Origin of the sequence: Pseudomonas sp. MIS38 (assembly GCF_019891575.1) — a bacterium.
Classification (GTDB): domain Bacteria; phylum Pseudomonadota; class Gammaproteobacteria; order Pseudomonadales; family Pseudomonadaceae; genus Aquipseudomonas; species Aquipseudomonas putida_A.
The window spans coordinates 1-57,671 of record NZ_JAFLXF010000031.1; the positions used below are offsets into that span (position 1 = coordinate 1).

General features: G+C 61.1%; 41 protein-coding genes and 1 other RNA gene (1 of these 42 running past the window's edge). 22 read left to right on the forward strand and 20 right to left on the reverse strand.

All coding sequences use genetic code 11. The annotated features are described in order from the left end of the window. Window positions 1–286: 286 nt before the first annotated feature. Window positions 287–1,771, forward strand: coding sequence for a 2-methylcitrate dehydratase (gene prpD / locus J1G18_RS26050; RefSeq protein ID WP_210557450.1), 1,485 nt, complete (start codon window positions 287–289; stop codon window positions 1,769–1,771). Between the two features lie 23 nt (window positions 1,772–1,794). Here prpD and J1G18_RS26055 read toward each other — a convergent pair whose 3' ends face one another. The 4 genes from J1G18_RS26055 to J1G18_RS26070 all read right to left on the reverse strand — a co-directional run bounded on the left by J1G18_RS26055 (window position 1,795) and on the right by J1G18_RS26070 (window position 6,869). Then, window positions 1,795–3,117 carry an AAA-associated domain-containing protein gene (locus J1G18_RS26055; RefSeq protein ID WP_223009173.1) on the reverse strand — a complete coding sequence of 441 codons (1,323 nt, stop codon included), beginning with the start codon at window positions 3,115–3,117 and terminating at the stop codon, window positions 1,795–1,797. Between the two features lie 14 nt (window positions 3,118–3,131). Next, entirely contained in the window at window positions 3,132–4,877 is a 1,746-nt protein-coding gene (locus J1G18_RS26060; RefSeq protein WP_223009183.1) for an ABC transporter permease, read from the reverse strand. 276 nt (window positions 4,878–5,153) lie between these two features. Beyond that, window positions 5,154–5,882 (reverse strand): alanyl-tRNA editing protein, encoded by a 729-nt coding sequence (locus J1G18_RS26065; RefSeq protein ID WP_223009185.1) that lies wholly within the window; start codon window positions 5,880–5,882, stop codon window positions 5,154–5,156. 66 nt (window positions 5,883–5,948) lie between these two features. Beyond that, window positions 5,949–6,869: a DMT family transporter gene (locus J1G18_RS26070; RefSeq protein WP_223009187.1), complete on the reverse strand. Its 921-nt coding sequence runs from the start codon at window positions 6,867–6,869 to the stop codon at window positions 5,949–5,951. Between the two features lie 82 nt (window positions 6,870–6,951). On the opposite strand from J1G18_RS26070, the gene J1G18_RS26075 reads away from it, so the two are divergent. Next, complete coding sequence (locus J1G18_RS26075) at window positions 6,952–8,367, forward strand: PLP-dependent aminotransferase family protein (protein ID WP_223009189.1); 1,416 nt, start codon at window positions 6,952–6,954, stop codon at window positions 8,365–8,367. 94 nt (window positions 8,368–8,461) lie between these two features. Here the strand turns inward: J1G18_RS26075 and J1G18_RS26080 are convergent, their stop codons facing one another. Then, window positions 8,462–9,280: a pyruvate, water dikinase regulatory protein gene (locus J1G18_RS26080; RefSeq protein ID WP_003223283.1), complete on the reverse strand. Its 819-nt coding sequence runs from the start codon at window positions 9,278–9,280 to the stop codon at window positions 8,462–8,464. Window positions 9,281–9,453: 173 nt separating this feature from the next. Here J1G18_RS26080 and ppsA point away from each other — a divergent pair, with 173 nt between their 5' ends. From ppsA to J1G18_RS26120, 8 genes are all read left to right on the forward strand, one after another. After that, window positions 9,454–11,829 carry a phosphoenolpyruvate synthase gene (gene ppsA / locus J1G18_RS26085; RefSeq protein WP_115985805.1) on the forward strand — a complete coding sequence of 792 codons (2,376 nt, stop codon included), beginning with the start codon at window positions 9,454–9,456 and terminating at the stop codon, window positions 11,827–11,829. 187 nt (window positions 11,830–12,016) lie between these two features. After that, window positions 12,017–13,006, forward strand: a complete 990-nt coding sequence (locus J1G18_RS26090; RefSeq protein ID WP_027613293.1) for an alpha/beta fold hydrolase — start codon at window positions 12,017–12,019, stop codon at window positions 13,004–13,006. A gap of 226 nt (window positions 13,007–13,232) precedes the next feature. Then, window positions 13,233–13,724 (forward strand): ribonuclease E activity regulator RraA, encoded by a 492-nt coding sequence (gene rraA / locus J1G18_RS26095; RefSeq protein WP_098967958.1) that lies wholly within the window; start codon window positions 13,233–13,235, stop codon window positions 13,722–13,724. Between the two features lie 22 nt (window positions 13,725–13,746). Beyond that, complete coding sequence (locus J1G18_RS26100; RefSeq protein WP_027613291.1) at window positions 13,747–14,742, forward strand: zinc transporter ZntB; 996 nt, start codon at window positions 13,747–13,749, stop codon at window positions 14,740–14,742. A gap of 63 nt (window positions 14,743–14,805) precedes the next feature. Next, window positions 14,806–15,054 (forward strand): hypothetical protein, encoded by a 249-nt coding sequence (locus J1G18_RS26105; protein WP_003223293.1) that lies wholly within the window; start codon window positions 14,806–14,808, stop codon window positions 15,052–15,054. Between the two features lie 2 nt (window positions 15,055–15,056). Beyond that, window positions 15,057–15,881, forward strand: a complete 825-nt coding sequence (locus J1G18_RS26110) for a mechanosensitive ion channel family protein (protein ID WP_007916401.1) — start codon at window positions 15,057–15,059, stop codon at window positions 15,879–15,881. A gap of 87 nt (window positions 15,882–15,968) precedes the next feature. After that, window positions 15,969–16,559 (forward strand): RNA polymerase sigma factor SigX, encoded by a 591-nt coding sequence (gene sigX, locus J1G18_RS26115; protein ID WP_011333251.1) that lies wholly within the window; start codon window positions 15,969–15,971, stop codon window positions 16,557–16,559. Window positions 16,560–16,666: 107 nt separating this feature from the next. Beyond that, window positions 16,667–17,716 (forward strand): OmpA family protein, encoded by a 1,050-nt coding sequence (locus J1G18_RS26120; RefSeq protein ID WP_027613290.1) that lies wholly within the window; start codon window positions 16,667–16,669, stop codon window positions 17,714–17,716. A 62-nt stretch (window positions 17,717–17,778) separates the two neighbouring features. On the opposite strand, the gene cobA is transcribed toward J1G18_RS26120, so the two are convergent. The 8 genes from cobA to J1G18_RS26160 form a co-directional block, all read right to left on the reverse strand. After that, window positions 17,779–18,543, reverse strand: coding sequence for a uroporphyrinogen-III C-methyltransferase (gene cobA, locus J1G18_RS26125; RefSeq protein WP_223009192.1), 765 nt, complete (start codon window positions 18,541–18,543; stop codon window positions 17,779–17,781). A 13-nt stretch (window positions 18,544–18,556) separates the two neighbouring features. Further along, on the reverse strand, window positions 18,557–21,268 hold the full coding sequence (locus tag J1G18_RS26130; RefSeq protein ID WP_223009195.1) for a nitrate reductase: 2,712 nt from the start codon (window positions 21,266–21,268) through the stop codon (window positions 18,557–18,559). Then, window positions 21,268–21,585 (reverse strand): nitrite reductase small subunit NirD, encoded by a 318-nt coding sequence (gene nirD, locus J1G18_RS26135; protein WP_027613287.1) that lies wholly within the window; start codon window positions 21,583–21,585, stop codon window positions 21,268–21,270. The genes J1G18_RS26130 and nirD overlap by 1 nt, the downstream gene beginning before the upstream one ends. Continuing rightward, entirely contained in the window at window positions 21,582–24,035 is a 2,454-nt protein-coding gene (nirB, locus tag J1G18_RS26140; protein WP_223009198.1) for a nitrite reductase large subunit NirB, read from the reverse strand. The genes nirD and nirB overlap by 4 nt, the downstream gene beginning before the upstream one ends. Before the next feature lie 419 nt (window positions 24,036–24,454). Next, window positions 24,455–26,125: a bifunctional protein-serine/threonine kinase/phosphatase gene (locus J1G18_RS26145; protein ID WP_223009201.1), complete on the reverse strand. Its 1,671-nt coding sequence runs from the start codon at window positions 26,123–26,125 to the stop codon at window positions 24,455–24,457. A 7-nt stretch (window positions 26,126–26,132) separates the two neighbouring features. Continuing rightward, entirely contained in the window at window positions 26,133–27,344 is a 1,212-nt protein-coding gene (locus J1G18_RS26150) for a nitrate/nitrite transporter (protein WP_027613284.1), read from the reverse strand. A 365-nt stretch (window positions 27,345–27,709) separates the two neighbouring features. After that, window positions 27,710–28,285 (reverse strand): ANTAR domain-containing response regulator, encoded by a 576-nt coding sequence (locus tag J1G18_RS26155; protein ID WP_027613283.1) that lies wholly within the window; start codon window positions 28,283–28,285, stop codon window positions 27,710–27,712. Between the two features lie 15 nt (window positions 28,286–28,300). Then, on the reverse strand, window positions 28,301–29,512 hold the full coding sequence (locus tag J1G18_RS26160) for a CmpA/NrtA family ABC transporter substrate-binding protein (protein ID WP_223009204.1): 1,212 nt from the start codon (window positions 29,510–29,512) through the stop codon (window positions 28,301–28,303). A gap of 222 nt (window positions 29,513–29,734) precedes the next feature. Here J1G18_RS26160 and J1G18_RS26165 point away from each other — a divergent pair, with 222 nt between their 5' ends. Next, the gene (locus J1G18_RS26165; protein WP_064586767.1) at window positions 29,735–30,754 is read left to right on the forward strand and encodes a quinone-dependent dihydroorotate dehydrogenase; all 1,020 of its coding nucleotides are present in this window, start codon (window positions 29,735–29,737) and stop codon (window positions 30,752–30,754) included. 240 nt (window positions 30,755–30,994) lie between these two features. Here the strand turns inward: J1G18_RS26165 and rmf are convergent, their stop codons facing one another. Then, entirely contained in the window at window positions 30,995–31,210 is a 216-nt protein-coding gene (gene rmf / locus J1G18_RS26170) for a ribosome modulation factor (protein ID WP_003223300.1), read from the reverse strand. Window positions 31,211–31,742: 532 nt separating this feature from the next. Here rmf and rlmKL point away from each other — a divergent pair. Together rlmKL and J1G18_RS26180 are read left to right on the forward strand one after the other, a co-directional pair. Continuing rightward, window positions 31,743–34,013 carry a bifunctional 23S rRNA (guanine(2069)-N(7))-methyltransferase RlmK/23S rRNA (guanine(2445)-N(2))-methyltransferase RlmL gene (gene rlmKL / locus J1G18_RS26175; RefSeq protein WP_097087615.1) on the forward strand — a complete coding sequence of 757 codons (2,271 nt, stop codon included), beginning with the start codon at window positions 31,743–31,745 and terminating at the stop codon, window positions 34,011–34,013. A 148-nt stretch (window positions 34,014–34,161) separates the two neighbouring features. Further along, window positions 34,162–36,549 carry a diguanylate cyclase gene (locus tag J1G18_RS26180; protein WP_210557467.1) on the forward strand — a complete coding sequence of 796 codons (2,388 nt, stop codon included), beginning with the start codon at window positions 34,162–34,164 and terminating at the stop codon, window positions 36,547–36,549. Window positions 36,550–36,674: 125 nt separating this feature from the next. On the opposite strand, the gene dacB is transcribed toward J1G18_RS26180, so the two are convergent. Continuing rightward, on the reverse strand, window positions 36,675–38,135 hold the full coding sequence (gene dacB / locus J1G18_RS26185; protein WP_139055672.1) for a D-alanyl-D-alanine carboxypeptidase/D-alanyl-D-alanine-endopeptidase: 1,461 nt from the start codon (window positions 38,133–38,135) through the stop codon (window positions 36,675–36,677). 235 nt (window positions 38,136–38,370) lie between these two features. Between dacB and J1G18_RS26190 the strand changes: the two genes are divergently transcribed. Next, complete coding sequence (locus tag J1G18_RS26190; RefSeq protein WP_007952029.1) at window positions 38,371–38,715, forward strand: YggL family protein; 345 nt, start codon at window positions 38,371–38,373, stop codon at window positions 38,713–38,715. 37 nt (window positions 38,716–38,752) lie between these two features. Here the strand turns inward: J1G18_RS26190 and J1G18_RS26195 are convergent, their stop codons facing one another. Then, the gene (locus J1G18_RS26195) at window positions 38,753–39,949 is read right to left on the reverse strand and encodes a benzoate/H(+) symporter BenE family transporter (RefSeq protein WP_097087620.1); all 1,197 of its coding nucleotides are present in this window, start codon (window positions 39,947–39,949) and stop codon (window positions 38,753–38,755) included. A gap of 358 nt (window positions 39,950–40,307) precedes the next feature. Here J1G18_RS26195 and J1G18_RS26200 point away from each other — a divergent pair, with 358 nt between their 5' ends. Then, window positions 40,308–41,072 carry a GntR family transcriptional regulator gene (locus tag J1G18_RS26200; protein WP_007961054.1) on the forward strand — a complete coding sequence of 255 codons (765 nt, stop codon included), beginning with the start codon at window positions 40,308–40,310 and terminating at the stop codon, window positions 41,070–41,072. A gap of 183 nt (window positions 41,073–41,255) precedes the next feature. Here J1G18_RS26200 and guaD read toward each other — a convergent pair whose 3' ends face one another. The 4 genes from guaD to xdhA all read right to left on the reverse strand — a co-directional run bounded on the left by guaD (window position 41,256) and on the right by xdhA (window position 47,417). Continuing rightward, a complete protein-coding gene (guaD, locus tag J1G18_RS26205; protein WP_223009207.1) occupies window positions 41,256–42,560 on the reverse strand; it encodes a guanine deaminase in 1,305 nt (434 codons plus the stop codon). 13 nt (window positions 42,561–42,573) lie between these two features. Beyond that, window positions 42,574–43,431: a xanthine dehydrogenase accessory protein XdhC gene (gene xdhC, locus J1G18_RS26210; RefSeq protein WP_139055674.1), complete on the reverse strand. Its 858-nt coding sequence runs from the start codon at window positions 43,429–43,431 to the stop codon at window positions 42,574–42,576. A gap of 139 nt (window positions 43,432–43,570) precedes the next feature. Next, the gene (xdhB, locus tag J1G18_RS26215) at window positions 43,571–45,970 is read right to left on the reverse strand and encodes a xanthine dehydrogenase molybdopterin binding subunit (protein WP_223009210.1); all 2,400 of its coding nucleotides are present in this window, start codon (window positions 45,968–45,970) and stop codon (window positions 43,571–43,573) included. Further along, entirely contained in the window at window positions 45,963–47,417 is a 1,455-nt protein-coding gene (gene xdhA / locus J1G18_RS26220) for a xanthine dehydrogenase small subunit (protein WP_223009212.1), read from the reverse strand. Before xdhA ends, xdhB begins: the two co-directional genes overlap by 8 nt. A gap of 267 nt (window positions 47,418–47,684) precedes the next feature. Here xdhA and J1G18_RS26225 point away from each other — a divergent pair, with 267 nt between their 5' ends. From J1G18_RS26225 to J1G18_RS26255, 7 genes are all read left to right on the forward strand, one after another. After that, entirely contained in the window at window positions 47,685–48,344 is a 660-nt protein-coding gene (locus J1G18_RS26225; RefSeq protein ID WP_134785863.1) for a GntR family transcriptional regulator, read from the forward strand. A gap of 2 nt (window positions 48,345–48,346) precedes the next feature. Further along, complete coding sequence (gene smc / locus J1G18_RS26230; RefSeq protein WP_223009214.1) at window positions 48,347–51,835, forward strand: chromosome segregation protein SMC; 3,489 nt, start codon at window positions 48,347–48,349, stop codon at window positions 51,833–51,835. 259 nt (window positions 51,836–52,094) lie between these two features. After that, window positions 52,095–52,958 (forward strand): cell division protein ZipA, encoded by an 864-nt coding sequence (gene zipA / locus J1G18_RS26235; RefSeq protein ID WP_027613270.1) that lies wholly within the window; start codon window positions 52,095–52,097, stop codon window positions 52,956–52,958. 224 nt (window positions 52,959–53,182) lie between these two features. After that, entirely contained in the window at window positions 53,183–55,540 is a 2,358-nt protein-coding gene (gene ligA / locus J1G18_RS26240) for an NAD-dependent DNA ligase LigA (protein ID WP_223009217.1), read from the forward strand. A 251-nt stretch (window positions 55,541–55,791) separates the two neighbouring features. Continuing rightward, window positions 55,792–56,958 carry a putative zinc-binding metallopeptidase gene (locus tag J1G18_RS26245; protein WP_139055680.1) on the forward strand — a complete coding sequence of 389 codons (1,167 nt, stop codon included), beginning with the start codon at window positions 55,792–55,794 and terminating at the stop codon, window positions 56,956–56,958. Window positions 56,959–57,069: 111 nt separating this feature from the next. Next, window positions 57,070–57,166, forward strand: an RNA gene (gene ffs / locus J1G18_RS26250) — signal recognition particle sRNA small type. Between the two features lie 228 nt (window positions 57,167–57,394). Next, a protein-coding gene (locus J1G18_RS26255; RefSeq protein ID WP_223009220.1) for a hypothetical protein crosses the window boundary here: on the forward strand, window positions 57,395–57,671 show its 5' end (the start). 1,673 nt of this gene lie beyond the right edge of the window; 277 of the gene's 1,950 nt are visible here — the first part of the coding sequence; its start codon is at window positions 57,395–57,397; the stop codon falls past the right edge of the window.

Below are 57,671 nucleotides of genomic sequence, written 5' to 3' on the forward strand. Positions count from 1 at the left end.
ACCCTAGCCTCTCCCGGAGGGAGAGGGAGCAGACCGAGTTGTAATTGGATGTCCTGCGACCTGAAGCATCTTGGCGATTATGGATTCACGGAAGAGCTTTCAGGTCGATGTATGTGTTGAATATCACCCGGTCGGTTCCCTCTCCCTCCGGGAGAGGGCTAGGGTGAGGGAAACAATCCACTGACGAAACATCACAAAGCAGACACCACGATCTGCTCTGAACAAAAAACCAACCAGCCCCTGAGGAAGACCACCCCACTCATCATTCCCCACCAGGAGAACCGCAATGAGCGCCAACGTCGACCAGAACAACCGCCCCGACTACGACCGTGTCCTGCAGGACATCGCCGATTACGTCCTCACCTTCAACGTCGAATCTGCCGAAGCCCTCGACACCGCCCGCAACTGCCTGATGGATACCCTCGGCTGTGGCCTGCTGGCGTTGCGTTTTCCCGAATGCACCAAGCACCTTGGCCCCATCGTCGAGGGCACCGTCGTGCCGTTCGGGGCGCGGGTGCCGGGCACTTCCTATCGCCTCGACCCGGTGAAAGCCGCGTGGGACATCGGCTGCATTGTGCGCTGGCTCGACTACAACGACACCTGGCTCGCCGCCGAGTGGGGGCATCCGTCGGACAACCTCGGCGGAATTCTCGCGGTGGCCGATCACCTGTCGCAAAAGCGCGTTGCCAATGGTGAGAAGCCGCTGACGATTCGCGATGTACTTGAAGCGATGATCATGGCCCACGAAATTCAAGGCGTGATCGCTCTGGAAAACTCGTTCAACCGCGTCGGCCTAGACCACGTGCTGCTGGTGAAAGTCGCTTCGACCGCCGTCACCGCCAAACTGAGGGGGGCCAATCGCGAGCAACTGCTGTCGGCGTTGTCCCATGCCTTCGCCGATGGTCAGGCGCTGCGCACCTATCGCCATGCGCCGAACGCCGGATCGCGTAAATCCTGGGCGGCGGGTGATGCGACCAGCCGCGGAGTGCGTCTGGCCGACATTGCCCTGCGTGGCGAGATGGGTATTCCCGGGGTGTTGACGGCCAGGCAGTGGGGCTTCTACGACGTATCGTTCAGCCATACCAATAACGATCTGGCGCTCAAGCCCGAAGGCAAACGTGCCTTCAGTTTCTCGCGGCCCTACGGCAGTTACGTGATGGAAAACGTGCTGTTCAAGATCAGCTTCCCCGCCGAATTCCATGCGCAAACGGCCTGCGAAGCAGCGGTGACCTTGCATCCGTTGGTGCGCAACCGCTTGCATGAAATCGACCGCATCGTCATCACCACCCATGAGTCGGCGATTCGCATCATCTCCAAGGTCGGGCCGCTGGCCAACGCGGCGGATCGCGACCACTGCCTCCAGTACATGACCGCCGTGCCGCTGGCATTCGGCAATCTGCTGGCCGAGCAGTACGAGGATGATTTCCACGCCGCGCACCCGATCATCGATGTGCTGCGCGAGAAAATGGTCATCGTCGAAGACCCGCGTTTTACCCGCGAGTATCTGGAGGCCGACAAGCGCTCGATTGCCAACGCGGTGCAGGTGTTTTTCAAGGACGGATCGAGCACCGAGAACGTGGTGGTGGAATACCCGATCGGCCACCGTCGCCGCCGCGCCGATGGCATCCCGTTGCTGGAGGACAAGTTCAAGGCCAACCTGGCGACGCGTTTCACCGGCCAGCGCAGCAACGAGATCTTCACCCTGTGCAAGGATCAGCAAGCGCTCGAAGCCACGCCGGTCAATCGCTTCGTCGACCTGTTCGTGATCTAGGCCAACGCCAGAGGTGTCGCGGGCTACAGGCTGCCCTCGACATCCTCCAGGCTGAAGGTTTCGGTGTGGTCGTCGTAGGAGAAAATCTCCGCATAACGACCCCAGGCGATCACCACTTCCAGGGTTCTCTCGACGAATGCTTCGGTCAGCGAGTCCTGCAGTTCCTGCTCGAAACGCACCCGTGGCGCGCGGTGACCATTGCGCTCCAGCAGTACCTGACGGATGCGCGCGGCCAGCGGCACGTGGCGAATCAGGTGCTCGGCAAACAGGGTTTTGCGTTCCTGGGTGCCGTAGTCGGCGAACAGTTTGCCGGCGTCGGTCAGGGTGATCTCGGCGCCTTTGAGTTCAGCGAAACCGAGGTGCTCGATCATCTCGGCCACGGGGAACAGGTCATCGACTTCCAGCAGACGCCGTTCGGCCACGGTGGGCAGGCCGGCGTGGCCGTTGTAGGGTTCGGCGGCGATGGTTTCGATCAGACCGGCCATCAGGTTGGTCGAGACCTCAGGCAGCGGACTGCTCATTTTCAGCTCGGGTTTGCCGGCGCTGGCATCGGCGCTGCGCCGGTCAGTCATCTGCGCGTAAATGTCGTCGACCATCTGCCGGAAAGCCGGATCCAGGCGGTTGCGTGGATGGGCGAACGGCACTTTGATTTCCGCCACCACCCGTCCCGGGTTGGACGACAACACCAGAATGCGGTCGCACATCAGCACCGCTTCTTCGATGTTGTGGGTGACGATCAGGATCGATTTGATCGGCAGTTGCTTGCCGCTCCACAGGTCCAGCAGATCCGTGCGCAGGGTTTCGGCGGTCAGTACGTCCAGTGCCGAAAAGGGTTCGTCCATCAGCAACAGGGTCGGGTTGACCACCAGCGCACGCGCGAAGCCCACGCGCTGGCGCATGCCGCCGGACAACTCGCGCGGGTAGGCGTTTTCGAAACCGTCGAGGCCGATCAGGTCGATCGCCGCCAGCGCCCGTTTACGCGCAGCCTTGCGTTCGACCTGCAAGGCTTGCAGGCCGGCCTCGACGTTTTCCAGCACCGTCAGCCACGGGAACAGGGCGAAGGTCTGGAACACCATCGCCACACCTTCGGCCGGGCCGTGCAGCGGCTGGCCGTTGTACAGGACATCGCCCGATGACGGTTCGATCAGGCCGGCAATGATCCGCAGCAAGGTGGATTTGCCGGAGCCGGAGCGGCCGAGCATGCCGACGATCTCGCCTTCGCGCAGGGTCAGATCGACCCCGCTGAGCACTTGCAGTTCTTCCTTGCCCTTGCCAAACACCCGGTTCACATCGCTGAGCGAGTAGATTTCGGGGCTGGCGGCGGTTTGTCCGGTATAGGTATTCATCGCAGCGAGTCCCATCAGTTCAGGCGCAGTTTGTTTTCGGCCACGGCGTACATCGGTCGCCAGACCAGACGATTGAAGGCCACGACAAAGATCGCCATGACCACCACGCCGAGGGTGATTTTCGGAAAATCTCCGGCGGCGGTGGTCTGGGCGATATAGGCCCCGAGACCGTGGGCAACGACTTTGTCCTGCCCCCAGGAGACGAATTCGGAAACGATGCTGGCGTTCCACGCACCGCCCGAGGCGGTAATGGCGCCGGTCACGTAGTACGGGAAAATGCCCGGCAGCATGACCTTGCGCCACCACAACCAGCCGCGAATGCGGAAGTTGGCGGCGGCCTCTTTGTAGTCATTGGGGAAGGCGCTGGCTCCGGCGATCACGTTGAACAGGATGTACCACTGCGTGCCGAGCACGATCAGCGGGCTGAGCCAGATGTCCGGGTTCAACTGGTAGCGCAGGATCACGATGACGAATACCGGGAACAGCAGGTTCGCCGGAAATGCCGCGAGGAACTGCGCCAGCGGCTGGATCTTTTCCGCCAGCGCCGGACGCAGGCCGATCATCACTCCCAGCGGCACCCAGATCAGCGAAGCAATGAGAATCAGACCGGCCACTCGCAGCAAGGTGAAGAACCCCAGCAGCAATACATGGCCGACCTCGGCGAGCGTCACTTCTGTGCCGACATACAGGACGATGTGATAAAGCGCATAAGCCGTGAGCAGCGCGATCAATGTGCCCCAGATCCAGTCGATCATTTTCGCTCTGCTCGGGTTGTCCGCGCTGAGGGTGTGGCGCGCCGCGCGCGGCAGGTTCAAGCGCATGTTGCCCAGCCGGCTGATGGCGCGGCTGAACGGGCGCAGCAGGCGCTGGATCAAGCGGGTGCGCTGGATCAGGTTCAGTACCCAGGATTCGGGCGCGGCGGTCTGCGAGGCGGTGTTTTCCATGCGGAACTTGTCGGCCCAGGCCACCAGCGGGCGGAACAGGAACTGGTCGTAGATCAGGATCACCACGATCATCGTCAGAATCACGTAACCCACCGCGTGCAGGTCTTTCTGCGCGATGGCCATGGCCAGATACGAGCCGATACCCGGCAGGGTGATGGTCTGGTCCCCCACCGTGATGGCTTCCGACGCCACCACGAAGAACCAGCCGCCGGACATGCTCATCATCATGTTCCACACCAGCCCGGGCATGGCGAAAGGCACGTCGAGTTTCCAGAAACTCTGCCAGCCGGACAGTTGCAGGTTGGTCGACACCTCCACCAGATCCCGCGGCAGCATGCGCAGCGACTGGTAGAAGCTGAACGTCATGTTCCACGCCTGACTGGTGAAAATCGCAAAGATCGCGGCGAATTCCGCCCCGAGTACCCGGCCGGGAAACAACAGCAGAAAGAAGGTCACGGTGAACGAGATGTAGCCCAGCACCGGCACCGATTGCAGGATGTCCAGCACCGGCACCAGCAGTTTTTCGGCGCGACGGCTTTTCGCGGCCAGGGTGCCGTAAAGCAGGGTGAACACCAGCGCCGCGACCATCGCCGCGAGCATGCGCAGGGTGGTGCGCATGGCGTATTCCGGCAGGTTGCCCGGGTCGAGGGAAATCACCTCGCTCTGCAAGGTGGCGATTGGCGCCCAGGTTTCCCGGGCGGTGATCGAGAAAAACAGCAAGAAGCCGATCACCAGCGGCATGGCGATCAGGTCCCAGCGATTGGGCAGCAAGCGCCGGGTCGTGGCCGGGATGTAGTGACGGAACACTTTCTTCATACGCAGTGATTCCAGCGGTGTCCAAGGGGGCGCGGCAGTCTGAGCGTAGCTTCTGTCTGCACGACCCACCGAGTGAGCGGATGCTCGTTCTTCAGGTTCAAGTGGGAGGTGAATGTTGCGGGCCCGCTGAATTCATCAGGCCAGGAGGGCTGGCGTATCCGGTTTGGGAACCGGATGCGCTGCTTGCGCGGATTGTATATTTCCAGATGTTACAAAGACGTAAAGACAGTGTCTGTTTTAAGTGAAGAAACTTTCATCCGGTAAATGCCCGTCCGCCTACGCGAAACGCAGGATTACCCGGCGATTGTTGCGGCTTTTCTTCTCGATTTTTTCGCAATACACCCGGCCGATTTCCCGGGTGTTGTGCACATGGGTGCCGCCGCAGGGCTGGATGTCGACGCCGCTGACCTCGACCATGCGCAAGTCACCCTGAATGACGGGCGGCTTGACCGTCTTGCTGCCCGTCCTCTCCAGCAAGGCGGGGTACTCGGCGGCCGGCATCGACAGGGTATTGACCGTGCAGGCCTGTTCGATCAGCGCGTTGAGGTCGCGGGTGATGCTGTCCTTGTCGAGGGTCATTTGCGGCAGATCGAAATCCAGTCGGCCCTTGTCGGCGCTGATGCTGCACCCGGTGACTGGCGCATTGATCAGCGCACCGAGCAGATGCAGGCAGGTATGCATCTTCATGTGCTGATAGCGCCGCTCCCAGTCGAGACTGGCGTTGACCAATGCGCCGGTACACAACTGCGGCGGGCACTCCTGCACCTGATGCCAGATGATCGACGGCAGCAGGGGGTCGCGCACCGTCCCGGTGACTTCGATCCGCGTACCATCCACCAGACTGAAATGCCCGGTGTCACCCGGGTGCCCGCCACCGGTTGGGTAGAAAAGGGTGTGTTCCAGCACGACGGCCTGATCGACCACTGCGATGACTCGGGCACCAAAGGCGCGTCGGTAGGGTTCGCTGTTAAACAGGCTGAGGGTTTCCATGGTGTGTACCGACATTTGAACCTCCGATGTTCAAAGTTGAGTGGTGTGTGAGCCCTTGTGCTCACGTCGGGTCGTGGGCTTTCAGCGTTTGAGCGGTAGCTTGGTGATCGCGAAACCGGCGAGCAGGATTGCCGAGTACAGCATCAGGTCCCGCGAGATCGGCGTGCCTTCGTACCAGGCGCCGATGAGCAGGGCGAATACCGGGAAGATAATGAACACGAACGACAACAGCACCGGGCTCAGGCGTTTGAGCAGGATGAAATACGCGATAAAGCCGCCCACTGACGCCACCAGTCCGAGGTACAGCAGAGCGCCCCATGAGCGCGCGGTCACGTCCTTGAATACCGGTGCTTCCACGTTCAAGCCGACAATAAATAACATCAGCCCGGCGATGCCGATCGGCAGGGTGTTGTAGGTGATCACGCTGATCGCGCTGCCGTGCTTTTTAGTCACCACGTAACACAGCGCATGCAGGATCGCCGCGCACAGAATCGCCAGTACGCCGAGCCATTCCGCCTGATCCAGATGCAGGCCCTGGCTGCGAATGATCATGAACAGACTGGCGAAACCGATGGCGATACCGAGCATCTGTGTGGGGAGGATTTTCTCGCGCAGAAACAGCGCGGAAAAAATCAGGATAAACACCGGCATGCAACTGAACAGCAGCGCTGTCAGACCGGACGAAACGTGCATCTCGCCGTAGTTGAGCAGGTAGTACGGCAGGCTGAAGTACGACAGCGTGACGAACACGAAAAACCAGCGGCTCTGTCGCGGGAACAGCAGCGGTTCCCTGCGCAGTGCGGCGAAGCTCAGGAACAGCGGAAAGGCGATCAGAAAGCGCAGGCCCGCGGCGGTCAGTGGTGGCACGCTTTCCACGGCAATCCTGATCCCCAGCCACGTGGTGCCCCAGCTCAGGCAGACGATCAGAAACAACGTGCTGGTGAGCAATCCGGCGAGCCACGGTTTGCTGGCGTTCAACGGTGCGCTGATGGCAGTCGACATGCTGGGTGCTCCGCATTGACCTGGTAGTTGAAAAGGGCTATCCCTGATTGAACCTGTTTTCAGCACGCTATTCGGGGCGACAATGACTGTCAAAGTAAGTATTGCCATGGTGTCAATCCTCCGCGACGGCCTCGCCAACGGGGTGGGGGTAAAGTACAAGCGCCTGGCGGATGCGGTGCAGCAGGCCATCGCCGAAGGCGTGATTGCGGCGGGAGCGAAATTGCCGCCGCACCGGCTGTTGGCCGATAGCCTGGGCGTGACCATCGGCACCATCAGTCGCGCCTATGGCGAACTGGAGCGGGTCGGTCTGGTGGTGGCCCGGGTCGGCGATGGCACTTATGTACGTGAGCGCGGGATGGAGCGGCCGCAGGACAAGGGCTTTCGCAATGTCAGCGATGAGCCGCGCGCCTGTTTCGACATGAGCCGCAATCAGCCGATCCCCGGGCAGGAAGCGGCATTCATGAGCCAGACCCTGCACAGCCTCGCCAGTGATCCGCGCGGCTTGCAGCAGTTGACCGGTTACACCGTCGAAAGCGGTTTGCTGCGGCATCGGCAGGCGGGGGCGCGCTGGTTGAGTCATGGCGCGTTCCAGCCGCACGCCGATCAGGTGTTGTGCGTCAATGGCGGCCAGCATGGCTTGCTGTGCGCCTTGATGGGCCTGCTCAAGGCCGGCGACACGTTGGTTACCGAGCATCTGACCTATCCAGGCCTGATCAGCGTCGCGCGCCAGTTGGGGATCAAACTCATCGGTGTCGCAATGGATGACGAAGGGCTGCTGCCGGCAGCGCTGGACGACGTCTGTCGGCAGCACCGTGTCTCGGCGTTGTACTGCACGCCGACGATTCAGAACCCGACGGCGGCAGTCATGTCGGTACCACGGCGCGAGGCGATTGCCGACATCTGTCGCCAACACAATCTGCTGGTTTTCGAAGACGACGCGCATGCGGTGCTGGCCCGCCAGCGACCGTTGCCGTTGAGCCATTTCGCCGCCGAGCGCGCGGTGTTGATCGGCAGTCTGAGCAAGGCGGTTTCAGCCGGTCTGCGGGTCGGTTATCTGCATGCACCGCAAGCGCTGATCGGGCGCCTGAGTGCGGCCATTCGCGGCACCTGCTGGATGGCTAATCCGCTGGCGATGGAGTTGGCGAGCCGCTGGATCGACAACGGCATGGCCGAGCGTTTGCTGGATGAGCAGATCAGCGAAATCGGCCGGCGCAAGGCGTTGGTCGCACCGGAGTTGGCTGGGCTCAATTACAAGGCGGATGCGCATAGCCCGCACTTCTGGATTGAGGTGCCGCAGTTGTGGCGCGCATCGCAGATTGCGGCGGAGCTGAAGGAAAACAACTACCTGGTGGCCACCGCCGAGGCCTTTGCGGTCGGGCATGCGGCGGTGCCGCAGTTCATTCGAGCGAGTGTGTGCAATGCGGTGGGAGATGATTGGTTGTTGCTGTCCGGCTTCGAGGCTTTGGCAAATGCCCTGATACAACATCATCCCCTGTAGGAGCTGCCGCAGGCTGCGATCTTTTGATTTTGATCGTTAACAGCAAGAGCAAAAGATCGCAGCCTGCGGCAGCTCCTACAGGAGGGGAGTGGTGTTATTTGAAGCGCCGCTCCACGCCTTTCTCCACGAGAATCTTCGCCGAAATCTCTTCCACCGAAAAATGCGTGGAGTTGATGTGCGGGATGTTCTCGCGGCGGAACAGGTTTTCCACTTCACGCACTTCGAATTCGCACTGGGCGTAGCTCGAATAACGGCTGTTGGGCTTGCGCTCGTTGCGGATCGCGGTGAGGCGATCCGGGTCGATGGTCAGGCCGAACAGCTTGTGCTGATGGGCGCGCAGGGCGGTTGGCAGGGTCAGGCGCTCCATGTCGTCTTCGGTCAGCGGGTAGTTGGCCGCGCGAATGCCGAATTGCATCGCCATGTACAGGCACGTCGGCGTCTTACCACAACGCGACACGCCCACTAGTATCAGATCGGCCTTGTCGTAATAGTGGGTGCGCGCGCCGTCGTCATTGTCGAGAGCGAAGTTCACCGCCTCGATCCGCTCCATGTAATTGGAGTTGTGCCCGATCGAATGCGACTTGCCGACGGTATAGGAAGAATGCTCGGTCAGTTCCTGCTCCAGAGGGGCGAGGAAGGTCGAGAAAATGTCGATCATGAAACCATTGGAGGTCGCGAGAATCTCACGGATGTCCTGATTGACGATGGTGTCGAAGATGATCGGGCGCATGCCGTCGGTTTCAGCGGCTTTGTTGATTTGTTGTACCATGGCCCGCGCTTTGTCCGCGTTGTCGATATACGGCCGCGTGACTTTGCTGAAGGTAATGTTTTCGAACTGCGCCAGAAGGCTTTGACCCAGGGTTTCGGCAGTGATGCCGGTGCCATCGGAGATAAAGAAAGCAGATCGTTTCATTTGCACCTTGGGCCTTAAGCTAGTCATCAATCTTGGATATGATAGGCGCGATTGCCGGCCGCCAATGGCCCGCATTCTCACTTATTTTCCAGGTCCAGGCCATACAGCCGGCCAACGCTCCCCCGAGCTGCCGGTTTCTGAGCTTTTCCAACACAGTTAGTGGAGAGATCACCTTGGTAGAGTACGTAGTTTCCCTCGATAAGCTCGGCAAACACGATGTTGAGCATGTGGGGGGCAAGAACGCATCCCTGGGCGAGATGATCAGCAACCTGGCGGGTGCCGGTGTGTCGGTCCCCGGCGGCTTTGCCACCACCGCGCAGGCCTATCGCGACTTTCTCGAACTGAGCGGCCTCAACGATCAGATCCACAAGGCTCTCGACGCCCTGGACGTCGATGACGTCAATGCACTGGCCAAGACCGGTGCGCAGATCCGTCAATGGATCATGGACGCCGAATTCCCTGAAAAACTCAATGCCGAGATCCGCACCGCGTTCGCCGCGTTGTCGGCCGGTAACCCCGATGTGGCCGTGGCCGTGCGTTCTTCCGCTACCGCCGAAGACTTGCCGGACGCCTCGTTTGCCGGTCAGCAGGAAACCTTCCTGAACATCCGTGGCGTGGAAAACGTCATCCGCGCCGCCAAAGAGGTGTTCGCTTCGCTGTTCAACGACCGGGCGATTTCCTACCGCGTGCACCAGGGCTTCGACCACAAACTGGTCGCCCTGTCGGCCGGCGTGCAGCGCATGGTGCGTTCGGAAACCGGTACTGCCGGCGTGATGTTCACCCTCGATACCGAATCCGGTTTCCGTGACGTGGTGTTCATCACCGGCGCCTACGGCCTGGGCGAAACCGTCGTACAAGGCGCGGTGAACCCTGACGAATTCTATGTGCACAAGGGCACGCTGGAAGCCGGTCGTCCGGCGATCCTGCGTCGCAACCTCGGCAGCAAGGCGATCAAGATGATCTACGGCGACGAGGCCAAGGCCGGTCGTTCGGTGAAGACCGTCGATGTCGACAAGGCCGAGCGTGCGCGTTTCTGCCTGACCGACGCCGAAGTCAGCGAGCTGGCCAAGCAGGCGATGATCATCGAGAAGCACTACGGCTGCCCGATGGACATCGAGTGGGCCAAGGACGGTGACGACGGCAAGCTGTACATCGTGCAGGCCCGTCCGGAAACCGTGAAGAGCCGCACCCAGGCCAACGTCATGGAACGTTACCTGCTGAAAGAAACCGGCACCGTGCTGGTGGAAGGTCGTGCCATCGGCCAGCGCATCGGCGCCGGTAAAGTGCGGATCATCAAGGACGTCTCGGAAATGGACAAAGTCCAGGCCGGTGACGTGCTGGTCTCCGACATGACCGACCCGGACTGGGAGCCGGTGATGAAGCGCGCCAGCGCCATCGTCACCAACCGTGGCGGCCGTACCTGCCACGCGGCGATCATCGCCCGTGAACTGGGGATTCCAGCGGTCGTGGGTTGCGGCAACGCCACCCAACTGCTCAAGGATGGTCAGGGTGTGACCGTGTCCTGCGCCGAAGGCGACACCGGTTACATCTTCGAAGGCGAGCTGGGCTTCGACGTCAAGAAGAACTCCGTCGACGCCATGCCGGAGTTGCCGTTCAAGATCATGATGAACGTCGGCAATCCGGACCGCGCCTTCGACTTCGCCCAGCTGCCGAACGCCGGTGTCGGCCTGGCCCGTCTGGAATTCATCATCAACCGCATGATCGGCGTCCACCCGAAAGCGCTGTTGAACTACGACGGCCTGCCGCAGGAAATCAAGGACAGCGTCGACAAGCGCATCGCCGGTTACAACGATCCGGTCGGTTTCTACGTCGAAAAACTGGTGGAAGGCATCAGCACCCTCGCGGCAGCGTTCTGGCCGAAGAAGGTCATCGTGCGTCTGTCGGACTTCAAGTCCAACGAATACGCGAACCTGATCGGCGGCAAGTTGTACGAGCCGGAAGAAGAAAACCCGATGCTCGGCTTCCGTGGCGCTTCGCGTTACATCAGCGAATCGTTCCGTGACTGCTTCGAACTCGAATGCCGCGCGTTGAAACGCGTGCGCAACGAGATGGGCCTGACCAACGTCGAAATCATGGTGCCGTTCGTTCGTACCCTCGGCGAAGCCAGTCAGGTAGTCGATCTGCTCGCCGAAAACGGCCTGGCCCGTGGCGACAACGGCCTGCGCGTGATCATGATGTGCGAACTGCCATCCAACGCGATCCTGGCTGAAGAATTCCTCGAGTTCTTCGACGGTTTCTCGATCGGTTCCAACGACCTGACTCAGCTGACACTGGGCCTGGACCGTGACTCCGGGATCATCGCGCACCTGTTCGACGAGCGTAATCCGGCGGTCAAGAAGCTGTTGGCCAACGCGATTGCCGCGTGCAACAAGGCCGGCAAATACATCGGCATCTGCGGTCAGGGCCCTTCGGACCACCCGGATCTGGCCAAGTGGCTGATGGAGCAGGGCATCGAAAGCGTGTCGCTGAACCCGGACTCCGTGCTGGAAACCTGGTTCTTCCTCGCCGAAGGTCAGGCGCAGGCTTGATCCATATGTGAACGGCCATCCACGCCTGTGGGAGCGGGCTTGCTCGCGAAGACGGAATGAGATCCGCCACAAATGTTGGCTGATACACCGCTTTCGCGAGCAAGCCCGCTCCCACAAAGGTCGGGGGCTTTGAGATTGAAGTAGGGCGGGCTCCTGTAGATGCCGCCCTTTTTTGTGCAAGAGCATTATGCAAAGCAGCAGCAACCTGTTTCCTGTCGCCCTGATCAGCGCCGAACGTCGCGGTGATCTGAGCGAAGATGTGTATCGACTCAAACCCGGCAACAGTCCCGACTGGTCCGTGGAAATCGCCGTGACCCGCTTGGGCATGGCCGACGACACGACACCACGCGGCGTGCCGGTGATTTTGTTGCACGGCAGTTTTTCCAATCGGCGCTTCTGGTTTTCCCCCAAGGGCCTCGGGTTGGGTGCGTACCTGACCCGTCTGGGCTTCGACGTGTGGATCCCGGAGATGCGCGGTCACGGCCTGTCGCAGCGCAACGAGGACTACCGGCGCAACCGCGTAGCCGACTACGCCCGTTACGATCTGCCGGCGATTGCCGCGTTCGTCCGCGAGCAGAGCGGGCAGGTGCCGCACTGGATCGGCCATTCGCTGGGCGGCATCACGCTGGCGGCGGCGCTGGGTGGCGAATACCTCGGCGAGCCGGCCGTGGCCTCGGCGGCGTTTTTCGGCACGCAGGTCAGCCGCACGTACTGGCCGCTGAAGATTCCACCGGTGGAGTGGAGCGGGCGCTTCATTCTCAAGCGTTTCGCGCAGTTGTCCGGCTCACGCCTCAAGCGCGGCCCGGAAGACGAGCCGATCGGGCTGGCGCTGGAAAGCATGCGCTGGTACGGCTTGTTCGGGCGTTTTGGCGACAAGGACAAGGACTGGTGGGCCGGCCTGGCCGAGGTTCAGGTGCCGGTGCTGGCAGTGACCGCGGCGGGCGATCATCAGGATCCGGCGTGGGCCTGTCGCAAACTGTTCGAGCAGATCGGCTCCGAGCACAAACAGTTCGTCAATCTGGGGCGCGAGCAGGGCTTCAGCGACAACTTCGGGCATGTCGAGATGTTGGTGAGCAAGGCGGCGCAGGCCGAGGTCTGGCCGCTGGTGGCACGCTGGTTGAACGATCAGCAGACGCCGTTGCTCGGCGACAAGCCGGATCTTGCCGCTGCGGTCTGAGTCCGGGGCTCTGAAAAGGGCATTTCGTTCAGGTCGGCTTGCGGCTAAGATATGACGCATTGTGCGGTTCTGGTCATATTTGGTGGCTGTTTAGCTATTACGTTTCAGCGTTTGTTCAGGTTCGTTCAGCGACCATTGCATGAACTAAGGTAAACAGCGACCGCCGGGACTCGTTTCAAAAGAGTGCGACATCCTTGATCGTCTTCCTTTTTACAGGAGTTTTTCGATGAACCATTACCTCACGCCTGACCTGTGCGACGCCTATCCGGAGCTGGTGCAGGTGCTGGAACCGATGTTCAGCAATTTCGGCGGCCGTGATTCCTTCGGCGGCGAAATCGTGACCATCAAATGTTTCGAAGATAACTCGCTGGTCAAAGAGCAAGCCGAACTCAAGGGTAACGGCAAGGTGCTGGTGGTCGATGGCGGCGGTTCGCTGCGGCGCGCGCTGCTGGGCGACATGATCGCCGAGAAAGCCGCGAAAAACGGCTGGGAAGGGATGGTCATCTACGGTTGTATCCGTGACGTCGACGTTATTGCCCAGACCGATCTCGGCGTTCAGGCGTTGGCCAGCCATCCGATGAAAACCGAAAAGCGCGGTATCGGCGATCTCAACGTACCGGTGACTTTCGCCGGCGTGACGTTCCACCCGGGCCACTACATCTATGCGGACAACAACGGCGTGATCGTTTCGCCAAGTCCGCTGCAGATGCCTGAATAAGTTTTTCGACAAAGGGATGCGGATGTTCGAGGAAGAAAACGCGCAGTGGGGGCTGGTGCATGCCCTGGTGCTGGACGGTAAAGGCGGTGCGCGTTCGATTGCCCGGACTGAGCTCGACGATCTGCAACTGCAGGCCCATGAGAGCCTGTGGCTGCATTGGGATCGCAGCCATCCGCAAACCCAGACCTGGCTGCGCAAATCCAGCGGCCTGAATGAATTTGCCTGCGACCTGCTGCTGGAAGAGAACACCCGGCCACGCCTGTTGCCGTTGCCGGATGCCGAACTGTTGCTGTTTCTGCGCGGGGTCAACCTCAACCCCGGCGCCGAGCCGGAAGACATGGTCTCGGTGCGGATTTTCGCGTCGGCGCAACGGGTCATCTCGCTGCGTTTGCGTCCGCTGCGTGCCACCGATGAGCTGCTGGCGCTGCTAAGCGAAGGCAAAGGCCCGAAAACCTCATCTGAACTGATCCTGTATCTGGCGCAATTCCTCACCAACAAGGTGCAGGATCTGGTCACCTGCCTGTCGGAACTGGTCGATGAAGAGGAAGAAAAACTGGATGCCGACGAACGGTATACCCCCGAGCATGGCTCGATTTTGCACATCCGGCGTCGGGCGGCCGGACTGAAGCGTTTTCTGGCACCGCAGCGGGATATTTTCGGACAACTGACCCGGATAAAACTGCCGTGGTTTGTCGACGATGACGCCGACTACTGGAACGAATTGAACAACAGCCTGACGCGCTATCTCGAAGAGCTGGAATTGACCCGAGAGCGCATGGGGCTTGTGCTGGAGGCCGAAGACCGGCGTTTGAACGTGCGCATGAATCGCACGATGTACCGCTTCGGCATCATCACCTGCATCTTTTTGCCGATGAGTTTTCTCACCGGCCTGCTGGGCATCAATGTGGGCGGCATTCCGTTCTCGAGCAGCCCTTATGGTTTCCTGATTGCCTGTCTGACGGTGCTGGCGATGGCCTTCGGTCAATGGTGGTTATTCCGCCGTTTGCGCTGGGTGTGAATATGCAACATGTGACCCGACCAAATTTGCCCGCGTCTTTCACAGACATCACGAGAGGTGCGTATGCACGATCCGTTTGAACAGTCTTTGCGCGACATGCTCAACGCCTCGCCGTCCAGCCGTGACGACGATGCATGCCTGGGTCGCGTACTCAAAACCGCCAACCGCCAGGTGGGCGCCGGTGATCTGTTCAGCCTGCTGGGCCGCTGGCTGCCCGCGCTGATGATCGCCCTGAATAACGGATCGGCCCACGTCTCGCCGGTTTCCCGTCTTCGTAAAACTACTGCACGCACTGCTGATAAGGCTGATTGAATATGGAACTTGATCTCTGGACTCAGAGCCTCGTCACTGCAATGACTGCGTTGTGGACCAAAGTCGCCAACTTCATCCCGAACCTGTTCGGCGCACTGGTGGTGCTGCTGTTGGGTTTCGTGGTGGCCAAGCTGCTCGATACCTTGCTGTCCAAATTGCTCGCCAAACTGGGCCTTGATCGCCTGATGGGCGGCACCGGTCTGACCAAGTTGATGTCGCGGGCCGGCCTGCAAGTGCCGATCTCGACCTTGATCGGCAAGATTGTTTACTGGTTCGTTCTGCTGATTTTCCTGGTTTCTGCAGCAGAGTCCCTTGGACTTGAGCGAGTTTCAGCTACGCTGGACATGCTGGCGTTGTATTTGCCGAAGGTTTTCGGCGCCGCGCTGGTGTTGCTGGTGGGTGTTTTGCTCGCGCAATTGGCCAACGGCCTGGTGCGCGGAGCGGCAGAAGGCGTAGGGCTGGACTACGCTTCGGGTTTGGGCCGAATCGCCCAGGGGCTGGTGATCATCATCAGTATCTCGGTCGCGATCAGCCAGCTCGAGGTCAAGACTGACCTGCTGAACCATGTGATTGTCATCGTATTGATTACCGTTGGTCTGGCCGTTGCGCTGGCCATGGGTTTGGGAAGCCGGGAAATTGCCGGTCAGATTCTTGCGGGAATCTATGTGCGTGAGTTGTATCAGGTTGGGCAACAAGTGCGTGTTGGCGAGGTCGAAGGCCAGATCGAAGAGATCGGCACGGTTAAAACCACATTGCTGACCGATGAGGGTGAGCTAGTCTCACTCTCCAATCGGATCCTGCTGGAACAGCATGTGAGTAGCCGCTAACCCGGCAAACCCTGCTAATGTATGCCGCCGCAAAATGCCCTGAGAGGGGTGCGGCGGACATTGACCTGACTGTCGGCACGACTTGTTTTGAATAAAGCCCAAACGCTATCCACGCGCTATGACCCCCGTGAGCTCTCTGATGAGGAGTTGGTCGCGCGCTCGCATACCGAGCTGTTTCACGTGACGCGCGCCTATGAAGAGCTGATGCGGCGTTACCAGCGAACATTATTTAACGTTTGTGCGAGATATCTTGGGAACGATCGCGACGCAGACGATGTCTGTCAGGAAGTGATGCTTAAGGTGTTGTACGGCCTGAAGAACTTCGAGGGGAAATCGAAGTTCAAAACCTGGCTCTACAGCATCACGTATAACGAATGCATCACGCAGTATCGGAAGGAACGGCGAAAGCGTCGCTTGATGGACGCCTTGAGTCTGGACCCGCTGGAAGAAGCGTCGGAAGAAAAGGCGCCGAAACCCGAGGAGAAGGGCGGACTCGATCGCTGGCTGGTGTATGTGAACCCGATTGACCGTGAAATTCTGGTGCTACGATTTGTCGCAGAGCTGGAGTTTCAGGAGATCGCAGACATCATGCACATGGGTTTGAGTGCGACAAAAATGCGGTACAAACGTGCTCTAGACAAATTGCGTGAGAAATTTGCAGGCATTGCTGAAACTTAGTTCAGCGCAAATATCTCTTACGTGTAGGCAAGTTCTGATAGACTTGCCGCCGAGTTGTCCCCCGGTTTGCGGGACTGCTTCACAATCACCAGATGGGGATTTAACGGATGAAACTGAAAAACACCTTGGGCTTGGCCATTGGTTCTCTTATTGCCGCTACTTCGTTCGGCGCACTGGCACAAGGCCAAGGCGCAGTTGAAGGCGAGATCAACTACAAGAAGCAGTACAACGACAGCATTGATCATGTCGAAGACGGCTTCAACCCAGGCGCCAAAATCGGTTACTTCCTGACCGACGACGTCTCGATCAACTTCGGCTGGGATCGTAACAACCACACCCGTTCGAACGACGGTACCGGTAGCCAGAAACTGCGCGGTGACAACTTCGGTCTGACCGCTCAGTACCACTTCAACAACGCTGGCGACGCTCTGCGTCCTTACGTTGAAGGTGGTGTTAAGCACGGCAACCTGACCAACGTAGCTGCTGACGGCCACACCGGTCGCGACCAGTCGACTTTCCTGACTGCTGGCGCTGGCGTTAAGTACTACTTCGCTGAAAACTTCTTCGCCCGTGCTGGCGTAGAAGCTGACTACAAACTGGACAACGGCCGTTGGGACTACGCTCCATCGGTTGGTCTGGGTGTGAACTTCGGTGGCGGCGGCAAGCCAGCTGCTGCTCCAGTTCCAGCTCCGGCTGAAGTCTGCTCCGACAGCGACAACGATGGCGTTTGCGACAACGTTGACAAGTGCCCGGACACCCCAGCCAACGTAACTGTTGACGCTGATGGCTGCCCAGCAGTTGCTGAAGTTGTTCGTGTAGAGCTGGACGTGAAGTTCGACTTCGACAAGTCGGTCGTCAAGCCAAACAGCTACGCTGACATCAAGAACCTGGCTGACTTCATGAAGCAGTACCCAGCTACTCACACCACTGTTGAAGGTCACACTGACTCCGTCGGTCCTGACGCTTACAACCAGAAACTGTCCGAGCGTCGTGCAAACGCCGTTAAGCAGGTTCTGACCCAGCAGTACGGTGTTGAGTCGTCCCGCGTTCAGTCGATCGGCTACGGCGAATCCCGCCCAGTTGCTGACAACAAAACTGAAGCTGGCCGTGCTGTTAACCGTCGCGTAGAAGCGCAGGTTGAAGCTCAAGCTAAGTAATTAGCTGCCGCTACGAGAAAAGCCCGGCTCAAGCCGGGCTTTTCTTTGCCTGCGATTTGGCTTTACAGGGCGTACACAGTTCCCTTGCGGGAGCTGCCGGAGACTGCGATCCTTTGCTCTGCAATGGCAGCCACTGCGCCGATGACGAGTATGGCCGGGCTCTTGAGCTCAAACCGGCAGGCGTCGTCACTCATGCTCATCAGATCAGTGCGGCACTCACGCTGCTCTGGCAGAGAGGCATTCTCGATCATCGCCACCGGCGTATCTGCCGCCATCCCGCCGGCCAATAGCTGATCGCGAATCTCGCCAAGCTTGGCCACCCCCATATAAATCACCAGTGTCGTCCCGCCCTGCGCCAACGCCTGCCAGTTCAATTGACTGTCGTCCTGGGTGTGCGCGGTCACCAGCGTCACCCCGCGCGCCACACCGCGCAACGTCAGCGGAATATCGCATTGCGTCGCGCCGGCGAGTCCGGCGGTAATACCGTTGACCAACTCGACCTCAATCCCACGTTCGCGTAACCACTGCGCCTCTTCGCCGCCACGACCGAAAATGCACGGGTCACCGCCCTTGAGCCGCACCACGCAGTTGCCTTGGCGCGCATAACGCAACATCAGCCGATGGATGAACGCCTGCGGTGTCGAGCGACAGCCGCCGCGTTTGCCCACGGCAATGATTCGCGCGGTGGGGCAATGCTCCAGCACCGCGGCATTGACCAGATCGTCAATCAACACCACCTGCGCTTCACGCAATGCGCGCACCGCTTTGAGCGTCAGCAGTTCGGGATCACCGGGACCTGCACCCACCAGCCAGACTTTTGCATTCATGGTGTTTTCCTTATCAGCTGGATACCGGCTGCAGATCGGCCGCCAGCAATCGTTTGATTTCCGGGACGCACGAACCGCATTGCGTGCCGCATCCCAGTTGTTGTTTGAGTCCTTGCAGATCGAGACCCTGGCGAATCCCGGCGCACACCGCGCGGTGGCTGACGTTTTGGCAGTTGCATAGGGTTTTTCCCGGATTGGCCTGCAAACTGGCACTGCCCGGCGGCGCACTCATCGGCGCCAGCAGCCAGCGTCGCAGTTGTTCATCGGCGCGGCCCTCCAGCCATAGCCCCTGCAGCCAATGCTGGGCCAGGGTTTCGCCGGCCAAGCGGATCGCGGTGATGCGGCCGTTTTCGATGCGTACCCGTTTGCCGATGGCGCGACGCGCGTCGTCGTAGGCCAGTACCGGCCCGTCGAGCAGCGCCAGACACTGATCGATATCGCGCAGCAGTTGCGGCTCCGGCGCCGTGGCGCTGGCAGCGCGTATCAGCAGCGCGGGCCGTTCACGTCCGGCAAGGCTGAGGCTGACGTAGGAAAACGCCTCACACAGGGGTCGTAGTGTCTCGAAATGCCGTTGAACATCGCCCTCTATTAATGCGAAGAGCTGCCATGGCAGATTCACCGGTTCCAGACGCACGCCGCTGTGCTTGAGTTCGGGCTGCTTCGACAGCGGGTCGAAGGCCGCCAGGGTCAGGCTGTTTACTCCGCCCTTGAGAAAGCGCTCGCCCCAGTGCATCGGCAAAAAGGCCTGGCCCGGACGTATGCCGTCATCGCTGCCGACGGCCACAATCACCGCACCGCGTCGACTCTTCAGATTGACCAGATCTCCCGGCTGCAAACGATGACGGCGCATTTCGTCCGGATGCAGGCTCAACAGCGCTTCGCTGACATGCCCGAACAATTGCGCTGCGGTGCCGGTGCGGCTCATGCCGTGCCATTGATCGCGCAGACGGCCGGTGATCAGGGTCAGCGGAAACCGTGCATCGCGTTGTTCTTTGGCCGCGCGATAAGGATCGGCAACAAACTGCGCACGACCGTTGGCCGTGGGAAAAATCCCGTCGCCATACAAACGCGCGGTGCCTTGTCCGGCGCCGGTGGGGAAGGGCCACTGCTGCGGTCCCAGTTCATCGATCAATTGATGGCTGATGCCCGACAGGTCCAGATCGCGTCCACGGGTCAGCTGTTTGTATTCGTCGAACAACTGCGCCGGATGCTCGAAAGCAAACAGGCTTGGTTGTTGCGGACGCAGACGTTGCTCCAGCCTTCGTGCGAAATCCACGGTGATCGCCCAGTCGGGCCGCGCTTCACCGGGTGGGAGAATGGCCTGGCGCACGTGGGAAATGCGCCGTTCGGAGTTGGTCACCGAGCCTTCCTTTTCGCCCCAACTGGCAGCGGGTAACAACAGGTCGGCGAAGGCGGCGGTTTCGGTGGTGCGGAAGGCTTCTTGCAACACCACGAACGGGCAGGCCTGCAGCGCCTCGCGAACCGCGTGTTGATCGGGCATGGACTGTGCGGGGTTGGTGCAGGCAATCCACAGCGCCTTGATCTGGCCGCTGCGCATCCGCTCGAACAGCTCGATGGCGCTCAGTCCAATGTTTTCAGGCAGTTGATCGACGCCCCAATAGGCTGCCACTTCGGCGCGGTGTTCGGGGTTGGCTGCCTCCCGGTGACCGGGCAGCAAATTGGACAGGCTGCCGGTTTCCCGCCCGCCCATGGCATTTGGCTGACCGGTCAGCGAGAAAGGTCCCGCACCCGGGCGGCCGATTTGCCCGGTGGCCAGGTGCAGATTGATCAGCGCGCTGTTTTTCGCGCTGCCAGCGGTGGACTGATTCAGGCCCATGCACCAAAGCGACAGGAAACTTGGCGCCGTGCCCACCCATTCCGCGCACTGCTGCAATTGCTCGACACTGATCCCGCACAGTTGCGCGACCATTTGCGGGGTGTAATCGCGCACCCGATTTTTCAGTTCAGGCAAACCGTCGGTGTGCGCCTTGATGAAGTCGCGGTCGATCCAGTCTTCCCACAGCAGCAGATGCAAAATCCCATGGAACAGAGCGACATCGGTGCCGGGCAAAATCGCCAGATGCAGGTCCGCCAACTCACAGGTGTCGGTGCGTCGGGGATCGATGACGATGACCTTCATCTGCGGTCGGCGCGATTTTGCCTCTTCAAGGCGTCGGAAAAGAACCGGGTGGGCGTAGGCCATGTTACTGCCGGCGATCATCACGCAATCGCTGAGCTCCAGATCTTCATAGCTGCACGGCGGCGCATCGGCGCCGAGGCTGCGCTTGTAACCGACCACCGCTGACGACATGCACAGTCGGGAATTGCTGTCGATGTTGTTGGTGCCGACCAGTGCTCGCGCCAATTTGTTGAAGGCGTAATAGTCCTCGGTCAGCAACTGTCCGGAGATGTAAAACGCCACGCTGTCCGGGCCGTGTTCGGCGATGGTCTCGGCAAAGACCTGGGTCGCGTGATCCAGCGCCGTATTCCAGTCGCAACGGCTGCGCGCCAGGCCTTTGCCCAGACGCAGCTCCGGGTATAGCGCCCGGGCGGCCAGATCGCCGGTCAGGTGCAGGGTCGAGCCTTTGCTGCACAATTTGCCGAAGTTGGCCGGGTGCGCCGGATCGCCGCTGACGCCGAGAATGCGCTCGCCGTCATGCTCGATCAGCACGCCGCAACCGACGCCGCAGTAGCAGCAGGTCGAGGCGGTCGTCTGGCGGTTCATCAGACCGCATCCCGCAGTGCCAACTGCACGCGGCCGTTTTCGACCCGGGCCGGATGATGGTGCGCGCAGCCGATGTCCGGCGCCTGGGCTTCACCGGTTTGCAGGTCGATCTGCCAGTTGTGCAGCGGGCACGCCACACGTTTGCCGTAGATCAAACCCTGTGACAACGGCCCGCCCTTGTGCGGGCAGCGATCGTCGAGGGCGAAAACTTCGTCGTCGCTTGTACGAAAAATCGCGATGTCGCCTTTCGGCCCGGCAATGATCCGCGAACCGAGGGCATTGATCTCTTCCAGGGCACAGATATCGAGCCAATTCATGCCGGCACCTCCAGGTTTTTCACGGGGATCACCTCGAATTCTTTCTTCAGTTGCGGCTGCGCCAGACGCTCTTTCCACGGGTCCTGCTCGAATGACAGGGAGAACTGCAGACGCTCGTTCAGGGCCTTGCGGCGTTCCGGGTTTTCGAGCACGGCTTGCTTGATGTGCTCCATACCGACCCGTTGCAGGTAGTGCACGGTGCGTTCGAGGTAAAAGGCTTCTTCGCGATACAGCTGCAGGAACGCGCCGTTGTATTCACGAACTTCCTCGGCGGTTTTCAGCTTGACGAAGAACTCGGCGACTTCGGTCTTGATCCCGCCGTTGCCGCCGATGTACATCTCCCAGCCGGAGTCGACACCGATGATTCCTACGTCCTTGATCCCCGCTTCCGAGCAGTTGCGTGGGCATCCGGAGACAGCGAGTTTCACCTTGTGCGGCGACCACATGTTGAACAGGTCGTGCTCAAGCTCAATGCCCAGTTGTGTCGAGTTCTGCGTGCCGAAGCGGCAGAACTCGCTGCCGACGCAGGTTTTCACGGTGCGGATGGATTTGCCGTAGGCGTGGCCGGACGGCATGTCGAGGTCTTTCCAGACGCCCGGCAAGTCCTGCTTCTTGATCCCCAGCAGGTCGATGCGCTGACCGCCGGTGACCTTGACCATCGGTACGTTGTACTTGTCGGCCACGTCGGCAATCCGGCGCAATTCCGAGGGATTGGTCACGCCGCCCCACATCCGTGGCACCACCGAATAGGTGCCGTCCTTCTGAATGTTGGCGTGGGCGCGTTCGTTGATCAGGCGCGATTGCGGATCGTCCCTGGCTTCGCCGGGCCAGGTGGAAATCAGGTAGTAGTTCAGCGCCGGCCGGCAGGTGGCACAGCCGTTCGGGGTGCGCCAGTTGAGGTAGCTCATGGTGCCGGCGATGGTCAGCAGATGCTGTTCGCGGATCGCCTGGCGGATCTGCCCGTGGTTGAGGTCGCTGCAACCGCAGATGGCTTTTTCGCTTTTCGGTTTGACGTCCGCCGCGCCGCCGACGGTGTTGATCAGGATCTGCTCGACCAGCCCGGCGCAGGAGCCGCAGGAACTGGCAGCCTTGGTGTGCTTCTTCACGTCATCGACGCTGAACAGGCCGTGTTCCTGAATCGCCTTGACGATGGTGCCTTTGCACACGCCGTTGCAGCCGCAGACTTCGGCAGTGTCGGCCATGCTCATGGCTTTGTCCTGGCCCTGATGTCCTACGTCGCCGATAGAATTTTCACCAAACATCAGGTGATCGCGGATCTCGCCGATGGCGTGATTCTCACGAATCTGCCGGAAATACCAACCGCCATCTGCCGTATCGCCGTACAGACAGGCGCCGACCAGCACGTCATCCTTGATCACCAGTTTTTTGTACACGCCGCCGATCGGATCGGAGAGGGTGATGGTTTCGGTGCCTTCGCCGCCCATGAAATCACCGGCGGAAAACAGGTCGATGCCGGTGACTTTCAATTTGGTCGAGGTCACCGAGCCCTGATAGCGGGCGAAACCCAGTTGTGCGAGGTGATTGGCGCAGACCTTGGCCTGTTCGAACAGCGGCGCCACCAGGCCATAGGCGATGCCGCGATGGCTGGCGCACTCGCCGATGGCATAGATGCGCGGATCGTAGGTTTGCAGGGTGTCGTTGACCAGAATCCCGCGATTGCAGGGGATGCCGGCGCGTTCCGCCAGTTCGGTATTGGGGCGGATGCCGGCGGCCATCACCACCAGATCGGCGGGGATGATCTCGCCGTTCTTGAATTGCACCGAGCCGACCCGGCCGTTGCCTGCGTCGTGCAGGGCTTGGGTCTGCTCGCACAGACGAAAGTGCAGGCCACGGGCTTCGAGCGCCGTTTGCAGCAGTTGGCCGCTGGTCTTGTCCAGCTGTCGCTCCAGCAGCCATTCGCCGATGTGCACCACGGTGACGTGCATGCCGCGCAGCATCAGGCCGTTGGCGGCTTCGAGGCCGAGCAGGCCGCCGCCGATGACCACCGCGTGCTTGTGGGTTTTGGCGGTGTCGATCATCGCCTGGGTGTCGGCGATGTCGCGGTAACCGATCACACCCTGCAAGTCGTTGCCGGGGATCGGCAGGATGAACGGTGTCGAACCGGTGGCGATCAGCAGGCGATCATACTCAGCCTCGGTGCCGTCCTCGGCGATCACCCGGCGTTTGACTCGGTCGATCTGCACCACCTTGCGGTTGAGCAGCAACTTGATGTGGTTTTCCAGGTACCAGTCGAGGTCGTTGAGCACGATCTCTTCGAAGGTCTGTTCACCGGCCAACACCGGCGACAGCAGGATGCGGTTGTAGTTGGTGTGCGGTTCGGCGCCGAAGACCGTGATGTCGTACAGCTCGTTGCTCAGCTTGAGCAGTTCTTCCAGGGTGCGAACCCCGGCCATGCCATTGCCGATCATCACCAGTTTGAGTTTTTTCATCAGGTTCTCCGGGGAGCGGTGGCTGGCCTCTTGTGGGCAGTCAGGCCGTGCTCGACAAATGTTGCGCAAACAAAAAAAGGCGTCCCGCTAGTTGCCTAGCGAGGACGCCTTTGTCCTGGTCCCGTTCTCTCGGGAAGCCCGGCCTTCGTCGTTGAAGGCTGGGCTTTATGTATGGTGAAACGGGTAATGCAGTGGTTGTGCCAAGTGTGGGGGTGGCGGGTTTATTGCGTTTAGTCAGCGTTTATCAAGGTTTTTTGCACCTTATCGAAGCGGGCTGCCCATTCGTGGAGCGTTCAAACAGAAGGATTTGTAGTGATTGGACGGACGCCTTCGCGAGCAAGCCCGCTCCCACAGTGGAACCGAGTCGTTCACAAATCCCCTGTGGGAGCGGGCTTGCTCGCGAAGGGCGCGAAGCGGTATCAACGATGAAACAACACCACCAGCAGCACCAGATTCCCCAGCAAAGCCAGCAATGCTACCGTCCGCCAGACCGTCAACGGCTCACGCTCCAGCAAAGGCCTGGGTCGCACACTCAAACTGCGCCGCTCACCTTGTTCCAGCACCAGCAACCATTCCTCAGCCGTTTCAAAGCGCTGTTGCGGATCCGCCGCCACGCCACGCTCCAGACTCTGCGCAATCCATTCCGGCACGTCCGGGCGGTAGCGACCGGCACTCACCGGTAGGCCAAATCGCGGCCGCTGGAACGCTTCGACCTCGCCATAGGGAAAATGCCCGGTCAGCAGGAAAAACAGGGTCACGCCCACCGCGTACAGATCCTGTTGCGCACTCGGTGGCTCGCCGCGAAAGGCTTCCGGGGCGATGAAGCTGGGCGTTCCCGGCAGCGTTGACGGTGCGTCAGCGGACAGACCGGGGCAGTACGCCAGACCGAAATCCAGCAGGCGTAACTCGCCATCGTCACCCAGATGCAGGTTTTCCGGCTTGATGTCGCGGTGCAGAATCTGCCGCCGATGCAGCAGGCCTACCGCCCGCAGCAAGCGCTCGGCAATCTCCTGCCACTGCGCCAACGGCAACGGGTTGCTGTGTTGAAACAGCTGCGCCAGAGTCATCCCGGAATATTCGCGCATCACGTAGTACAAATGCTGACGCTGAGTGCCGGCATGGATTTCAGGAAAATGCCGCCCGGCGACACGCTTGAGGAACCATTCTTCCGACAGCAAGGCTTGCCCGGCCTGAGGATCATCGGCCAGCCGCGCCGGCAGGGTTTTCAACAACCAGCCCCGAGCTTGGCCATCCAGCACTCGATACAGCAGCGATTGCTGGCTCTGAGCGACAACGCCCTGCACCTGCCAGCCTTCGAACATCTGCCCGGTTTTCAGCGCTGGCGGTAGCGGCCATTGCTGTAAGTGAATCAGCGCATCGCCGATGTTCGCTTCGCCGAGCGCATCGACCCGTACCAGCAGCGCACTGGCATTATCCTGACTGCCGGCCAGATGCGCAGCGTTGACCAACGTGTGTGCGGCGCTATCGAGATCCGGCTGATCGCGCAGAATCGCCGCGATTGCGGTATCGCCCAGAGACGACCACACGCCATCGCTGAGCAGCACGAAACATTCGCCCTCGCGTAATTCACCGTCGAGAAAATCCAGCACCAGATGCTGATCCAGCCCCAGCGCGCGTTTGAGCACGTGCTGCATGCCCGGCTGCTCCCAGACATGATCCTGCGAGATCCGCTGCAAACCGTCAGCCTGCCAGCGATAGACCCGGCAATCGCCGACGTGGGCCAGGGTGAAACGCCGACCGCGCAGAACCAGCGCGCTGACCGTGGTCAGCAACGGTTGCCCGCCGCCATTGGCCTGTAACCAGCGATTTTGTGCGAGCAGCAGGCGATCCAGCGCCTGCGCCACGCTCCAGGTTTGCGGCGTGGCGTAGTAGTCCAGCGCCAGTGCTTGCAGGGTCGAGCGTGCGGCCAGGCCGCCGTCGGCGCATTGGCTGACACCGTCGGCGATGGCGACCAGATAGCCTTTGCTGGCGGCCAGCGCCGGGGCGGGCGTCACCAGGCGCAGGGCGTCCTGATTTTCCGCGCGCGGGCCGGTGGCGCTGGCCTGGGCAAAGCTCAGTTGCAGGGGCATGGAGGCTTCAGACCCGCGCAGCGGTCACTGCGGCCGAACCCCAGGTGGTTCTCCAGCGACGCTTGACCCCGTGCAGACCGAACCACGCCAACACGCCGAGGCTGGCGAACAACCACAGCGCCAGTTGATAGCTGCCGGTGCTTTGCTTGATCGCGCCCATGCCGGCCGCCAGGGCAAAGCCGCCGATGCCACCGGCCATGCCGATCAGCCCGGTCATCACGCCGATCTCCAGGCGAAAACGTTGCGGCACCAACTGGAACACCGCGCCGTTGCCGGCACCGAGACCGAGCATGGTGCAGACGAACAGTGCCAGTGCGGCGTAGGAGCTGGGCAGGTTGAAACCGACAGCGGCGATGCAGATTGCCGCCACGGTGTACATCGCCAACAAGGTGCGGATGCCACCGAAGCGATCTGCCAACGCGCCACCCAGCGGACGCATCAGGCTGCCACCGAACACGCAGGCAGCGGTGTAGTAACCCGCCGTGACAGGACTCAGGCCGTATTGGTCGTTGAAGTAGCCGGGCAGGGCGCTGGCCAGGCCGATGAAGCCGCCGAAGGTCACGCTGTAGAAAAACATGAACCACCAACTGTCGCGGTCGCCGAGGGCCTTGAAGTAGTCGGCCATGGCTTTGGCCTTGGGCCGCTGCGGGGCGTTTTTTGCCAGCCAGGCGAACAGCACAAGCGTCAGGATCAATGGAATCAGGGCAAAACCGAACACGTTGCTCCAGCCGAACGCCGCAGCCAGTACCGGGGCAATCAGTGCGGCAAACACGGTGCCGGAGTTCCCGGCGCCAGCGATGCCCATGGCCTTGCCCTGATGCTGCGGCGGATACCACTGCGACGCCAGTGGCAGTGCGACGGCAAACGAAGCACCGGCCATGCCGAGGAACAGTCCCAGGATCAGCGCCTGTTCGTAACTGTGGATGCCGAGTTTCCACGCGCCGAACAACGCGCAGATCACGATCACCTGACCGATCAGGCCAGCGGTTTTCGGCGACAGACGATCGGCCAGCATGCCCATCACAAAGCGCAGCACCGCGCCCGCCAGAATCGGCGTCGCCACCACCAGACCACGTTGTTGCGTAGTCAGGTGCAGGTCGGCGGCGATCTGCACCGCCAACGGGCCGAGCAGGTACCAGACCATGAAGCTCAGGTCGAAATACAGGAACGCTGCGAACAGGGTCGGGGTGTGGCCGGATTTCCAGAAGCTTGAATTCATCGCGCACCTCAGCTGAAAAGAATCTCGAAAGGAGTCACAGCAGGTGGCGCGCCGCCACGGCCGCACCACCGGCCCCGGGCTGTGGGGCCAAAACGCAAAAACGCCGCTACCTGGTTCGCCGATGTGGGCGAGCGGGGAGAGCGACGTCTTTGTCGTGGGTGGGGCAACCGCCGTTGGTTACCTGTGCGGAATACTTAGCCAGATTTGTGCCAATGAGTGAAACGGCGTCGCGGCCTTCGCGAGCAAGCCCGCTCCCACAGGGAATGCATTTCAAAGTGGAATCCCGACCTGCTTCACAGGGGAATGCGTTCCAAATGTGGGAGCGGGCTTGCTCGCGAAGGGGCCGGGAAAGCCAGCGCAGGTTTTCAGCCAAGCAACTCACTCATGGCAATGATCTGCTCCGCCACCTGAATCAGCTTCTGCTGGCGACTCATGGCCTGTCGGCGCATCAGGGTGTAGGCCTCTTCTTCGTTGCAGTCCTTCATTTTCATCAGCAGCCCTTTGGCCAGTTCGATGCGTTTGCGCTCGGCCAATTGCTGGTCGCGGGCCAGCAGTTGCGCGCGCAAGGCCTGATCGCTTTCGAAGCGCGCCATGGCCACATCGAGAATCGGCTGCAGGCGCTGGGCGTGGATGCCCTCGACGATGTAGGCACTGACCCCGGACTTGATCGCCTGACGCATCACCCCCGGGTCATGTTCGTCGGTGAACATCACGATCGGCCGGGGCTGGTCGCGGCTGACCAGCACCACTTGCTCCATGACATCGCGGCTCGGTGACTCGGTATCGATCAGGATCACGTCCGGGCGCACTGTTTCGACGCGGGCCGGCAGGTCGATGGTCAGACCGGACTCATCGATGACCTCGAAACCGGCCTCGGTCAGCGCGGCCTTCAGGCGCCCGACTTTTTTCGCGGTGTCGTTGATCAGCAGAATGCGCAGCATGTTGGCGGTCTCCTGTCAGCGGCGGGCGAGAAGGGCAGCGCTGTCGCTCAGAGCGTGCAGCTTGAAACTGCGGGCGTAACCAGCCGGATCGCTGCCGTCCCAGACTTTGCCATCGAGCAACTGGCTGCTGCGCATCTCCTTGCCCCAGGCCGCTACACCGACGGCGGTGGCCGCTTCGCGATAGATATCCAATTGCTGAACCTGGCGGGCCACCGCGAGGTAGTCGGGATCCTCGCGCAACAGGCCCCAGCGGCGGAATTGGGTCATGAACCACATGCCGTCGGACAGGTACGGCAGATTCACCTCGCCGTTGCCGTGAAAGCGCAAGGCGTGCGGGTCCTGCCAGCGATTGCCGAGGCCATCGGCGTAATCACCGAGAAAACGCGGCTCGATGCAGGACAGCGGAGCGTTGAGATACTCCGGGGCGCTCAGCAACTGCGCGGTGCTGCGACGGTTTTCCGGGTTTTGCTCGATGAAACGGCTGGCCTCGAGGATCGCCATCACCAGCGCCCGTGCGGTGTTGGGATAATGCTCGACGAACGCGCGGGTGCAACCGAGGACTTTTTCCGGGTGGTCAGGCCAGATGCTCTGGCTGGTAGCGAGGGTGAACCCCAGATCCTGCTGCACGGCGGCGGCCGCCCACGGTTCACCGACGCAGAAGCCATCGATGCGCCCGGCTTGCAGGTGAGCGACCATTTGCGGCGGCGGCACCACCACGCTGTCGACGTCCTGCAACGGATGAATGCCCTGACTCGCCAGCCAGTAATACAGCCACATCGCATGGGTGCCGGTGGGAAAGGTCTGGGCGAAGGTCAGTTTTGCGCGGGTTTGGTGCGCTTGCCGATCCAGCGCTTCAGGACTGGTCACGCCCAGTTGCTGCAAACCGTGAGACAGGTTGAGGCTCTGGCCGTTCTGGTTCAGGCCCATCAGCACCGCCATGTCGCTCGGCGCCACGCCACCGATGCCCAGGTGCACCGCGTAAATCAGCCCGTACAGGCTGTGGGCCACATCCAGTTCGCCGCTGACCAGTTTGTCGCGCAAGGTCGCCCAGGACGCCTGGCGCTTGAGGTTGATCGTCAGGCCGTAGGGCTGGGCAAAGCCCTGTGTTGCGGCCACGACCACCGAGGCGCAATCGCTCAGGGCCATGAAACCGAGGTTGATCGCGCTTTTTTCCGGGGCATCACTGCCGTTGACCCAGGCCAACGGCCCGACGGACGAATCACTCATATAAAGCCACCCTCAAAAAAAACGCCGTCCCAGGCTTTGCTAAGGCATAACCTGCGAACGACGCCATTGTCCGTGCCCGCACGCCGCCATTGGCCTGTGGGCTGATACCCTGAAAGTGCAAGGCATATGCCAGTCAGGCTGATTTACCTGTGTGCCTCGCGCCGGGGGACGTTGCCCGGCTATAATCGCCGCCTCTTTTCGCCGCCCGAGTCATCGCCGCCCATGTACACCCTGGCCCGTCAGCTGTTGTTCAAACTTTCCCCGGAAACCTCCCACGATCTGTCGCTGGATCTGATCGGCGCGGGTGGGCGTTTGGGCCTCAACGGCATGCTGTGCAAGAAGCCGGCGAATGTGCCGGTGACGGTCATGGGCCTGGACTTCCCGAACCCGGTGGGTCTGGCGGCCGGTCTGGACAAGAACGGCGCGGCCATCGACGGTTTCTCGCAACTGGGTTTCGGTTTCGTCGAAATCGGCACCGTGACCCCGCGTCCGCAGCCGGGCAACCCGAAACCACGGATCTTCCGTCTGCCGGAAGCCGAGGCGATCATCAATCGCATGGGCTTCAACAACCTCGGTGTGGATAACCTGCTGGCGCGGGTCGCGGCGGCCAAATACAAGGGCGTGCTGGGGATCAACATCGGCAAGAACTTCGACACTCCGGTCGAGCGCGCGGTGGACGACTATCTGATTTGCCTGGACAAGGTGTATGCCCACGCCAGCTATGTCACGGTCAACGTCAGCTCGCCGAACACCCCGGGCCTGCGCAGTCTGCAGTTCGGTGATTCGCTCAAGCAGTTGCTGGCGGATCTGGCCACGCGCCGCGCCGAACTGGCCCTGCGCCACGGCAAGCACGTACCGCTGGCGATCAAGATCGCTCCGGACATGACCGACGAAGAAACGGCGCAGGTGGCTCAGGCACTGATCGAAACCGGAATGGACGCAGTGATCGCCACCAACACCACCCTGAGTCGCGTCGGCGTCGAAGGCATGGAGCACGGTGACGAGGCGGGTGGTCTGTCCGGCGCTCCGGTGCGTGACAAGAGCACGCATACCGTGAAGGTGTTGGCGGCTGAGCTGGGTGGTCGGTTGCCGATCATCGCGGCCGGTGGCATCACCGAAGGCAAGCATGCGGCGGAGAAGATCACCGCGGGTGCGAGCCTGGTGCAGATTTACTCGGGCTTCATCTATAAGGGCCCGGCGCTGATTCGTGAATCGGTGGACGCGATCGCCGCCTTGCGCTGATCCGATTGTGGGAGCGGGCTTGCTCGCGAAAGCGCTGTTTCAGTCAACATTTGCGGTGGCTGACACGACGCTTTCGCGAGCAAGCCCGCTCCCACAGGTTATGTGTGCAGTTCAAATGATTTGCGGGCATAAAAAAGGGCTCCTCGAAGGAGCCCCTGGGCCGTAGCCCGCCGTCCGGGAAGGACGTGCATGGTAAGTCGCTAAAAATTCAGATTGTCGTGTTGCAATAAGTGCCCTGTGTCAGCCGACGGCGTGAAGTTCGTTGAGTCTGTGGATTCCCGCAGTGCCGGTCATACCGTCCCAGTTGTCGCCGCGTCCTTCTCGCCAGCCGTTGATCCAGGCTTGGCGTACCGACGGTAGAGTAAATGGGCAAAGCTCGCGGGATTTGCCACCAACGCCATATTGATATCCGCGCAAAAATGCTCTTTCCAACGGATCACGCTTAAGTCTTCTCATAGGGTGTTTCCCTCACTTGTTGACTGTTTTCGTCGCGTTGACCTCAACCGAGGTCTGGCAGAAAAAACTCTGCCGTTGGGCGGCTCGCTGCCGGCGTGGCGAGCCAAGGTGTTGACGCCGTTGCGACGTCAACCTGTGGTCAGTTCTAACCAATGAGTCACACCGAGGGAATGATCGTTTTGTCATAAGGACGTAACGAAAATAGTGCTACAGCCATAAGTAACGACCGGTTTCATGAACGTTTTTTCAGCAAACCCCGGTATGATCGGCCCCGCACTGGATGATGGGGTTAATCCTTTAGTGAGAATGACCCACGTTTACGCTGGGGTAATATTCGACGAAGGGTTGCTTTGAGTCATTTTGTTTCATCAACTTTAATACCTGTCCTTGCATCTAAGCTCTTTTAACCCGAGCAGCGGGGATGGAACGGCACACCTTCGTGCCACGCGGGCGCTCTTTTAGAAAAGCGCCTGATTGAAAACCGGATCGGCAATGCGTTGCCGGTTCACTAGCCAAAGGCTCTGGAAATACCATGTCCGACCGTTTCGAACTCTTCCTCACTTGCCCCAAAGGCCTTGAAGGCCTGCTCATCGAGGAAGCCGTCGGGCTTGGCCTTGAAGACGCCCGCGAGCACACCTCCGCCGTGCGTGGCATGGCGACCATGGAAACCGCTTATCGCCTGTGCCTGTGGTCGCGTCTGGCCAACCGGGTGTTGCTGGTGCTCAAGCGCTTCCCGATGAAAGACGCCGAAGATCTGTACCACGGCGTGCTTGACGTCGAGTGGCAGGATCACATGCTCGCCGACGGCACCCTGGCCGTCGAATTCAGTGGCCACGGCTCGGGCATCGACAACACCCACTTCGGTGCGCTGAAAGTCAAAGACGCCATCGTCGACAAACTGCGTACCCCGCAAGGCGACCGTCCGTCGATCGACAAGCTCAACCCGGATCTGCGCATTCACCTGCGCCTGGATCGCGGCGAAGCGATCCTGTCCCTCGACCTTTCCGGCCACAGCCTGCACCAGCGTGGCTACCGCCTGCAGCAGGGCGCGGCGCCGCTGAAGGAAAACCTCGCGGCAGCGATCCTGATCCGTTCCGGCTGGCCGCGCATTGCGGCCGAAGGCGGCGCGCTGGCTGACCCGATGTGCGGTGTCGGTACGTTCCTCGTCGAAGCCGGGATGATCGCCGCCGACATGGCGCCGAACCTGCGCCGCGAGCAGTGGGGCTTTACCGCCTGGCTCGGCCACGTTCCGGCGCTGTGGAAAAAACTCCATGAAGAAGCGGTCGAACGCGCCGCTGCCGGCCTGGCCAAGCCGCCGCTGTGGATTCGCGGTTACGAAGCCGACCCGCGGCTGATTCAGCCGGGCCGCAATAACGTCGAACGCGCCGGTCTGAGCGAGTGGATCAAGATCTATCAGGGCGAAGTCGCGACCTTCGAGCCGCGTCCGGACCAGAACCAGAAAGGTCTGGTGATCTGCAACCCGCCGTATGGCGAGCGTCTGGGTGACGAAGCCAGCCTGCTCTATCTCTACCAGAACCTCGGCGAGCGCCTGCGACAGGCCTGCCTGAACTGGGAAGCGGCGGTATTCACCGGCGCCCCGGATCTGGGCAAGCGCATGGGCATTCGCAGCCACAAACAGTATTCGTTCTGGAACGGCGCGCTGCCGTGCAAACTGTTGCTGATCAAGGTGCTGCCGGACCAGTTCGTCACCGGCGAGCGGCGGACTCCGGAACAGCGTCAGGCCGAGCGCGAGCAAGCAGCCTACGATCAGACCCCGAACGAGCCGCAAGAGCGCAAGTTCAACAAGAACGGCAACCCGATCAAACCGACGCCAGCCCCGGCGCCAGTGGTCGAGCAGCCGCGCCTGAGCGAAGGCGGGCAGATGTTTGCCAACCGCCTGCAGAAAAACCTCAAGGCGATGAGCAAGTGGGTCAAGCGCGAAGGCATCGACTGCTACCGCGTCTACGATGCCGACATGCCGGAATACGCCATGGCCATCGACCTGTACCACGACTGGGTGCACGTGCAGGAATACGCCGCGCCGAAGTCGATCGATCCGGAAAAGGCCTCGGCGCGCATGTTCGATGCCCTGGCGGCGATCCCGCAGGCGCTGAACGTCGACAAGAGCCGCGTGGTGGTCAAGCGCCGCGAGCGGCAGAGCGGCACCAAGCAATATGAGCGTCAGGCGGCGCAGGGCAAGTTCAATGAGGTCAGCGAAGGCGGCGTCAAGCTGCTGGTGAACCTCACCGACTACCTCGACACCGGGCTGTTCCTCGATCACCGGCCAATGCGTATGCGCATTCAGAAAGAGGCCGCCGGCAAGCGCTTCCTCAATCTGTTCTGCTACACCGCGACCGCCAGTGTGCATGCGGCCAAGGGCGGTGCCCGCAGCACCACCAGCGTCGACCTGTCGAAGACTTACCTCGACTGGGCGCGGCGCAACCTGTCGCTGAACGGTTTCTCCGACAAGAACCGTCTGGAGCAGGGCGACGTGATGGCGTGGCTGGAAAGCAGCCGCGACGAGTACGACCTGATCTTCATCGACCCGCCGACCTTCTCCAACTCCAAGCGCATGGAAGGCATCTTCGACGTGCAGCGTGATCAGGTGCAGTTGATCGACCTGGCCATGGCACGTCTGGCCCCGGGTGGCGTGCTGTATTTCTCCAACAACTTCCGCAAGTTCCAGCTGGAGGAGAACCTGGCCGAACGTTACGCGGTCGAGGAAATTAGCGCGCAGACCATCGATCCGGATTTTGCGCGTAACACCAAGATCCACCGCGCCTGGAAAATCACGGCTCGTTGACGCTTGGGCGGGTTGGATCCACAGAGCCTTGATTTTTAAAGGCTCTTGGATCCGATCAGCGCTAGCCAAATTAATGGCTAATAGCTATAACTCAACTCATGGCCAATGGGGTTTTCCCCCCGAAACAATGGCGTCGTGAGTTGCCCCTATGTCGTTGCACCCCGTGCGCCCGAAGATTCTGGGTTTTATCAGCGAAGACGTCTCGGCCTGGCTGGTCGCGCTGCTGGTATTGCTCGCCGGCGGGATTCTTACGGGGCTGCTCGCCTGGGCCACCCTCAATCAGTTTCACCATCAACTGCGCCAACGCTTCCAGCTGCTGGCCAATGAGCGTTACAGCCGCATCGAAGAACGTTTCCAGGATCAGGAACAGCGTCTCGACGGCCTGCGCCGTTTCTTCGCCAACTCCGATTCGGTCTCACGCAGCGAATTCGACGGCTATGCCAAACCGCTTCTATTACGCACCCAGGCCTATTCCTATGCGCCGCGGGTCAGCCGTGCCGAACGCCCGGCGGTCGAACAGGCCGTGCGTAACGAAGGCTTCAGTACCTTCACCTTTCGTGAACTGAACGCTGACGATCAGTTGCAGACCGCCGCTGATCGCCCCGAATACGTACCGGTGATCTACACCCAGAGCCTCAGCCGCTTGCCCACGCCGCTGGGTTACGACTTGCTGGCGCAACCGTTGCGCCGGGCGACGCTGGAACGCGCCGACCGCACCGGGCACATGGTGGTGTCGCAGCCATTGCATCTGGTGGGGATTGATCCGGCGTATGCCCGGGGCGTCTTGCTGCTGGCGCCGGTCACCCGTGAAGGGGCGCTGAAAGGGCCGCCGCAAGGCTATGTGATGGCGGTGATCAGCATGCAGCAGTTGCTGGCCGACGGACTGCCGGAGGAGCACCAGGATTTCCTCAATGTCCGCATTCTCGACCTGTCCACCGATGAACAGCATGAAGTGCTCTACGAGTCCGCCAACCAGGCCGGGGCCAGTGATCTGTCCGCCACACGTCTGTTGCGCATGGCCGACCATGACTATCAAGTGGATATGCAGCCCAGCGAAGCGTTTCTGCAGGCCAACCATTCGTCAATCAGCAGCCTGGTGGTGCTGGGGGCGCTGCTGAGTCTGTTGCTCAGCGCACTGCTTTACGTGCTGGTCAGTCAACGCCAGCGCGCCTTGCGCATGGTCGAACTGCGCACGCAGGAACTGCACGCCCGCGAGCAGGAATTGCGCGGCACCCACGGTCAGTTGCGTGGCGTGCTGAATGCCGCAACCCAGGTGGCAATCATCGCCACCGACCTGCGCGGGGTGATCAACACCTTCAACCCCGGCGCCGAACAGATGCTCGGCTACAGCAGCGCCGATGTGGTCGGGCACATGACCCTGGAAAACCTGCATCTGCCGCGAGAGCTGGCGGCGCGTTCGGCGGAGTTGAGTGCGCGTTACGGCAAGAGCATTCCGACCTGCCACGCGATGTTGGTCGAGGGCGGCGAGGTCGGCGGTCATGAGGCGCGCGAATGGACGCTGGTGCGCAGCGACGGCAGTCATCTGCCGGTGAACATGCTCGCCACCCCGGTGCTCGATGAGCAGGGTTTGTGGGTCGGGCATCTGGCGATCTGCATCGACATCACCGAGCGCAAGCGCGTGCACGAAGCGCTGGCGGCGCGCGATGTATTGCTGAAAAAGCTCAGCGCCCACGTGCCCGGCGGCATCTACCAATTCAAGATGGAGTTCGACGGGCGCTTCAGCGTGATCTACGCCAGCGATGGCATCCGCGAGATCTACGAGCTGGAGCCGGACGTGCTGCTGCTCAATGCCGAGGCGATTTTCACCCGCATCCATCCACAAGACGTCTCGCGAGTGCGCAGCTCGATCCGTGCTTCGGCAGACAGCCTCAGCCCATGGCGCGAGGAATACCGTGTGCAGTTGCCCGAGCGCGGCCTGCGCTGGGTGCGCGGCGAGGCAACGCCGGAAGAGCTGCCGGGCGGCGGCGTGCTGTGGCACGGCTACATCTCGGACATTTCCGACTTGAAACGGGTGGAAGAGGAATTGCGGGCGCTGTCGGTCACCGACTCGCTGACCGGCATCCACAACCGCCGCTACTTCCAGGAACGCCTGACCACCGAAATGGCCCGGGTCGAACGCGGCGGTGGCGAGCTGTCGGTGATCATGCTCGACATCGACCACTTCAAACGCATCAACGACCAGTACGGCCATGCCGTGGGCGACCGGGTGCTGCAGGCGGTGTGCGAGCGCATCGGCCATCGTTTACGGCGGACTGATGTGTTCTGTCGTCTCGGCGGCGAAGAGTTCATGGTGCTGTGCCCGGACATCGACGGCGAGCATGCGTACATGCTGGCGGTGGAGTTGTGGCAAGGCCTGCGCAGTGCGCCGGTGGATGTGGTCGGGGTGGTGACGGCCAGTTTCGGCATCGCCAGCTGGCGCCCGGGGGAGGGCGCGGATGCGCTGCTGCTGCGCGCGGATTCGGGGGTGTATGCGGCGAAGCAGGGCGGGCGCGATCGGGTCGAGCAGATGAGCTGAGCCTTGGCACGATCTACCTGTGGGAGCGGGCTTGCTCGCGAAAGCGGTGTGTCATCCAGCAAAAATACTGACTGATCTGACGCCTTCGCGAGCAAGCCCGCTCCCACATTAGAGCGGCTGTGTTTTTACAGGGCCGAAGCGGTCTGCGGCAGGCGCGGCTGCTTGTACAGGTCCAGCAGCACCTGATCCAGCACCGACGACGCGCCGAACGGGGCCTTGTCGTTGAGGATCGCCACCACCGCCCAGGTGTTGCCGTTGACGTCGCGGCTGAAGCCGGCGATGGCGCGCACGGTGTTCAGGGTGCCGGTCTTGACGTGGGCCTCGCCGCGCATCGCGGTGGTCTTCAGGCGTTTGCGCATGGTGCCGTCGGTGCCGGCAATCGGCAGCGAGCTGATGTACTCGGCGGCGTACGGGCTGTGCCAGGCGGCTTGCAGCATGTTGGCCATCTCGCGGGCGCTGACGCGTTCGGCGCGCGACAGCCCGGAGCCGTTCTCCATCACCAGGTGCGGCGCGGTGATGCCTTTCTTCGCCAGCCACTGGCGAACCACGCGTTGCGCAGCCTTGGCGTCATCACCGTCGGCTTCGTTGCGGTACTTCTGACCGAGGCTCAGGAACAGCTGCTGAGCCATGGTGTTGTTACTGTATTTGTTGATGTCGCGGATGATTTCCGCCAGATCCGGTGAGTACGCGCGGGCCAGCAGCTTGGCGCTGCTCGGGGTCGCGGCGAGGCGATCCTTGCCCTGGATGCTGCCGCCCAGTTCTTTCCAGATCGCGCGCACGGCACCGGCGGTGTAGGTCGCGTGGTCAAGCAGCGACAGATAAGTCTGCGAGCTGCAGCCTTCGCCCAGCTGACCGGCGACAGTCACGGTCACGCTGCCGTCAGCCTGGGTTACCGGGTTGTAGCGAACGCCACCGGTGCACTGCTTGGAGTTGAGCGCCTTGACCGTGTTTTCGATGCGCACGCTGGCAATCGGCGGCTCCACCGAGATCAGTACTCGGCCCCCGTCATTACGCGCGACGAAGCGCAGGGCCTTGAGGTTGACCAGCAGCGAGTCGGGTTTGACCAGGAACGGCTTGTTCTCGTCATTGCCGTCGTCGTTGAACTCGGGCAGTTGCGGCTGGATGAAGAAGCTGCGGTCGAGGATCAGATCGCCGGTGACCTGGGTCACGCCGTTGGCACGCAGGTCGCGCATCAGCAGCCAGAGTTTTTCCATGTTCAGCTTCGGATCGCCGCCACCCTTGAGGTACAGGTTGCCGTTGAGAATGCCGCCACTGAGGTCGCCGTCGGTGTAGAACTCGGTTTTCCACTGATGGTTGGGGCCGAGCATTTCCAGCGAGGCGTAGGTGGTGACCAGTTTCATGGTCGAGGCCGGGTTGACCGAGACGTCGGCGTTATACACGGTCGGATTGCCCGGGCCGTCGAGCGGAATCATCACCAGCGACAGTGCAGTCGGCTGCAGCTTGCTGGCCTTGAGGGCTTTTTCGACGTTAGGGGTGAGGGCGGTATTGATAGTGGCAGCGGCAACCGGCAGGGCCAGGGGCAGAAGAAGGCCGGCGAGAAAGAGAGGACGCAACGATTTGATCATATGAAATAAAACCCTGCAGAAGAGGGGAAAAATAACGAGGGCATGGATGAAAAAGCCCTCAGTGGTCATGAAAGTGTCGGCATTATGCCCCAAGGTGTAACAGCTTGTGCCTTGCCCGGGGCGGCCATTTCGTTATTTTTTTTACAGGCGGTCGGCCTCAGCGCCCAGAGAGTCGGGCAATTGACCGCTTAAACTGGTAAAGTGCCGGCCGTTATTACTTAAGAGGATTGTTCCAATGGCGACTAACCGTTCCCAGCGTCTGCGCAAAAAACTGTGCGTCGATGAATTTCAAGAGCTGGGTTTCGAACTGAACCTGGGCTTCAAAGAAGACCTGTCCGAAGAAGCCATTGACGCTTTCCTCGAAGCATTCATCAAAGAAGCCATGGAAGCCAACGGTCTGGGCTATGTCGGCGGCGACGACTTCGGTCTGGTTTGCCTGCAGAAGCGTGGTTCGGTCTCCGAAGAGCAGCGTGCTGCTGTTGAAGCCTGGCTGAAAACCCGCTCCGAGCTGACTTCTACTGAAATCAGCCCGCTGCTGGACGTTTGGTATCCGGAAAAGCCGATCAACGCGGCTAAGTGATACTGAAAAAAACGGCGACCTGAGGGTCGCCGTTTTTTTATGCCTGGGCTTTACGCCAATTCAAAATCAGTAACGTCAAAACCCCCGCGACAATCCCCCAGAACGCCGAGCCGATGGAAAACAGCGTCAACCCCGACGCCGTGACCATAAAGGTGATCAGCGCCGCCTCGCGTTCCTTCACTTCGGTCATGGCAATGCTCAGGCCGTTGATGATCGAACCGAACAGCGCCAGCGCGGCAATCGACAGCACCAGTTCTTTTGGCAACGCGGCAAACAGCGCCGCCAACGTAGCGCCGAATACGCCGGCAATCCCGTAAAAAATCCCGCACCAGACGGCGGCGGTGTAGCGTTTGTTGCGATCCTCATGGGCGTGCGGCCCGGTACAGATCGCCGCGCTGATCGCCGCGAGGTTGATGCCGTGGGAGCCGAATGGCGCCAGCAACAGCGAGGCGATGCCGGTGCTGGTGATCAGTGGCGAGGCGGGCACGTTGTAGCCGTCGGCGCGCAGTACGGCGATGCCGGGCATGTTCTGCGAAGTCATCGCCACCACGAACAACGGAATGCCGATGCTGATGGTTGCGGCCAGCGAGAAGTGCGGGGTGGTCCAGACTGGCGTCGCCAGTTCCAGATGGAAACCGCTGAAATCCAGCAGCCCCATGAAACCTGACAGCGCAGTGCCGATCAGTAGCGCAGCCAGTACCGCGTAACGCGGTGACAGGCGTTTGACCAGCAAATAAGTGAAGAACATCCCCAGCACCAGCCCGGTGCGGTGTTGCGCGGCGACGAAGATTTCGCTGCCGATCTTGAACAGAATCCCCGCCAGCAACGCTGCCGCCAGCGACGCCGGGATCTTCTTCACCAAGCGTTCGAAGCTGCCGGTCAGCCCGCAAATGGTCACCAGCACCGCGCAGGTGATGTAGGCGCCAATGGCCTCGCCGTAGCTGACGCCGCCGAGGCTGGTGATCAACAACGCCGCGCCGGGCGTCGACCAGGCGATGGTGATTGGCGTGCGATAGCGCAGCGACAGGCCGATCGAGCACACCGCCATACCGATCGAGATCGCCCAGATCCACGAGGAAATCTGCCCGCTGCTCAGGCCCGCCGCTTGCCCGGCCTGGAACATCAGCACCAGCGAACTGGTGTAGCCGGTCATCATCGCGATAAAACCGGCGACGATCGCCGAAGGCGAAGTGTCGGCGAGGGGGCGCAGGCGGGTGTAGGTGGCGTCGTTCATGACGGCGGTGTTCCTTATACAGATGGAGATGTCGTAGCAACGCTGAACCCAGTGGGAGCGGGCTTGCTCGCGAAAGCGGTGGGTCATTCAAGGCAGATGTCGCCTGACACGCCGCCTTCGCGAGCAAGCCCGCTCCCACAGGGGGATTTTTGTTCTGGCAGCGGATTCTGCGATCAAGCCTAAACTCAATCGTAACGGATCGTTGCAATACAGCCGTGGACACAAACAGCCATACAGTCGTGTTGCCACCATCCATTGTGTACAATCGCGCTGTTTTTTACGCGATACTTGCCAGCGACCTACTGTGCCGTATTACAGTCACGGTCTATTCGCCGCAGTTCTCCCGACTCGAGTGCCCATGAACGAACAGTTGCAACCCCTCAAGAAACAACCGCGAGCAGGCAAAGCCGGCCGCAGCGGAACCCAGGACGATATTGTCTATGCGCATATCTTCGAGGCCATCCTCGAACAGCGTCTGGCGCCCGGCACAAAATTGAGCGAAGAAGCGCTGGGGGAAATCTTCGGGGTCAGCCGCACCATCATTCGCCGCGCGCTGTCGCGTCTGGCCCATGAAGGCGTGGTGCTGTTGCGGCCGAACCGTGGCGCGGTCGTCGCCAGCCCGAGCGTTGAAGAAGCGCGTCAGGTGTTCATGGCCCGCCGTCTGGTGGAGCGCGCGATCACCGAACTGGCCGTGCAGCACGCCACCGCCGAGCAGATTGCCGAATTGCGCCAGATGGTCAACGACGAGCGCGACAGTTTCTCCCGTGGCGATCGCGGTGCCGGTATCCGTCTGTCGGGCGAATTCCACCTGAAACTCGCCGAAGCGGCGAAGAACGCGCCACTGATCAGCTTCCAGCGCAGCCTGGTCTCGCAGACCTCGCTGATCATCGCCCAGTATGAAAGCGGCAACCGCTCGCATTGCTCCTACGACGAGCACACTCAGTTGATCGACGCCATCGAAGCGCGCAACGGTGAGCTGGCAGTGGACCTGATGATGCATCACATGGATCACATCGACAGCAAGCTCAACCTCGATGAGGAGAGTGCGTCGGATGATTTGCATGCGGTGTTCTCGCATTTGTTGCAGACCAAGAAGCCTGGGCGCCCTGCGGCGAAACTCTGACTGATACCGAGTCGCGGCCTTCGCGAGCAAGCCCGCTCCCACATTGGATCTTCAGTGAATATAAAATTTGGCATCGACTGAGATCCCCTGTGGGAGCGGGCTTGCTCGCGAATACGGTCTGATAGGCAACAAAAATCCCCCGGGGCTAACACCACCGGGGGATTTTTTATGCCTCGGGAAAACTCAGCGCTGATGCACCAAAGCCCCTGCCGCATACGTCTGCTGCACCGTGCGGTCATCCCCCAGTGTCATCAGCACAAACAACGTTTCAGCAATGTTGTTAGCCTGTTTCAGGCGATAGCTCAGCAGTGGCGTGGCGTTGTAGTCCAGCACCAGGAAGTCCGCATCGGAACCCGGTTGCAGGTTGCCGATCTTGTCTTCCAGACGCAGTGCCCGCGCACCGCCCAGCGTCGCCAAGTACAGCGACTTGAACGGACTCAACCGCGCGCCCTGCAGCTGCATGACTTTGTAGGCTTCGTTCAGCGTTTGCAGCAGCGAGAAACTGGTGCCGCCGCCGACGTCAGTGCCGAGACCGACGTTGAGCTTGTGCTTCTCGGCCATCGGCAGGTTGAACAGGCCGCTGCCGAGGAAGAAGTTCGAGGTCGGGCAGAACGAGATCGCCGAGCCGGTTTCCGCCAGTCGCGCGCATTCGTCGTCGCACAGGTGCACGCCGTGGGCGAACACCGAGCGCTCGCCGAGCAGTTGGTAGTGATCGTAAACGTCCAGATAGCCCTTGCGCTCCGGGAACAGTTCCTTGACCCACTCGATTTCCTTGAGGTTTTCGCTGATGTGGGTCTGCATGTACAGATCCGGGTATTCGGTCAACAGTTGGCCGGCGAGGGTCAGTTGCTCCGGGGTGCTGGTAGGAGCGAAACGCGGGGTGACCGCGTAGTGCAGGCGGCCCTTGCCATGCCAGCGTTCGATCAGCGCTTTGCTCTCGACGTAGCTCGATTCGGCGGTGTCGGTCAGATAGTCCGGCGCGTTGCGGTCCATCATCACCTTGCCGGCGATCATCCGCAGGTCGAGCTTCTCGGCGGCCTCGAAGAACGAGTTCACCGATTGCGGGTGCACGCTGCCGAATACCAGCGCGGTGGTGGTGCCGTTGCGCAGCAGCTCCTTGATAAAGATATCGGCCACGTCGTCGGCGTGGGCCTTGTCACCGAACTGGCTTTCGCACGGGAAGGTGTAGGTGTTGAGCCAGTCCAGCAGTTGCTCGCCGTAGGCCCCGACCATGCCGGTTTGCGGCAGGTGGATGTGGGTGTCGATGAAGCCCGGGGTGATCAGCGCGTCCTGATAGTGGGTGATCTCGATGTCCGCCGGCAGGGTCGGCAGCAGGTCGCTGGCGTGGCCGAGGGCGCTGATCTTGCCGCCATCGACCACCAGCAGGCCGTCCTCGAAATATTCGTAGGAGGCTTCGATCCCGACTTCGGCGGGGTCGGCGATGCTGTGCAGGATGGCGGCGCGGTAGGCTTTGCGAGTCAGAGGCATGAGGGTTCTCTAATCAGTTTGAGGCTTTGAGTTTGGCGGCCTGACTGCGCCGCGAAACCGGCAGCAGTCTGGCAATCGGTTCGGCGCTGGCGCTGTGCTGGCCGAAATTGGCGTTATAGGTGGCGATGATTTCGCCGGCGATAGAGATGGCGATTTCCACAGGCAGTTTGCCTTTGACTTCGCCAATGCCCATCGGGCAGCGCATGCGTTGCACGACGCCGCTGTCGAAACCGCGATCACGCAGGCGATGTTCGAACTTGGCCCGTTTGGTCTTCGAACCGATCAGGCCGAAGTAAGCGAAGTCGTCGCGCTTGAGAATCGCGGCAGTGAGTTCCAGGTCGAGCTGATGGTTGTGGGTCATGACGATGCAATAGCTGCCGGCGGGCAGATCGTCGATTTCATCCACAGGCTCTTCGGCGACGATTTTACGCACGCCGTGGGGGATCTGTTCGGGGAATTCCTCTCCCCGCGAATCGATCCAGCGCACCCGGCACGGCAGGCTGGCGAGCAACGGTACCAGCGCACGGCCGACGTGCCCGGCGCCGAACACCGCGATCTGCGCCTGCACCTGGCCCATCGGTTCGAACAGCAACACGGTGGCGCCACCGCAGCACTGGCCGAGGCTGGCGCCGAGGCTGAAGCGCTCCAGATGGGTGTCCTGCTTGCCGCTGGCGAGCATCTCGCGGGCGATCTGCATGGCTTTGTATTCCAGATGCCCGCCACCGATGGTGTCGAAGGTCTGTTTCGCGCTGACGACCATCTTCGAGCCGGCGTTGCGCGGGGTCGAGCCGAGTTCTTCGATGATCGTCACCAGAACACAGGGTTCGCCCTGGTTCTGCAGGTCGGCGAGGGCGTCGATCCAGTTGTACATAGTTCACCCCTACAACATCGTTGTCTGTTCGGGCCTATTCGCGAGCAAGCTCGCTCCCACATTGGATTTGCACAAGTCCAACAGTCAGCACATATCCCTGTGGGAGCGAGCTTGCTCGCGAATGGCCGCACCTCGGTCCCTAGAGCGGAGCCAACTCGGTTTCAGCTTCGACCGCTTTCACCGTCTTGAGCTGGCGCATCTGCTCACAGCCCCACAACACCCGCTCCGGGGTCGCAGGCGCATCGATCTGCGGCTGATGCTTATAGTCACCGAGGCTCGCCACCGCGTCCTTGATCGCGCACCACGCGGCAATCCCGAGCATGAACGGCGGCTCACCCACAGCCTTGGAATGGAACACCGTGTCTTCCGGGTTCTTGCGGTTTTCCACCAGTTTCACCCGCAGGTCCAGCGGCATGTCTGCCACGGCCGGGATCTTGTAGCTGGCCGGGCCGTTGGTCATCAGCTTGCCCTTGTTGTTCCAGACCAGCTCCTCCATGGTCAGCCAGCCCATGCCCTGGACGAAACCGCCCTCGACCTGACCGATGTCGATCGCCGGGTTCAGCGAGGCGCCGACGTCGTGGAGGATGTCGGTACGCAGCATCTTGTACTCGCCGGTCAGGGTGTCGACGATCACTTCGCAGCACGCCGCGCCGAAGGCGAAGTAGTAGAACGGCCGACCACGGGCCTGGCTGCGGTCGTAGTAGATTTTCGGGGTCTTGTAGAAGCCGGTGCTCGACAGCGAGACCTGATTGAAATACGCCAGTTGAATCAGCGCCTCGAAGGTCATGATGTGGTCACGCACGCGCACATGGCCGTTGTGGAATTCCACGTCTTCTTCGCTGACCTTGTAGTGCCGCGCGGCGAATTCCACCAGACGCTGCTTGATGATCTCGGCGGCGTTCTGCGCGGCCTTGCCGTTGAGGTCAGCGCCGCTGGAGGCCGCAGTCGGCGAGGTGTTCGGCACTTTGTCGGTGTTGGTCGCGGTGATCTGCACCCGATCCATTTCCACCTGGAACACTTCGGCCACCACCTGCGCGACTTTGGTGTTGAGGCCCTGGCCCATTTCCGTGCCGCCGTGGTTCAGGTGGATGCTGCCGTCGGTGTAGACGTGGATCAGCGCGCCGGCCTGATTGAGGAAACTGGCGGTGAAGGAAATGCCGAACTTCACCGGGGTCAGCGCCAGGCCTTTTTTCAGGATCGGGCTGTTGGCGTTGTAGCGACGGATCGCTTCGCGGCGCTCGGCGTACTGGCTGCTTTCTTCCAGTTCGGCGGTCATTTCCTCGAGCATGTTGTGCTCGACGGTCTGGTAGTAGTGGGTGACGTTGCGCTCGGTCTTGCCGTAGTAGTTGGCCTTGCGCACCGCCAGCGGATCGAGGTTGAGGTGACGGGCAATCGCGTCCATCACATCTTCGATGGCGACCATCCCTTGCGGGCCGCCGAAACCACGGTAGGCAGTGTTCGACGCGGTGTTGGTCTTGCAGCGGTGACCATTGATGGTCGCGTCCCCAAGGTAGTACGAGTTGTCCGAGTGGAACATCGCCCGGTCAACGATCGACGCTGACAGGTCCGGCGAGCAGCCGCAGTTGCCAGCCAGGTCCATATTGATCCCGTGCAGACGCCCGGTGCTGTCGAAGCCGACGTCGTACTCGACGTAAAACGGGTGGCGCTTGCCGGTCATCAGCATGTCTTCGACCCGTGGCAGGCGCATCTTGGTCGGCTGCCCGGTGAGGTGCGCGATCACCGCGCACAGGCACGCCGGGCTGGCGGCCTGGGTTTCCTTGCCGCCGAAACCACCGCCCATGCGGCGCATGTCGACGACGATCTTGTTCATCGACACGTCGAGCACTTCGGCCACCAGCTTCTGCACTTCGGTGGGGTTCTGCGTCGAGCAGTAGACGATCATGCCGCCGTCTTCGGTGGGCATCACCGAGGAGATCTGGGTTTCCAGATAAAAGTGTTCCTGACCGCCGATGTGCAGCGTGCCTTGAATGCGATGTTCGGCGGTGGCCAATGCCGAAGCCGAATCGCCACGCTGATGGGTGTGGCTGTCGAGCACGAAGTGGCGTTTGCGCAAGGCTTCGACCACGTCCAGCACCGGCTCCAGATCCTCGTACTCGATGATCGCCGCCATCGCCGCTTTGCGCGCGGTTTCCAGGTCTTTCGCGGCCACGGCCAGCACTGGCTGACCGACGAACTGCACGTCATCGATGGCCAGCAGCGGATCGCCCGGCAGCAGCGGGCCGATGTCTTTCAGGCCCGGCACGTCTTCGTGGGTGATCGCAATGCGCACGCCTTCGAAGGCGTAGCAGGGCTTGGTGTCGATGCTGATGATTTTCGCGTGGGCGCGGTCCGAGAGCCGTGCGTAAACGTGCAGTTGATTGGGAAATTCCAGACGATCATCGATGTACTGCGCTTCACCGGACACATGCTTGGCGGCGCTGTCGTGCTTGACGCTGCGGCCGACACCGGTGGTCAGGTCCTTGGCAAACAGTTCCGCCAATTCGGCTTGGGTCTTCTCTACGGCGTGATGGTTAGACATAAGCGGTCACCCGAGTCTCGATGTGCGGTGTTTGCAGTTCGATGAAGTATTTGCGCAGCAGGTTCTGTGCGCTGAGCAGGCGATATTCCTTGCTGGCGCGGAAGTCCGAGAGCGGCGTGAAGTCTTCGGCCAGCGCAGTGCAGGCGCGTTCGATTACAGCGTTGTTGAACGGCTGGCCGAGCAGCACGGCTTCGCAGTGGGCGGCGCGTTTCGGAATCGCGGCCATGCCGCCGAACGCCATGCGCGCATCGCTGATCACGCCGTTTTCCACGCGCAGATTGAATGCGGCGCAGACGGCGGAGATGTCATCGTCCAGACGCTTGGAGACTTTGTAGGCGCGAAAGCGCTGCTCGGCCGTGGCACGCGGGACGATGATCTTCTCGATGAACTCGCTTTCCTGACGGGCGGTGACCTTGTAGTCGATGAAGTAATCTTCCAGGTTCAGCGTGCGCCGGGTTTCGCCTTTGCACAGCACCACTTGCGCGCCGAGGGCGATCAGCAGCGGTGGCGAGTCACCGATCGGCGAGGCGTTGCCGATGTTGCCGCCGAGGGTGCCCTGGTTGCGGATCTGCAGCGAGGCGAAGCGGTGCAGCAGTTCGCCGAAGTCCGGGTATTCGGCGGTCAGCGCTTCGTAGCAGTCGGAGAGGGCGGTGGCGGCACCGATTTCGATGCGGTCGTCGAAGGTTTCGATGCGCTTCATTTCGGCGACGTTGCCGACGTAGATCATCACCGGCAGGGTGCGATGGAACTGGGTGACTTCCAGCGCCAGATCGGTGCCGCCGGCCAGCAGCCGCGCTTGTGGGTAAGCGTCATACAGATCGGCCAGATCGGCGACGGTCAGCGGCACCAGGCAACGCTTGTCGCCACTATTGAGTTCACCGATATCGGTCGGGGCGATGGCTTTGAGGCGGGCGATGGTCTCGGCTTCGCGGGCGTCGAACTGGTCCGGTTGCTTGCCACAGCAGGATTGCTCGGCGGCGGCGAGGATCGGCCGGTAGCCGGTGCAGCGGCAGAGGTTGCCGGCCAGCGCTTCGTGCGCCTTGGCCGGATCCGGTGCATCGCTGTTCTTTTGCAGGGCGAACAGCGACATGACGAAGCCGGGGGTGCAGAAGCCGCACTGCGAGCCGTGGCACTCGACCATGGCTTTCTGCACGCTGTGCAGTTCGCCCTGGTGCTTGAGGTCTTCGACGCTGATCAGTTGTTTGCCGTGCAGCGACGAAACAAAGGTCAGGCACGAGTTGAGGCTGCGATAGCGAATGTGTTCGCGGCCGGCGTCATCCGTTTGCAACTCGCCGACCACTACGGTGCAGGCGCCACAGTCGCCGCTGGCGCAGCCTTCTTTGGTGCCGGATTTGCCCACGTGTTCGCGCAGGTAATTGAGCACGGTCAGATTCGGGTCCAGGGCGTGCTCGCTACGGAGTTCCTGGTTAAGTAAAAACTGGATCACGGAAGGCCTCGCAGACTCATTATTGTTGTTAACCGACTTCAACCGAATTTAGCAGGTCTGACTTTTCGGTCAATGGTTTTCTGACTTAAAGGTCAGGAAAAACGGTTTTGTCGATTAACGCGTGCTCTATTGAGTATTGACCCTGAGCGGATCCACTGCCTTTTTGCTTGAATCGTGCCAAAAAGCGCCGTGCGGGCACTCCGCCATGCACCTGCATTTGCGCTACACTGCGCCGCTTGTGCAGATCGAAGAGTTTGAAGGACAACCATGACGTTCAAGGCGCCGGACAGCCTCGCCGAGCAAATTGCTCACCACCTCGCCGAACGCATCATTCGCGGCGAAATGAAGCCGGGAGAGCGCATTCAGGAACAGAAGGTCACGCTGGCCCTCAATGTCAGCCGCGGATCGGTCCGCGAAGCCCTGCTGATCCTCGAGCGCCGTCACCTGATCGCGATCCTGCCGCGACGTGGCGCCCATGTCACCGAACTCACCGCGCACAAGGTGCAGAGCCTGTGCACGCTGATGAGCGAGCTGTACATCCTGCTCGGCAATGCGGTCGCCAATGGCTGGCAGATCCAGGCCGACATGGCGCCGTTCGTGCAGATCCAGCAGCGCCTGACCGCCAGCTACGAGCGTCAGGACATCCGCACCTTCGTCGACGACAGCTTCGCCGTGATGCGCGCTGCGTACCCGTTTGCCAACAACCCGTACCTGCAAGAGACCGTCGAGAACCTGCAGCCGGCCATGAGCCGTGCCTATTTCCTCGCCCTCGAACAGCGCAAGGCCGAAATGAGCGAGTTTCTCGAACTGTTCGAACGCCTGCTGGCCGCTGTGCTCGCCCGTGATTTGCCGCAGATCCGCATCGTGCTGACGGCTTACGCCCAGCGCAGCTGCGATCTGGTGGTCTCCGCCCTGACGGTTGCCTGAGCGTGCGGCTGAAGTGCATCAAACTGGCGGGGTTCAAGTCCTTCGTCGACCCGACCACGGTGAACTTCCCCAGTAACATGGCGGCGGTCGTCGGGCCGAACGGTTGCGGCAAGTCGAACATTATCGACGCCGTACGCTGGGTGATGGGCGAGAGTTCGGCGAAAAACCTGCGTGGCGAGTCGATGACCGACGTCATCTTCAACGGCTCGACCAGCCGCAAACCGGTGAGCCAGGCGAGCATCGAACTGGTGTTCGACAACTCCGACGGCACGCTGGTCGGCGAGTACGCGGCTTACGCCGAGATCTCCATTCGCCGCAAAGTCACCCGCGACAGCCAGAACAGCTATTTCCTCAACGGCGCCAAATGCCGCCGTCGCGACATCACCGACATCTTCCTCGGCACCGGCCTCGGCCCGCGCAGCTACTCGATCATCGAGCAGGGGATGATCTCCAAGCTGATCGAAGCCAAACCGGAAGACCTGCGCAACTTTATCGAAGAAGCGGCGGGCATCTCCAAGTACAAGGAGCGCCGGCGCGAGACCGAAAACCGCATCCGCCGCACCCACGAAAACCTTGCGCGTCTGACCGACCTGCGTGAAGAGCTTGAGCGTCAGCTCGAACGTTTGCACCGGCAGGCCGAGTCCGCCAAGAAGTATCAGGAATACAAATCCGAAGAGCGCCAGCTCAAGGCGCAACTGTCGGCCCTGCGCTGGCAGGATCTGAACGATCAGGTCGGCCAGCGCGAGTCGATCATCGGCACCCAGGAAGTCAGTTTCGAAGCGCTGGTTGCCGAGCAGCGCAATGCCGATGCGGCTATCGAGCGGCTGCGCGACGGGCACCACGAACTGTCCGAGCGCTTCAATCTGGTGCAGGGACGCTTCTATTCGGTCGGCGGCGACATCGCCCGGGTCGAGCAGAGTATCCAGCACGGCCAGCAGCGCTTGCGCCAGTTGCAGGACGATCTGAAAGAAGCCGAGCGCGCGCGTCTGGAAACCGAATCGCACCTGGGCCACGACCGCACGCTGCTGCTGACCCTCGGCGAAGAGCTGGACATGCTCACCCCCGAGCAGGAAGTCACCAGCGCCGCTGCCGAAGAAGCCGCCGCTGCGCTGGAAGATTCCGAAAGCGTCATGCACGGCTGGCAGGAGCAGTGGGACACCTTCAACCTGACCGCCGCCGAACCACGGCGTCAGGCTGAGGTGCAGCAGTCACGGATCCAGCAGCTGGAAACCAGCATGGAGCGTCTTGCCGATCGGCAAAAGCGTCTCGCCGAAGAGCGCGATCTGCTTTCCGCCGACCCGGAAGACGCGGCGATCATGGCGCTCAACGAGCAGCTCGCCGAATCCGAGGCGACCCTCGAAGATTTGCAGACCAGCGAAGAAGCGCAGGTCGAAAAACTGGAACAACTGCGTCAGGAATTGCAGCAGGCACTGACCGCGCAGCAGCAGGCGCAGGGCGATTTGCAGCGCCTCAACGGGCGACTGGCGTCGCTGGAAGCCTTGCAGCAAGCCGCGCTCGACCCGGGCACCGGCACCGCCGAATGGCTGAAGGAACACAACCTCGCCGAACGGCCGCGTCTCGCCGAAGGCTTGAAGGTCGAGGCCGGTTGGGAGCTGGCGGTGGAAACCGTGCTCGGCGCCGATCTGCAAGCGGTGCTGGTGGACGACTTCAACGGCTTCGATCTGTCCGGTTTCACCCAAGGCGATCTGCGCCTGCTCAGCCCCGCCAGCGATGGTGTGCGAGTGGCGGGCAGCCTGCTGGATAAAGTCGAGGCGCAGATCGATCTGTCGCCGTGGCTCGGCCAGGTCAAACCGGTCGACAGCCTTGAACAGGCGTTGGCCCTGCGCGGCCAGTTGAGTGCCGGGCAGAGCCTGATCAGTCGCGACGGTTACTGGGTTGGTCGACACTTCCTGCGGGTGCGTCGCGCCAGTGAAGCCGAGAGCGGCATGCTTGCCCGTGGCCAGGAAATCGAGACGCTGCAGGTCGAACGCGAAGAGCGCGAAGCCACGGTCGAAGCCATGGAAACCCGTCTGCAAACCCTGCGGGCGCAACAGCGGCAGCAGGAAAACGGCCGCGAACACTTGCGCCGTTTGCTGCAGGACGAAGCCCGCTCCCAAGGTGAATTGAAAGCCCAGTTGTCCGCCGGTAAAGCCAAGGCTGAACAGCTGACGCTGCGCCGCACCCGACTCGATGAGGAGCTGATCGAACTCGGCGAGCAACGCGAACTGGAACACGAGCAGATCGGCGAAGCGCGCATGCAATTGCAGGAAGCGCTCGACGCCATGGCGCTGGATACCGAGCAGCGCGAGTTGCTGCTGGCTCAGCGTGACAGCCTGCGAGAACGCCTTGATCGCGTGCGCCAGGAAGCCCGCCAGCACAAGGATCACGCCCATCAACTGGCGGTGCGTCTCGGCTCGTTGCGCGCGCAGCACGATTCCACGCGTCAGGCGTTGGAACGTCTGGAGATGCAGGCCGAGCGCCTGACCGAAAAACGCGAACAGTTGAGTCTGAATCTGGAGGAGGGCGAGGCACCGCTGGAAGAGCTGCGCCTGAAACTCGAAGAGCTGCTCGACAAGCGCATGACCGTCGACGAAGAACTGAAGACTGCGCAGATTGCGCTGGAAGACGCCGACCGCGAACTGCGCGAGGCGGAAAAACGCCGGACCCAGGCCGAGCAGCAATCGCAATTGATCCGTGGCCAGCTCGAACAGCAGCGCATGGAATGGCAAGCGCTGACCGTGCGGCGCAAGGCGTTGCAGGATCAATTGCTCGAAGACGGCTACGATCTCAATGGCGTGCTCGCGACCTTGACGCCTGAGGCCAGTGAACGCGCCGCCGAAGAAGAACTCGAACGGATCAATGCGCGGATTCAGCGCCTGGGTGCGATCAACCTCGCGGCCATCGACGAATACACGCAACAATCCGAGCGTAAACGTTATCTGGATGCGCAGGACGCCGATCTGGTCGAAGCATTGGAGACCCTGGAAAACGTCATTCGCAAGATCGACAAGGAAACCCGTAACCGCTTCAAGGATACTTTTGATCAGATCAATGGCGGATTACAGGCGCTTTTCCCGAAAGTTTTCGGTGGTGGCAGCGCGTATTTGGAACTGACGGGCGAAGATCTACTCGATACAGGGGTGACGATCATGGCGCGGCCGCCAGGAAAGAAGAACAGCACCATCCATTTGCTCTCTGGCGGGGAAAAAGCCCTGACCGCACTGGCACTGGTTTTTGCGATCTTCAAATTGAATCCGGCGCCGTTCTGCATGCTCGATGAAGTTGACGCGCCACTGGATGACGCTAACGTTGGACGCTACGCACGATTGGTTAAAGAGATGTCGCAGACCGTGCAGTTCATCTATATCACCCACAACAAGATCGCCATGGAAATGGCCGATCAACTGATGGGCGTGACGATGCACGAGCCGGGTTGTTCGCGACTGGTTGCAGTGGATGTCGAGGAGGCGATGGCGATGGTGGACGCCTGAGTCAGCGTGGTGTCGGAAGGGTATGAGTAGTCTGTAGGACTTTTTTACCGACTTCGACTTGCTGGCCAATCGACATATTCGCGCAAGCCAATGTGACAGACGGTGTAAAGTTGTCTTTGGTCGTGCTAGTTTAATGTCAATTTTTCGTATACGTGGGCAAAACGCCTGTCAGAACATAGAGTTGGCGCCACGTTTTAAAGCGGTTTGCACAATGTAAACCCCTTATTTTTCAGCATTTTTTATAGAGGCACGGGATTACATGGAAATCGGTCTGCGCGAGTGGCTGATCGTCATCGGCATCATTGTGATAGCCGGTATTCTTTTCGATGGCTGGCGCCGTATGCGCGGCGGCAAGGGAAAACTGAAATTCCGTCTTGACCGAAGTCTGTCCAACCTGCCGGACGAGGACACCAGTGCTGAGCTGTTGGGCCCGGCCCGCGTACTGGATACGCACAAAGAGCCGCAACTGGACGAACACGATCTGCCGTCGGTGAGCATGCCGGCCCGCGAAGCACGCGAGCCTCGCGAATCCGGTTCGAAACGTGGCAAGCGCGGCAGCAACGGTCCGGCCCAGGGCGACCTGAACCTCGACCTGGACCTGGACGGCGGCCCGAGCTTCAGCAGCCGTGATGATGACTTCGTCGACGACAGCAAGCCTGCGCCAGCCGTGGCCGACAAGGATCAGCCGCAAGCCGAAGAAGTCCTGGTGATCAGCGTGATCTGCCGCGACGCCGCCGGCTTCAAAGGCCCGGCCCTGCTGCAGAATATTCTGGAAAGCGGTCTGCGTTTTGGCGAGATGGATATTTTCCACCGTCACGAAAGCATGGCCGGCAACGGTGAAGTGCTGTTCTCCATGGCCAATGCGGTCAAGCCGGGCATCTTCGATCTGGACGACATCGACCATTTCAGCACCCCGGCGGTGAGCTTCTTCCTCGGCCTGCCTGGCCCGCGTCATCCGAAGCAGGCCTTCGACGTGATGGTGGCGGCAGCACGCAAGCTGTCCCAAGAGCTGAACGGCGAGCTGAAAGACGACCAGCGCAGTGTGCTGACCGCACAGACTATCGAGCACTACCGTCAGCGCATCGTCGAATTCGAACGCCGCGCCCTGACCCAGAAGCGCTAAGGCCAGAGCGCAGTTGTGGCGAGGGAGCTTGCTCCCGCTCGGTGGCGAAGCCGCCGTAAATCCTGCAACCGGGTTGTGCCTGATGCAACACGGTGGATGGTATTGGGCTGCTTCGCAGCCCAGCGGGAGCAAGCTCCCTCGCCACAATGTCCATAGCCTTGAGCTATTGTGATTTAGAAGATTGAGCAGCCTCGGCTGCTCTTTTGCTTTATGAGAGAACACCCATGACCGCCGCCAAAAACCGCATTCTAGAGCTGCGCGCTGAACTCGATCAGCACAACTACCGTTACCACGTCCTCGACGAGCCGAGCATTCCGGACGCCGAGTACGACCGGTTGTTCCACGAGCTCAAGGCACTGGAAGCGGCCAATCCGGAACTGATCACCAGCGACTCGCCGACCCAGCGTGTCGGCAGCGTGGCACTGACCGCGTTCACCCAGGTGCGTCACGAAGTGCCGATGCTCAGCCTCGGCAACGCCTTCGAAGAAACCGACATGCGCGAGTTCGACCGCCGGGTGACCGAAGGTCTGGATCTGCCGGCCGGTGATCTGTTCGGTGGCGGCGCGGCGGTGGAATACAGCTGCGAGCCGAAACTCGATGGCCTGGCGGTCAGCCTGCTGTATCAGGACGGCGTGCTGGTGCGTGGCGCCACCCGTGGCGACGGCACCACCGGTGAAGACATCAGCGTCAACGTGCGCACCGTGCGCAACATCCCGTTGAAGCTGCACGGCACAGGCTGGCCGGCGACCCTCGAAGTGCGCGGGGAAGTGTTCATGTCCAAGGCCGGTTTCGAGCGCCTCAACGCCTCGCAACTGGAAGTCGGCGGCAAGACCTTCGCCAACCCGCGCAACGCCGCTGCCGGCAGCCTGCGTCAGCTGGATTCGAAGATCACCGCCAATCGCCCGCTGGAATTCTGCTGCTACGGCATCGGTCAGGTCTCCCACGATATCTCCGATACTCACATCGGCAACCTCAAGCAATTGCAGAAGTGGGGCATGCCGATCAGCCACGAGCTGAAGCTGGCCAAAGGCATCGGCGAGTGCCTGGATTACTACCGCGACATCGGTGAGCGGCGTAACGCGCTGGCCTACGAAATCGACGGTGTGGTGTTCAAGGTCAACAGCATCGCCGATCAGCGCGAGCTGGGCTTCCGTGCCCGCGAACCGCGCTGGGCGATCGCGCACAAATTCCCGGCGATGGAAGAACTCACCGAACTGCTCGACGTGGAATTCCAGGTCGGTCGCACCGGCGCGGTCACTCCGGTGGCGCGGTTGAAACCGGTCAAGGTCGCCGGCGTCACCGTCGCCAACGCGACCCTGCACAACATGGATGAAGTGGCGCGCCTGGGCCTGATGATCGGCGACACGGTGATCATCCGTCGCGCCGGTGACGTGATCCCGCAGGTGGTGCAAGTGGTCACCGAACGTCGCCCGGAGAATGCTCGTCCTGTAGCGATTCCAGAGAATTGCCCGGTCTGCGGCTCCCATGTCGAGCGCACGCAACTGGTCAAGCGCAGCAAAGGCAAGGAAACCATCAGTGAAGGTGCGGTGTACCGCTGCGTTGGCCGTCTGGCCTGTGGCGCGCAACTGAAGCAGGCGATCATTCACTTCGTCTCGCGCCGGGCGATGGACATCGAAGGCCTTGGCGACAAGAGCGTCGAGCAACTGGTCGATGAAGGTCTGGTCAGCTCGCCGGCCGATCTGTACGCGTTGAAGTTCGACGACATTGTCGATCTGGAAGGCTTCGCCGAGGTCTCCAGCAACAAGCTGTTGGCGGCGATTGAAGACAGCAAGCAACCGGGACTGGCGCGGTTCATTTATGCGCTGGGCATTCCCGACGTCGGCGAGGAGACGGCCAAGGTGTTGGCGCGCTCGCTGGGTTCGCTGGAGCGCGTGCAGCAGGCGTTGCCGCAAGTGCTGACCTACCTGCCGGACATCGGCCTGGAAGTGGCGCACGAGATTCACAGCTTCTTTGAAGATGCACACAACCAGCAGGTGATCACCGAGTTGTTGGGGCATGGCCTGCAGATTCAGGATCAGGGTGAACTCGGCGCCGAATTTGCCGCCAGCACGACCCTCGGTGGTCTGCTCGACAAGCTGCACATTCCCTTTGTCGGCCCGGGCGGCGCGCAGAAACTGGCGGACAAATTCGATTCGCTGGACGCAGTGATGAATGCCGACTGGCTGGACATGCGTCAGGCGCTACCGGAGAAGCAGGCCAATTCGGTGCGCGAGTTTTTTGCTGTGCCCGAGCATCGGCTGATCGCCGAGGCCGCCGAGAAACAGCTGCGGGATTTCGGCATGCACTGGCTGAGCGAGAAGAAAGTCGTCGAAGGCCTGCCGCTGTCCGGCGAAACCTGGGTGCTGACCGGCAAGGTCGAATTGATGAGCCGTGATGTGGCCAAAGAACACCTGGAAAGCCTCGGCGCCAAGGTCGCCGGCTCGGTATCGGCGAAAACTCATTGTGTGGTCGCAGGGCCGGGTGCTGGCTCGAAGCTGACCAAGGCCAATGAACTGGGGGTGAAGGTGATGGATGAAGAGGCGTTTATCGCGTTCCTCAAAACCCATGGCATTTCTGCCTGATAGGGCTCAAACCTGTAGTGAGGGGATTTATCCCCGACCGGCTGCGCAGCAGTCGTAAAGCCTGAGCACACGGTTTGTCTGATTCAACCGAGTTTTAGGATTTGGGGCTGCTTCGCAACCCATCGGGGCGGTGCGACGTTTCGCTAAATCCCCTCACCACAAGGGTGGTATCGGCCAATAGCCGTGGAGTATTCGGAACGATGTCGGCTCGGCAATGATCTAGTCTTGGCAAGCCCCAGGGAGAGATCGCCATGTACCGCTTTTTCGAGCAGCTCAGTTCTCGCATCGTCGCGCCGTTCATGGGCGAATCTTCACGCAACAGCAAAATCTGGCCGTGCCGCTGCGGCCAGTCGCTGTTCTTTCGCAACAGTCAGTGTCTGGCTTGCAGCGCCTTGTTGGGCTATCAGCCTGAAGAAAGTCGCCTGACCTCGTTGCAGCCCGGGCCACAGGACGGCAGTTGGACACTCGATGCCGATCCCGACGCCGGACTGTTTCGTCGCTGCGCCAACCTCGACACTCCCGCCGCGTGCAACTGGCTGCTGCCGGATAACGGCCACGACAGCCTGTGCATCGCCTGCAGCCTCAACCGCACCATCCCCGACCTCTCAGTGCCGGAAAACCCCGAACGCTGGCGCAAAGTCGAAATCGCCAAGCGCCGGCTGGTGGCGCAACTGATCACCCTCGGCCTGCCGGTCATCCCGAAAACCGTGGATGAGGCCACCGGTCTGGCCTTCGACTTCATCGGCGTCGACCTCGAAGGCAACGCGCCGATGACCGGCCACGCCAACGGCCTGATCACCCTCGACATCAAAGAAGCCGACGACGCCCATCGCGAGCAGATCCGGGCGGCGATGCATGAGCCCTATCGCACGCTGCTCGGGCATTTTCGGCATGAGGTCGGGCATTATTATTGGGATCGACTGATCGCCAATGGGCCGTGGCTTGAACCTTTCCGCAACCTGTTCGGCGACGAGCGCGCCAGTTACGCCGAAGCGCTCGACCGTCACTACCAGCAAGGCGCACCGCTGGACTGGCCGCAACACTACGTCAGCGCCTACGCGACCATGCACCCATGGGAAGATTGGGCGGAAACCTGGGCGCATTACCTGCACATGATGGATGCGGTGGATACCGCGCTGGGTTTCGGCATGAGTGCGCGGGAAATGGACTTCGACTATCAGCCGTTTCCACCGAGCACACTGTATGACCCGGAGCATCCCGGCGGCGCGGCGTTCCTGTCGTTCGTCAACGCCTGGATCGAACTGGCGGGCATGCTCAACGAGCTGTCACGCAGCATGGGGCAGCCGGATTTCTACCCGTTCGTGCTGCCGGCGGCGGCGATTGCCAAGTTGCACTTCATCCATCTGGTGATCCAGCAGGCGGGCGGCAAGGCGGACGAGGTGTTACAGGCGCAATAGCAAGTGCTTGAAGCCCTTCATATTTTTAATCTGAAACCAACGGTTGTAACTTCGCTTCAGATAGGTACAATGGCGCGGCTCGCCGACAGGTGAGTGTCGTTATGGTGACCCCATCGGTCCCCCCGCAACGATTACCCGTGAACCTGGTCAGAGCCGGAAGGCAGCAGCCACAGCGGGAACATTGTGTGCCGGGGTGTGGCTGGTGGGGTTACCACCTTAACGAACGAAGAACGCTTCAACAGAACTGCATGGGTTTCGCCCACTGCGGTTTTTTTATGCCCGCGATTTGGGCTTTCACACCAGCCCCTGTGGGAGCGAGCCTGCTCGCGAAGGCTGCCCCCCGATGCCTGTTCAGCCACCAAGGTTGAACAGTGGCATACTCCACCGTCTTGCTGCGCGCGTCGTTGACAAGTTCGCGCCCTGGCTACGAGGTTGTATGCACCCGGAACATCACGATTTATCCACCGCCGTGTACTTGCCCGTGACGGATGAGACCTGCGCCAGCCTGTTGCAGCCCGATGGCGCAAAAAACCTCGGCGAGTTGACGGATGCGCAGCTGGCCGCCGTGCTGGTCATCCAGAATCTGGCTCAGGCCACCGAAAAGGATCTCACCGCCGCAGCGGCGGAGAAGGTGCTGGCGCGCCTGATCGCCTGGGCGGTCGATGGCGGGGCAGGGCTGCTGTCCGAGGCGCAACGGCTGTTCGATCCGCGCC

Excerpts from the sequence above, each read along its gene's own strand:
- prpD (WP_210557450.1), top strand. The coding sequence starts at position 287 with ATGAGCGCCAACGTCGACCAGAACAACCGCCCCGACTACGACCGTGTC.
- J1G18_RS26055 (WP_223009173.1), bottom strand. The coding sequence starts at position 3,117 with ATGAATACCTATACCGGACAAACCGCCGCCAGCCCCGAAATCTACTCG.
- J1G18_RS26060 (WP_223009183.1), bottom strand. The coding sequence starts at position 4,877 with ATGAAGAAAGTGTTCCGTCACTACATCCCGGCCACGACCCGGCGCTTG.
- J1G18_RS26065 (WP_223009185.1), bottom strand. The coding sequence starts at position 5,882 with ATGTCGGTACACACCATGGAAACCCTCAGCCTGTTTAACAGCGAACCC.
- J1G18_RS26070 (WP_223009187.1), bottom strand. The coding sequence starts at position 6,869 with ATGTCGACTGCCATCAGCGCACCGTTGAACGCCAGCAAACCGTGGCTC.
- J1G18_RS26075 (WP_223009189.1), top strand. The coding sequence starts at position 6,952 with ATGACTGTCAAAGTAAGTATTGCCATGGTGTCAATCCTCCGCGACGGC.
- J1G18_RS26080 (WP_003223283.1), bottom strand. The coding sequence starts at position 9,280 with ATGAAACGATCTGCTTTCTTTATCTCCGATGGCACCGGCATCACTGCC.
- J1G18_RS26090 (WP_027613293.1), top strand. The coding sequence starts at position 12,017 with ATGCAAAGCAGCAGCAACCTGTTTCCTGTCGCCCTGATCAGCGCCGAA.
- rraA (WP_098967958.1), top strand. The coding sequence starts at position 13,233 with ATGAACCATTACCTCACGCCTGACCTGTGCGACGCCTATCCGGAGCTG.
- J1G18_RS26100 (WP_027613291.1), top strand. The coding sequence starts at position 13,747 with ATGTTCGAGGAAGAAAACGCGCAGTGGGGGCTGGTGCATGCCCTGGTG.
- J1G18_RS26105 (WP_003223293.1), top strand. The coding sequence starts at position 14,806 with ATGCACGATCCGTTTGAACAGTCTTTGCGCGACATGCTCAACGCCTCG.
- J1G18_RS26110 (WP_007916401.1), top strand. The coding sequence starts at position 15,057 with ATGGAACTTGATCTCTGGACTCAGAGCCTCGTCACTGCAATGACTGCG.
- J1G18_RS26120 (WP_027613290.1), top strand. The coding sequence starts at position 16,667 with ATGAAACTGAAAAACACCTTGGGCTTGGCCATTGGTTCTCTTATTGCC.
- cobA (WP_223009192.1), bottom strand. The coding sequence starts at position 18,543 with ATGAATGCAAAAGTCTGGCTGGTGGGTGCAGGTCCCGGTGATCCCGAA.
- J1G18_RS26130 (WP_223009195.1), bottom strand. The coding sequence starts at position 21,268 with ATGAACCGCCAGACGACCGCCTCGACCTGCTGCTACTGCGGCGTCGGT.
- nirD (WP_027613287.1), bottom strand. The coding sequence starts at position 21,585 with ATGAATTGGCTCGATATCTGTGCCCTGGAAGAGATCAATGCCCTCGGT.
- nirB (WP_223009198.1), bottom strand. The coding sequence starts at position 24,035 with ATGAAAAAACTCAAACTGGTGATGATCGGCAATGGCATGGCCGGGGTT.
- J1G18_RS26145 (WP_223009201.1), bottom strand. The coding sequence starts at position 26,125 with ATGCCCCTGCAACTGAGCTTTGCCCAGGCCAGCGCCACCGGCCCGCGC.
- J1G18_RS26150 (WP_027613284.1), bottom strand. The coding sequence starts at position 27,344 with ATGAATTCAAGCTTCTGGAAATCCGGCCACACCCCGACCCTGTTCGCA.
- J1G18_RS26155 (WP_027613283.1), bottom strand. The coding sequence starts at position 28,285 with ATGCTGCGCATTCTGCTGATCAACGACACCGCGAAAAAAGTCGGGCGC.
- J1G18_RS26160 (WP_223009204.1), bottom strand. The coding sequence starts at position 29,512 with ATGAGTGATTCGTCCGTCGGGCCGTTGGCCTGGGTCAACGGCAGTGAT.
- J1G18_RS26165 (WP_064586767.1), top strand. The coding sequence starts at position 29,735 with ATGTACACCCTGGCCCGTCAGCTGTTGTTCAAACTTTCCCCGGAAACC.
- rmf (WP_003223300.1), bottom strand. The coding sequence starts at position 31,210 with ATGAGAAGACTTAAGCGTGATCCGTTGGAAAGAGCATTTTTGCGCGGA.
- rlmKL (WP_097087615.1), top strand. The coding sequence starts at position 31,743 with ATGTCCGACCGTTTCGAACTCTTCCTCACTTGCCCCAAAGGCCTTGAA.
- J1G18_RS26180 (WP_210557467.1), top strand. The coding sequence starts at position 34,162 with ATGTCGTTGCACCCCGTGCGCCCGAAGATTCTGGGTTTTATCAGCGAA.
- dacB (WP_139055672.1), bottom strand. The coding sequence starts at position 38,135 with ATGATCAAATCGTTGCGTCCTCTCTTTCTCGCCGGCCTTCTTCTGCCC.
- J1G18_RS26190 (WP_007952029.1), top strand. The coding sequence starts at position 38,371 with ATGGCGACTAACCGTTCCCAGCGTCTGCGCAAAAAACTGTGCGTCGAT.
- J1G18_RS26195 (WP_097087620.1), bottom strand. The coding sequence starts at position 39,949 with ATGAACGACGCCACCTACACCCGCCTGCGCCCCCTCGCCGACACTTCG.
- J1G18_RS26200 (WP_007961054.1), top strand. The coding sequence starts at position 40,308 with ATGAACGAACAGTTGCAACCCCTCAAGAAACAACCGCGAGCAGGCAAA.
- guaD (WP_223009207.1), bottom strand. The coding sequence starts at position 42,560 with ATGCCTCTGACTCGCAAAGCCTACCGCGCCGCCATCCTGCACAGCATC.
- xdhC (WP_139055674.1), bottom strand. The coding sequence starts at position 43,431 with ATGTACAACTGGATCGACGCCCTCGCCGACCTGCAGAACCAGGGCGAA.
- xdhB (WP_223009210.1), bottom strand. The coding sequence starts at position 45,970 with ATGTCTAACCATCACGCCGTAGAGAAGACCCAAGCCGAATTGGCGGAA.
- J1G18_RS26225 (WP_134785863.1), top strand. The coding sequence starts at position 47,685 with ATGACGTTCAAGGCGCCGGACAGCCTCGCCGAGCAAATTGCTCACCAC.
- zipA (WP_027613270.1), top strand. The coding sequence starts at position 52,095 with ATGGAAATCGGTCTGCGCGAGTGGCTGATCGTCATCGGCATCATTGTG.
- ligA (WP_223009217.1), top strand. The coding sequence starts at position 53,183 with ATGACCGCCGCCAAAAACCGCATTCTAGAGCTGCGCGCTGAACTCGAT.
- J1G18_RS26245 (WP_139055680.1), top strand. The coding sequence starts at position 55,792 with ATGTACCGCTTTTTCGAGCAGCTCAGTTCTCGCATCGTCGCGCCGTTC.